Genomic DNA, 57,551 nt, shown 5'->3' on the forward strand with positions numbered 1-57,551 from the left:
ATGATAAAGCAAAAGAGAAAGTTAAAAAACCGGTATCTAACCTAAATGTGAAAAATTACACTTTGGAAGAGTTGCTTCACCTGCTCCTAAGTGATAACAATCTCTTTTATACGCTTGATAATGATATTTTAAAAGTTTCATATCTAAAAACCAAATCATACTATATAGACTATGTAAGTTTTACAACCAGAAAAAGTTCAACAAATAAAGTGATAAAAACAGGAAGCGGTAACAGTGACAGTGGAAGCGATTCTACTACTATGGACTTCACTTCGGAGTTTAAATTTTGGAGTAAGATACAAAATGAGATAAATTCGATACTAAACAGACAAAGCGAACAGGGTGAAACCCCTATGCCCGCCCTTGTCAATCAAGATGCCGGTATCATAACGGTAACCGGAACTCCAAAAGAGTTGAATGCGGTGGAAAAATATCTAAAGATCATAAGTCAAAGAATGCACAAACAAATCCTCATAGAAGCAAAGATCATAGAAGTACAGTTCAACAAAAACAGAACTACCGGCATAGACTGGAGCCAGTTTCAGCTTGGACTAAACGGAAGCTCTGATGCTCAAAGATCAAGAGTAAACGGGCTTTTGACCAATACTTTAAAAAAGCCCAATTATCTTGTAGGTTACAACTTTACCATGACCGGGCTTTTGAACTTTTTAAAAACCCAGGGGGATGTCAAGATAGTATCAAATCCAAAGATAATGACTCTAAATAACCAGCCCGCCGTCATCAATGTAGGAACTGAGATAAACTACAGATACGACAGCGGAAGCACTACTACCACTTCAAGCGGAGGAACGACTACCACACCAAACTATGAGACCGATTCCACTTTTGTCGGAGTGACTTTGGATATAACACCGCAAGTAACAAAAAACGGTTATATAATCCTCAAGATAAATCCTGTAGTAAGCGATATAGCCGATAGACATGTGGATGCAAACGGAGTTCCGTTTTTGGCACCTGATATAAAGATAAAACAGCTTTCATCTTTGGTAATGGTAAAAGACAATGCAAAGATACTTATAGGCGGACTTATCAGTAAAAAAGACGGAGTAACCGATACCAGTGTACCGCTACTCTCAAGCATCCCCATCATAGGAAATGCATTTAAAAGCAGTGCGAAGAATATACAAGAGAGTGAACTTATCATAGTCATCGTTCCCCATATCATAAACAACAGCATAACCCCCACCATCAAAAAATATGAACAAGATAAAAGATTTAAAGACGAGTTGAAGTAGATGCGGGATTTTGACGGTGCAAAGAAACTCTTTAGAGATATCATTGATACAAAACAGTACTTTGACAGCGTTAGTGCCGAAGTTGGTAAAAACAAGATACTTGAAGCCATAAAAGAGAAAAATGCTCCTTTGATATTTGTCATAGCGGACCCTGGAGAAGGTAAAAGCTACATACTAAGACTTACAAACGAACAGTTAAAAGATAAACATTTGACTATCTTCATAGATCACCCTTTTTTTGATAAAAGGGATCTTTTGAAGATGCTCTATGAGGCAAAAGAAAAGTTTTTTGATCCTTCTGTCAACTTCAACACCCTAAAAGAGGAGATAGTAAAAGAGTACAAAGATACCAATCACACTATATTTTTGGATGAAGCACAGCTTTTAAATGATGAGCAGTTTGAGCTTATAAGGATACTAAGTGATACCAAAGTATTTCAATTTGTACTTTCCATGCACAAAGAGGAGGGTTCTGCTATACTTCAAAAAAAACATTTCAAATCAAGGACGAAAGTCATAGTTTATCTTCAATCCCTAAGAGTTGATGAGATAAAAAGATACATAGACAGTACTTTGCTTTTAAACGGTTACGGTGATATATCGCAAATGTTTAAAAATGCTCATGTAAAACTGATAGCAAAGCACACCAAAGGGAATTTTAGAATGATAAAGAAGTATCTTTATACACTTTTTGGGCTGCTTTCATACGCTAAAAAAACAGGTATCGTAAAACATCAAAAGATCAACAACTGCCTTCTTAACATGAGTGCTTTGGATATAGGATTGGTAGATGACAAATAGCAGATTTGAAGAGTTGGAAAGAAGATGTAAAAAGATAAAAGATAAAAAGATTATAAAATTTATCATATTTACTCTTTTTTTGGCTTTGTTGGTCGCAGTGTCATATTGGGCTGTAGTAAAATATCCAAAACTTGACAATACGGTAAAAACAAAAAATACGACACCGGTTAAAAAAGTTATATCAAAAACCGAAAAATCAACTTCCAAACCGACTTTAAAACTCGAACCTGTTATCAAGATACCAAAGGTGACAACAAAACCACATATACAAAAAAAGAAAGAAACCGTACAAAAAAAAGAGAAACAAAAAGCTCAAAATCTTCCTAAAAAGCCAAAAACCACAGTTAAAAAAGAGGTCATAAAACCTATTTTAAAGATTGTCACGCAAAATGCCGACAAAGAAACCGTGCTTTTGAAAAATTACAGTATCAACAAAGACTTTTCTTCCGCTTTGAAGCTTGCGAAGTATTATTTTAAGCAAAAAGATTATAAAAAAGCACTTTACTGGGCTAAAAATGCCAATAAACTTGACTCGACAAAAGATGACTCGTGGATAGTATACGCCAAGTCCAAATACGCACTGGGAAAAGAAGAGGATGCCATAGAGTCACTCAAAACTTTTTTAAGTATCTTTTACTCAAAAAGAGCAACCGAGCTTTTAAACAGATATGAAAAAGGACAAAAGTAATATGAGGTTTTTTTTACCGCTCTTTTTACTCTCTTTTTTGTTTGGCGGAAATTTTGACGAAAGAGAAATGCTTCGACTTTATAAACAGGCGGATTATAAAAAAGTGTGCAGATACGCAAAACCGTTTTTGAATAAAATGGACAACTCTTTTTTGTCCTTGGTCGGTGATGCCTGTGCGAAAGAGGATGATATAAATATACTTGGCATTATAGTGGCAAAACTAAACAAAACGAAAAGTGACAGGGCAAATGCATCATACTTCGCTACTTTGATTTTACAAAAAAAGCTTATATACCAGTTTATGAATGACGGTCTTGATCTCTCGGGACTGGTTTTGCCAAAAACTACGCATATCCTATCTAAAGTATTTGAAAAGCTGGCACAAAAAAAGTATGAAGTGATTGAAGATAAAAATAAAAAACTTCGTATAAATGATGGAAAATATATGTATATAGTGTGGTTATCGCATGATAAACCCTCGAAAGTATATATCGGGGAGTATAAAAACGGGCTCTTTTTGAAAAAGCACTGGTATAGATAAGGGGTGAGATTATGTTACAAAAAAAGATAAGACTGGGTGATCTTCTGATAGAAAAAAGATATATAACTAAAGAGGATCTTCAAAGAGCATTGCAGTTACAAAAAGAGGAGAATTACAGATACAAGCTTGGAGAAATCTTTGTAAATGAGGGATTTATGAGCGAAAAAGAGTTGGCGGGACTTTTGGCTGATCAGCTAAAGATAGGGATGGTTGATCTCTATGCCGAGGATGTTGACTTCGAGCTTTTGTCAAAATACCCCCTAAACCTTTTAAAAACTCACAACGTCATACCTTTTAAAGAGGATGAACATGAGATATATATAGCAGTAGCCGATCCGCTTGATTATGATGCTATAGAACATATAGAAAGAGTAAACCCCACCAAACCGGTAAAAGTCTATATAGCTTTAAAACAGGAGATAAATCATATCCTTGACAGGCTTGAACTGATTGCCACTACCAAATCGCTCATAAGCAGCGTAAAAAAAGATATAACAAGCGGAACCTATAGGGCCGATAACGAGCAAAGCTCCATTATGAAACTTATAGAAGTTATCATAAAAAATGCTATCATAAAAAATGCAAGTGATATACATATAGAACCAAGTGCAAAAGATGTGATAGTAAGAAGCAGGGTTGACGGAATTTTGAGAGAGAGTTTTGTTTTTGATCTTGATATTTACAATGCACTCTCTTCAAGGATAAAAATACTTGGAAACCTCGATATAAGTGAAAAAAGAAAATCCCAAGACGGAAGATTTTCACTAAGTATTGACGGAAGAACTTATGACTTCAGGCTTTCGACCGCCCCGGTGATGTTTGGTGAATCTTTGGTCATGAGGATACTAGATCAGCAAAAGATACTTTTAAAGATAGATGAACTTGGACTTGAAGGGAAAAATCTCGGACTTTTTGAAGATCTCTTAAAAACCCCTTATGGAATTATATTTGTCACAGGACCTACAGGAAGTGGTAAAACGACAACTTTATATGCCGCATTGAACGAGATAAAAAGTATAGAAAATAAAATGATAACCATAGAAGATCCTATAGAGTATCAACTCCCTTTAGCCCAGCAGATACAGATAAACGAAAAAATCGACTATGGATTTGCCGATGCATTGCGCTCAATTTTAAGACAGGATCCAGATATCATCATGGTGGGTGAAGTAAGAGATGAGGAGACGCTAAACATAGCTGTTCAGGCATCTTTGACAGGACACCTGGTTTTTACCACCCTTCATACAAATGATGCTCCAAGTGCAATAACCAGAATGGTGCAGATGAACCTGGAGCCTTATCTGATATCAGACTCACTTGTCGGTGTCGTAGCTCAAAGACTTGTAAGAAAGATTTGCCCTTACTGCAAAAAAGAGTACAAACCTACTAAAAATATCCTTCAAAAGATAGAAAAGTATCTTCCGGAAAATTACAAGTTTTATATCGGAGAAGGGTGTGAGCAGTGCTCTTTTACAGGCTATAAGGGAAGAACCATGATAAATGAGATACTTAGGATAAATGAAACCATATCTCATATGATATCTATCGGTATGAACAAGTATGAAATCGCAAAAAATGCTGAAGAAGGCGGAACATACAGCCCTATGATAGTTGATGGGATACAAAAAGCCGTAAAAGGTGTCACTACTGTCGATGAAGTTCTTAGAGTCACAAGGTGGTAAAGGTTTGAGCTGTGGCATACTTTAAAGTCAAATACCTAAGAAACTCCGAAGAAGAAGAGTTTATAACCGAAGCAAATGCAAAGATAGAGGCTATAAAAGATTTTAAAGACAATCCTAAAGGTATATTTTTAAGCATAGAAGAAGTTGATGAGCCGTTTGACATAAAGATAAAAAGATTAAAAGAGTTTTTAAAAGAGAGATTTTTCAAAAAAAAGATACCCAGTCTTTCATATATAGCGACTCTAAGGCAAATGGCTGTGATGTTAGATGCCGGAATCCCCATAAATACAACATTGAAAACCGTTATAAAAACATGTGACGATAAAAGAGTCAAAGAGATATTTCAAGAGCTTTACAGGGATATCGAATCAGGTGCGAATTTGTCTGATTCGCTGAAAAGATATGAGGAAGAAGTCGGAAAACTATCTATCGTTATGGTAGAACTTGGTGAAAAGATAGGTTTGCTATCAGAATCCATAAATAAACTGGCTGACTTTTTGCAGGAGATCCATGACAACAGGGTCAAATTGAAAAAAGCCACTAGATATCCTCTCTTGGTAATAGTTGCCATGATGATCTCATTTAGCCTTGTTATTATTCTAGTCATTCCCCAATTTATGGATATATTCAGTGAATTTCAAGCCCAGCTTCCTTTTCCCACAAGGCTTCTTATATGGATAGAAGAGGCTATAAAAAACTATGCTTTATATATACTATCGGGAGCAGCTATCATCTTTTTTGTACTCAACAAAGTTTACAAGAAAAATGACAATTTTCACAGATTTGTAGATAAAATAATGCTAAAAGTCTATATAGTAGGAAGCGTTATATATCTTTCCATGGTTGGAAGATTTGTTTATATATTTGACAGGCTCATATCTTCGGGACTTCCTATCATAGAAGCTTTGAAAACCGCTATAAGTGTCGTCGATAACAAGTATTTGAAAGAGAGATTGGAGATCATATCCCAAAGTATCGAAGAGGGAAATTCTTTGACAAACGGCTTTAGGGAAACCGGTCAGTTCGAGGGGTTGGTCACTCAAATGATAGAAGCTGGAGAAACAAGCGGTTCACTCGGTAAAATGCTCGATAAAGTTTCGATATATTACAAAAACAAGTTTCAAAATCTTGTAGATAATGTCTCCACTATGATAGAACCCATACTTATAGCAGGTATCGCCGGATTTGTTTTGCTTTTGGGCCTTGGTATATTTTTACCTATGTGGTCACTTGCCGGAGCGGTTGGAGGCTGATATGGTTGATATGCAAACAGGTACGATCATAGTGGTCGTTTTTAGTACCATAGTCTTAGGCATAGGGCTTTGGATCATCCATAAGATAACAAATATATGATTTTTTAATTGCAGGTTATAGAGATATTGCTGTAATTTGTCGGCGTGGTGCCATTGACATCTATAAGCATTAGATCTCCAGAATGCAGTACTTTGCCGGAGTAATTTTCTTTGCAGGTTTTGTTTGGATTGATATAAGAAGCATACAACCAGTAGTCGTTTTTATCAGGACGTCCCTGTATATCACTGTTTTTTGCGTTTTTATCATACTTGACACCGTTTTTTGCATTTGAGGCGGGACCGGTAAAGATGGAAAAAGTAAAGTCGGTTGTATTGTTTTCATATACTTTTTGAAATTTATCACCGTTTGTGTTGGACTTCAAAAGAGCGCCGAAAGTTTGAGAATTTGCCGATAAATCAGTAGGGTATCCAACGGAATTTAGAGGATGGATGCTACTATTTTGGTTATTTCCCCAGGTAAAATCACCTTCGTTGATACTCCATTCTCCGTGAGCTCCGTCAAGTGCGGTACTGACCGCCGACATAGTAGCTACCTCGGCGGTTTTTTTGGCATTGTCCTTCACTCCCATGAACTTAGGGATAGCAACACTGGCAAGTATACCTATGATAACAATGACAAAGATAAGCTCTATCATTGTAAAGGCTTTTCTTTGCATTGTTAAAAATTATAATCCGTTAGTATAAAAGTGATACTCATGGGTAGGATTGTTCGAAGCACCAGTGTAGTAAACATTTGCTTTGTTGACCTGTGCAGTACCATTTACATCTATGAGTTCAATCGTTCCAGCTTCCACAACTGTTGGATTGATATCTGGATCATGTGAATTTGTAATATTTAAATCAACCGGTGAAGGGTTGAAGATCCAAAAGTCATTTTTGTCAGGTTTTCCAGGTATATCTTCTCCTGGATGATCAGTAGGGTATTTAACACCACTTTGAGGATTGCTTGCTTTGCCTGTAATGATGACGGGATTGAAATATAATCCATCTTGATAACTGAATGCTCCGTTGGAATTGAGTAGAGTAAATCCTTGGATTTTTAGGCTCTTTACTTTTTTGGCTACTTTGCCAAGTACACTTTGAGCATCATTTGCTTTTTTGAAAAGACTTCCTCTGTGTGTTATGTTCGCAGTTGAGTCATTCATATCTGAATCAGCTAAATTGTACCAATTGACTTTAGTATCGCCATAATCGTCATATCTTCCTTCCTGCTCGGCAACAACGGCAGATGCAAGTCCATCCATTGCTGAAACTTCACTGTTTACCTTTGCTCTATCTTTAACACCATTAAATTTCGGTAGTGCAGTTGCCGCCAATATGCCTATGATAACTATGACAAATATAAGCTCTATCATAGTAAAACCGTTTCTTTTCATAACTTCTCCCTTTGAGTTGGTTAAATTTTATGTATTATACTTCTATATCGGTAAAAATATCATAAAATTAACTATTAGTTTTTATAACATATGGATTATTTATCATTAAAATTGTATTATTTTCACTCAATATTACAAAAAGGTGTTTTTAATGAATGAACTTGTTTCTATGTCGATAAATCTACATATCTTTTTTGTCTTTTTAGCTCTTTTGTTTGCACTTATAAACCTTTTTGTGGTAAAAAGTTGCAGTGAGTATGTAGCTATGACCAAAAAATATGAACTTTTTTCTCCTCTTTACTATCTAAGTCTCAGTGTTGTTATATTTACCGGCTCGGTTGTAGTCGCCGTTTTTAAATTTGACATAAACCATGCCGTTTATCTGATGATACTGACCTCTGTCATCATCATAGCAGGAGCATTTAAAAACCACAGGCTTTTCAAACTGACAAGAGTAAGGGATGAAGAATCCCAAATTGTCTTTAGAAAGTTCGCCGTTAAAAAATACATAGTAGATATAGTACTTATCATCATAACTATAGCTTTGGCATTTGTAATAGACTTGTTGTGATATGATTATGCACCATTAACTTATCACATTTTTTCATAATCAAGGCAACACTTTGCAGGAATAGCCGTAGCTATTTCAAGAAGTGTTAACGAAGAGTATGGACAAATGTGTTAAGCCCGAAGGGTAGCCTTTAAAGAGGCAATCTTGCACAAAACTTTTTATCAACATAGCTTTGGGCTATGCCTCAAAAAAGGTTTTGCACAATCTCACCTCTTTAAAGACTATTAATGATGTATAATTATATCGCAACAAGTCTACTTGCTTGATTTTAAAAGTTTATTTTGATATAATTTCATTTCCCCTCCCCTATATAGCAGCAGGCTTCTTTTTTTGGGAGTCTGTTGCGTTTTTAAACCTTACGGGTTAAACTCGCGGGATTAGGAAAATATCAAATTTTATAAGGAATTAGAAATGAAAAAGGGTATCCATCCTGAATATGTTGAGTGTAGTGTTACTTGTGCCTGCGGCAATCACTTTACAACTATGTCAAACAAACCGGAACTTAGAATCGATATATGCAATGTTTGCCATCCGTTCTTTACCGGTAGCGAAAAGATCGTAGATGCAACAGGTAGAGTTGAGAAATTTAAGAAAAAATACAATTTAAAATAAGATTTAAAATTAAGAGGCCTTGTCTTGGTCTCTTAACCTCATGTTATACTTCATCCCAACACCCATAGGAAACATACAGGATATTTCTCTAAGAGCCGTAGAGCTGCTTAAAAATGCCGATATAGTTTTTTGTGAAGATACAAGAGTTACAAAAAAGCTGCTGATGTTACTTGGTGAAAAGTTTGGGTTTGAGCATCATATCCAAAGATTTTACTCTTTGCATTCACACAATGAAGAGAGCGTGATAAAAAATATCGAGCCCGAGATATTTAAAAAGAGTGTGCTCTATCTTAGTGATGCGGGAATGCCATGCATCAGTGACCCGGGAGTGAAGTTGATACAATATGCCCAGAAAAACGATATAGAGTATGAAGTACTGCCCGGAGCCAATGCCGCGGTTACGGCATATGCTTCTAGCGGTTTTATCGAAAAAGAGTTTTTCTTTTTTGGATTTTTACCACATAAATCAAACGAAAGAAAAGCCATACTTCAAAATATACTAAATAGCGGTTACAATACCATTTTATATGAAGCACCTCACAGGATAAAAAAGCTAATCAACGATATAAATGAGATAGATAGCGATAGAGAATTATTCGTTCAAAAAGAGATATCTAAACTTCATCAAAAGTGGTTCAAAGATAGTGCAAAAAATTTGACGAAGCTTTTTGAAAGTGAAAATTTAAAAGGTGAATGGGTTGTTATCATAAAAGGGATAAAACTACAAACTTCCATTATAACAAAAGATGATATACTAACTCTTCAAATCCCTAAAAAACAAAAAGCTAAACTTTTAAGTAAAATAACAGGGGAGAGTGTAAAAGAGATATATGAAAGAATGGTGAATGGGTAGATGGGTGGATGAGTGAATGAGTGAAATACCCATATACCCATACTCCCATCTGCTCATCCTCCCATCCTCTCATTTTCACCATTAAAGCACTTTTTCAATAACTTTTTGATAAAATCATTAGATGATAGTATACGGTAAGCAGATATCTTTATACATTTTGGATAATTTTCCTGAAATGATCGAAACAATTTATCTACAAAAAGAGATAGATAAAAAACTTTTTTACAGATTTTCCAATCTTGGTAAAAAGATAGTAAAAATTGACCCCAAAAAAGCTCAGGCCATGGCAAGAGGCGGTAATCATCAGGGGTTTTTGCTTGAGATCGGAGATATTGAATTTGCCGATTTTAAAGATATAAAAGACCAAAGTGATTTTTTGCTGGTTTTGCACAATATAACCGATGTCGGCAACATAGGTGCCATAGTAAGATCCGCTTATGCTTTTGGAGTGGATGCGATTATCATTACCGCTCAAAAAAACTTTTCTTTGGAGCCGGTCATAAGAAGTAGTAGCGGTGCGATGCTTGACATGCCTATGGTTTTGTATGCGAATGTTTTGGATCTTGTAAATGAACTTAAAACAAGCGGATATAAAACTTACGGAGCCGGTTTTGGAGGCAAAGATATAAGAAGTGTGGAATTTCTTGATAAAAAAGCCGTTTTTTTAGGAAACGAGGGAGAAGGAATACCACAAAAAGTTTTATCAAAACTTGATGAAAAGATAACGATCGATATGGTTAGAGACTTTAACTCTTTAAATGTTAGTGCTGCAGCAGCCATCATATGTGACAGGATTGCCAATGGACAGTGTTGAATTTTTTAAAAATGTTGACTTGGAAGAAGTTTCGAAAAAGACTCTTATATCCAAAAAAGATTTGAACTATATCAAAAACGAAGAGTTCGATAAACTGAGTAAGACCAAAGGACTAGGATTTATAAAGATCATCGAAAGAGAATACAAAGTTGATTTGAGTGATATAAAAGATAAATTTATAGAGTATTTGAAAGAGCACGGTAAAGATAAGACAAAAGAGTTCTTTGTGCCTCCTCCAAAGCAGCCTGTGAAACTGTTTTCAAAATTTGTAGCGGTTATCCTACTTCTCTTGATAGCCATAGGGATCATATATATCATATATCTCAATATAGGCTACCGGTCATCTTCAAATGAGGCAAATATAGAAAAGAACCAAATCGTAAAAGAAGCTAAGTATTTATCCGGTATAGATGTCAATGAAAGCAATATCACACAAGAGGATTATTTTCCTGCTAAGAAAGAGCAAGAGAGCAATGCCTCAGACACCATGCCATCAAGTAGTGAAACAAATAGTGCAGAGGGTTTGACAAAAGAGGCAAATGTAACTTCAACAGATACAAATATCACCAAGAATGAGCCTCTTAAAAACGAGAGCACTAACAATGAACAAGCAGTTACCAAGCCAGATAAAGCAAAAGAGCAAAACCAAACCAAAAATGATAATAATACAACTATCCAAAGCTATACTTTTACGATAGTTCCAAAGGCCAGGATATGGGTTGGCGTGGTCGATCTTGATAACTTCAAGAAAAAATCATACCTAAAAGATACAAATATAACGATAAAAAAAAGTCACAATTTCATAGTTGCGACCGGTCATGGAGAGTTTAAAGCATTTTTCAAAGATAAAGTTTTGGAATTCAATACAAAAAACCCTATAAGATTTCTTGTAAAAGACGGCAATCTTTCTCAAATCGACAGAAAAGAGTTTATAAAACTGAACAGAGGTAAGTATTGGTAAGGATCGTTATATCTTTTTTTCTTTTTACTTGCATACTCTTTGGCGATATGATCGATGACAAGATAAAAAGTTTTATAGGGGAAAAAGAGTATCTCGGTAGCCAAAAGATCATAAGCATTCTTTTAGGTGATAAGAAACAGTACTATTTGGGTGATAAAAAAGTTGATGTCGTAAAACTTTTAAAAGTTTTGAAAAAAAACGGTTTTATGAGGCTTGACTTGAAAAGTGTAAACAGTGTGAGTATCACTTTTACGACAAAAGGCAATCCGCTGCTTTTTTTAAAAATCCTAAATACCACGCTGAACTCTATGGGTTTCAACTTTTATATCACAAAAAAAGCGCTTAAAAACAGTGACGGTTTTTCGTGGACCATACAGATGAACAGCGAATATCTTGTCGACCCCGTAGTGCTTTCAAACGAATTGAAAAAATATGGATGCTCTATAGTCGATATAGTGAAAAAAAGCAAAACCAACTGGAGTTACTTTATATCTTCTTCCAATGCGAAGCTTTTATCCAAAGAAGTAAACTCTATGGTAAGTTACAGGCTTAAAAAACCTATAAAAAGATACTGGCTTACTCTTTTGGATATGCCAAAAACCATCAATATCAAAAGTTATCCGTTAAACAGATGGCATCCGTATATCGCTTTTTTTGACAGTAACCTCGATATACTTTCTGTTTACTCAAGTGATGAGGTCGCTAAAAATTTGGAGCTTGATATACCTGAAGATTCCAAGTATATCATGATAGATGACAAATATACCATAAGCAATATCCGTTCAGGACTTAAGATATATACTAAAGGGCATCTCTAAAAACCCTATATTGGTGCATAGGGTTTTTAGAGATGCCCTAAATAAGGATATAAAATGTTTCAAGAGATTCAATTTAATGCTATAAACAGACTACCAAATTATGTGTTTGCCGAGATAAATGAGATAAAGATGAAGGCAAGAAGAGCGGGAGAGGATATCATAGACTTTTCCATGGGCAATCCAGACGGCCCGACCCCTCCTCATATAGTGGAAAAATTAGTTGAAGCGGCACAAAAACCAAAAAACTACGGATACTCAGTAAGTAAAGGTATCTATAAACTAAGACTTGCCATAACCGACTGGTATGAAAGAAAGTACGGCGTCATACTTGACCCCGAAAAAGAGGCAGTTGCTACAATGGGTAGCAAAGAGGGATATGTCCACCTTGTTCAAGCTATCACAAACCCGGGAGACGTTGCCATAGTTCCGGAGCCTGCTTATCCCATACATACTCATGCTTTTATCATAGCGGGTGGGAATGTGGTAAAGATGCCCTTTTTCTACAATGAAAAATATGAACTTGATTATGACAAATTTTTTGAAAGTCTTAAAAATTCCATCGAAGAGTCTATGCCAAAACCAAAGTTTTTGGTAGTAAATTTTCCTCACAATCCTACCACTGTAACCGTTAAGAAAGATTTTTACGAAAGATTGGTGGAACTTGCCAAAAAAGAGAGATTTTACATACTTAGTGATATAGCTTATGCGGATTTGACATTTGATGGTTATAAAACACCTTCCATCTTTGAAGTTGAGGGTGCAAAAGATGTGGCGGTTGAGAGTTTTACACTCAGCAAAAGTTATAATATGGCAGGATGGAGAGTAGGTTTTGTAGTGGGTAATCCAAAACTCATAGGTGCTCTTCAAAAGATAAAAAGCTGGTTTGATTATGGTATGTTCACTCCCATACAAGTTGCAGCTACCGTGGCACTAAACGGTCCTCAAGACTGTGTAAAAGAGATAATTCAAATCTATAAAGGAAGAAGAGATGTACTTTTACAAAGTTTTGAAAATGCGGGGTGGAAGATAGAAAAACCAAGTGCAACCATGTTCGTTTGGGCTAGAATCCCTGAAAAATTAAGACATTTGGGAAGTATGGAGTTTTCAAAACAGCTTTTACAAGAAGCCAAAGTAGCCGTAAGCCCGGGTATCGGTTTTGGAGAGCACGGGGATGAGTATGTGCGAATCGCGCTTATAGAAAATCACAACCGTATAAGGCAGGCCGCAAGAAATATCAAACAATATTTAAGAAACAAAGAGGGTAAAAAGTAATGTTGAAAGTAGGCATAGTAGGGCTTGGTACTGTTGGAAGCAGTGTAGTGAAGATTTTACAGGAAAATGCGGATATTATAAGTGCTAGAGCCGGCGTTAAGATAGTACCGGCTATCGGCGTAGCAAGAAATCTTGAAAAACATCGGGATTTGGATATCGTTTTAAGTGACGATGTGGATGATATACTTGAAGATGATAGTATAGATATGGTAGTGGAGCTCATAGGCGGGGTTGAAAAGGCTTATGAGATAGTAAAAAAAGCTCTTTCAAAAGGAAAGTCGGTAGTAACTGCAAACAAAGCGCTTCTTGCATATCACAGGTATGAACTTCAAGAGTTGGCAAACGGTAAAGGTTTTGGTTTTGAAGCGAGTGTGGCTGGAGGGATTCCCATCATAAAAGCCTTAAGGGAAGGGCTTAGTGCGAACAGAATACTATCCATCAAAGGCATACTAAACGGAACTTGTAACTATATGCTTACTAAAATGATAGAAGAGGGTGTGAGTTTCGATGAAGTTTTAAAAGAGGCTCAGGAACTTGGATATGCCGAAGCCGATCCTACTTTTGACATAGGAGGGTTCGATGCAAGCCACAAGCTTTTGATACTTGCATCCATAGCTTACGGGATCGATGCCAAGCCTGAGGATATACTCATAGAAGGCATAGAAGGTATAACAAAAGAGGATATCTTTTTTGCAAAAGAGTTTGACTACAACATCAAGCTTTTAGCCATCGCCAAAAAATCCAAAGGAAAAGTAGAACTTAGAGTTCACCCCGCACTTATAAAAAAAGAGCAAATGATAGCAAAAGTGGATGGTGTTATGAATGGCATTAGTGTGGTTGGTGATTTTGTGGGAGAAACACTCTACTATGGAGCCGGTGCGGGTGGAGATGCTACTGCTAGTGCGGTAGTAAGTGATATCATATCTATCGCTCGTGGGGATGCTTCACCTATGCTTGGATTTAAAAAGCTCATCAGCTTTGATGACTTGGTTTTGGTTGACAGGGATGACATAGAGAGTGAATATTATGTTCGAATGAGCGTGATAGATGAAGTAGGGGTTTTAAGTCATATCTCTTCAGCTTTTGCAAACCATAGTATATCCATAGACAGTTTTTTACAAAAATCATCTAAAAATAGGGATAGAACCACACTTCTTTTTTCAACACACAAATGTCAAGAAGCAAAGATAAAAGAGGCTTTAAAAGAGATAGAAACACTTGACTTTGTAAAAGAAAGACCCGCAATGATCAGGATAGAAGATTGAGCACAAAAGAGGTAGATTCTGTTTGTACCTACTGTGGGGTAGGGTGTGAGATAACAGGAGTCATAAAAGATAATCAAATCCAAAAGATATATGCCAAAAAAGAGTCTTTGGTAAGCAGGGGGAAACTCTGCATCAAGGGTAAAACGGGATGGGATTTTGTTCACTCTAAGAAGAGACTTCCAAAAGTAAAGATAAGAAAAAGATTTATCTATAAAAATGAACTTTACTTTCCCAAGGAGATAAAAGAGGCTCTAAAAAATCCTATAAAAGAAGATGATGAGTTCATATATCCTACTTTAGAATTGGCTTACAAGATAACAGCATGGAAGCTCGGGCGTATCAGGGATATGCATGGAAGCGATGCCGTAGCAGGTATCGGAGGAGCAAGAAGCAGTTGTGAGAGTGGCTATCTTTTTCAAAAATTTATAAGAGAAGTAATGCTTAGTCCCCATATAGATAACTGTGCCAGGGTTTGTCATGCACCCAGTCTTAAGGGGATGAGAAAAGTTATAGGTGAAGGAGCTGCGACCAATCCGTTCGATGATATAGAAGAAGCCGATTTTATCATGATATTTGGCTCAAATACCACAGAAGCCCACCCCATAGCAGCTACAAGAGTGACAAATGCTCTAAAAAACGGTAAAAAAGTAGCAGTTTTCGATGTAAGAGAAACTCATATAAGTGCAAGTGCAACCTATGATGTCACTATCCCTTTTGAGAGTAATCTTATGGTTTTAAATATGCTAAGTTATGTCATACTCAAAGAGGGGCTTGAAGACAAGGAATTTATCCAAAAAAGAGTAAGTGGGTTTGAAGAGTATAAAAAGTCCATTCTAAATGATGCTTATGCAAATCCTGACTTTTTTTTAAATATCAAAGGGTATGAGCATTTAAGTGAAACTATAAAAAAAGTTGCAAGAGAGTATGCCAAAAACAGATCCGTTATAATGTGGGGTCTTGGCATCACTGAACATATAGACGGCTCTTATGCAGTTGAAGCATTGTGTAACCTTGCAGTAATTACCGGTAATATAGCGGCAAAAGGAGTCGGGCTTATGCCTTTAAGAGGACAGAACAATGTCCAGGGAGTTTGCGATATGGGGTGCTTACCATACTTTTTACCTGATTATAAGACCCCTGATAGAGAAGGCAAAAAGACCCCCGATCTCATAGATGAGATGATAAGCGGGGGGATAAAAGCACTACTAAATATGGGAGAAGATATAGCTCACATACATGCCAATCAAAACAAGATAAAAGATGCTCTTTCAAAGCTTGATCTAATTATAGTGATGGAGCTTTTTGATGTTGAAATCACCAAATATGCTGATATCATCTACGGTGTAAAAAGTGCTTATGAAAAAGAGGGAGTTTATATAAATGCCGAGAGAAGACTTCATCTTTCATCCGCTTTGGTTGAGAATGATTTGCCTGATGACTGGGAAGTGTTAAGAGGTATTGCAAAAGAGTTTGGTGAAGATTTTGGTTATCACAATGCAAATGAGATATGGGATGAAGTTAGAAGTGTAGCAAAAGAGAGATTTAATGGAGCAAGTTATGAAAAACTCAAAAAGAAAAAGCTTGAAGGTTTGCAGTGGCCGGTAAGTAAAAATGATACTCCAAGGCTTCATCTCGATGGATTTAGAATGGATGATAAAAAAGCACATTTGAGCTACAGGCGCTATTTTCTTAGAGGAATGGTTGAAGAGTTGTACAGGAAAAAATCAAGCGGGTTTTATCTAACCACGGGAAGAGTCATAGCCCACTACAATAATGCAGCACAAACTCTAAAATCCCCTACACTTTTAAAAAGACACAGTGAAGATGTACTTCATGTCAGTATAGAAGATGAAAAGTACTTCAAAGATGCCAAAAAAGTGGTATTGTCATCAAAATACGGTCAAAGTACACCTTTGAAAGTTAAAATAACCAAAAAATTAAAAAGAGGAACTCTCTTTTGCTCATTTCATCATGCCAAAAGCCATATAAATTATCTTTTTGGAGATGAGAGTGATGAACTGACAAAAACAGCAAGGTTCAAATCGGTTAAAGTGGATGTTGAGCGGGTATATGGGTGAATGGGCAGATGAGTGATGGGTGAATGAGTAGGGAAGTTGGGAATATTGCTGAAGATAGGGCGGCAAGATATCTTCAAGATTTGGGATATGAGATAATTGATAGGAATTTTTACTCAAGATTTGGTGAGATTGATATCATCGCTAAAAAGGATAAAATTTTACATTTTGTCGAAGTAAAATATGGCAAAAATTTTGACCCTATATATGCCATAACCCCAAAAAAATTGGATAAAATGATAAAAACCATAAATTACTATATACTGAAAAATAAATTGAATCTATCTTTTAGTGTCGATGCTGTTATCATACAAGGAAAAGAGATAGAATTTTTGGAAAATATCACTCTTTTTTAGAGTATTTGTAGATAAAAGAAAAAACCTCCGCAACCGCTTGATAGAGATTTGGAGGGATTTCTTTGTTCAACTCTATCTTGCTTAGCATTTCAACTAGGTCTTTATCCTCTTTTATGGGTATATCATTTTCATTTGCCAATTTTATGATCTTCTTTGCTGTCTCTCCTTTTCCTTTCGCGGCAACCGTAGGTGCCTTTTGCTTTTTTATGTTATACTTTAAAGCGACAGCCTTTTTTAGTTTCTTCATGTTTTTATATCCACGCCCATTTGGGTTTTGTCCATCTCTTGTGTATCATATCCTTTTTTGGATAAATTTGAAAAGAAGATATTTGTTTCATAGCCCAAATCTTTTAGTTCGTTTTCAAGTTCAACCCCATGTTTTTTCAGCTTTTTTTTAAGAGCATCATCTATTATATCCATTTTTAATGAGAGTTTATCTTTGTGAAAAAGCATGAGTATATCGACTTTGCCGTAGTGTTCTAAAACAAGTTCAATCTTGCAGTTAAATGCCTCTTTTTCTTGTAGTTTTGCCATAGAGAGTGTACCATCTTTTAACTCATCCCACGAAAAGGGGATATATGATAAAAAAGTCTGGGATATATAGGCATTTGTTTGAACGGCATGTATCTGGGTTAGTGTTTTATCGACGGTTGATTGCAGGGATTGGTTGTTTTTCAGGGTATCGCTGTTTTTTATCTTTAAAAGTATGGCTTTTATATCTTCATTTTTCAACTTATCAGGTAAATTACCGCCTTGAGAGAGGTCATGAAGTTTTGATTCTAAAAATACACCGCTGTTTTTTATATTTTGCTTCAAATCGATATGCTTTATATCTTTTATAAAGTGTTCCAATCCTTTTTTTAGCGGTAGGATTTTTTCATCGTTTGGAAGCATTTTTGATATTTCATTTATATTTTTTGTGATATTGCCTATGTTCTTTATCATTGTTTTTTTGTTTAAAAGTTTTATACTGCCGGCTTTGTGGCTTAGGAGTGTCTCTTTTATGATAGTATCGAAGTGCTTTATCTCTTTTGGTATTTCGTTTTTTATACCAAGCAGGGAAGATATAGTATCGATATTTTTTTGCAGTAAAGCCATATCTTTTTTAGGGAGTTCGTTTGAAAGCATATCTTTTATGTCAAATAATTTTTGTGTCAACTCTTTAAAGAGTGGCTTTAATGTTTCAGTATCACTTTCTTTGGAAACAGCTTTTGAAAAATCATTTAAACTTTTTATGAGATTTTTTAGCTTCGGAGTGTTTTCATGCTTTTTTGCCAAAAGATGCAAACTTTCCTTTACATCATTTGTCATCTCGAGTATCATTTTGGAAGTCATTATATTTTTTAATCGGATTTGTATCTTTTTGATGAGGGATTTCATCTCTTTTGTGGTTTTTTCTTCTTGCGGTAGTGACTTTAAGAGATCATCCAGCAGCATATCCAGTTTTGATATGTTTGCAAATGTCGGCTTTAGATGGATTAGTTGAGTGGTTATATCTTTAGGGAGTGCTTTGTTTTTAGGTAAACTTTCTATGAGGGATTTTAAATCATCCAACTCTTTTGATATATCTTTTAAGAGTTTATTTGCCATCTTCCCTGAAGCCTGTTTCTTCTGAAGCAGGTTTTTTATATCATTTTTTAAAAAAGCGGAAAGTTCAAGAGCCATGTTATATCTCTCTTATCAACTCTTTTAATTTTTCCAGTGTATTTATCTCATCTATTGTGTAAGTGTTGGTACGATAAGTGATGATATCATGTCTTTTAAATATATCCAAAAGAGTACCGTTTATATCAAGCTCTTTTTTTGAAATGATGATAAAATCATCACCTTTTACCCTGAAGACTTTCGAAGTTTTAGAATTTTCTTGGAGTGCTTTGGAGATTTCTATGAGGAGTTCATCTCCTTTTTCCCAAGAGTGGTTTTTGTTGAAATTTGTAAAGTTATTGATGGCAAATGTGTATATATAATCAAAGTTGTATATATCCTCAATGATATATAAATGCTTAAGATAATCTACATTGTAGCATTCTGTCAAGTGATCTTTGAAAAAATATGCAAATCTAGCATCTAAAAGCGGATCTTTTGGAGTTTGCTCAAAAACAGCACTATCTTTGATATCTATATCTTTTAAAGCTTTTAGAGTATGATCCACCAGATTTTTGTCAAACCAGATACCGCTTAGCGATTCTATCTCTTTAAGAGCATCGGATTTGTTTTTTGCAGGCTTGTATATCCTGTTTGTCGTCATGGCATCAAATGTATCGGCTATGGAGAGTATTTGGGATAAAAGAGGTATCTTTTCTTTTTTCAATCCAAAAGGATAACCACTTCCGTCATATCTCTCATGATGGTACAAAATGATTTCAGATACATCTTTTAGGAATGTCATTTTCGAGAGGATTTCATACCCTTTTTTAGGATGCATCTTTATGATATCATATTCGAAGCCGTTTAGTTTTCCAGGCTTCAAAAGGATACTATCAGGTGTTTCGATCTTGCCTATATCGTGCAGTTCACCTGCTTTTTGAAGATCTTCTATATCTTTATCGGATAATCCCATCTGTTTTGCTATAAGAGTAGCATATTCGCTGACTCTGCTGTTGTGACCGGCGGTATAAGGGTCTCTTGCTTCTATAGCTTTATTGAGTGCAAATACCATCTCTTTATAGTTTTTTATCCTGTCGGTAAGAAACTGAAGATTTGTCTCTTTTAAATATTCCACTTTCAAACAAAGCGAAACATCTCCTGCCAACTCTTCTATAAGGCTTATCTCTTTTTTTCTAAAGCCGTATTTTTTAGTAGTGTGAACCATTATAATACCATAGGGTTCTTTTTTATCTTCGCATTTTATAGGAGTGGCAAGGATATAAGTCAAGTTTTTAGTATCCATGCGATCTTTAAAAAAGCAGTCTTTTTCTGAAAATTTAGCTACTGTTGTCATATCATTTTTGAGTGTTTCGATGATATGGTTTGCTTTGGGGCTTTTCATATCAAGCGATATCTTATTTTGCGAAAACTTTTTGGAATGGGAAACTATATCCAACTTATCTTTTTTTGCTATAGCTATGCAGGCCATTTCATACAGATTCTCTTCAGTGATCTTTTCACATACTTTGCCAAGCTTATCTTCTATGTCGGTACCTTCTAGTAGAACCTGATTGACATTTTTTACAGTATTGATGATCTTGTTTAAATATAACTCTTTTTGGTATTTTTCCTCTATGACGGATGTAGCTTTTTTGACCATGTTGTGCAGGATCAGATTGATAAACAAAAGTAGCAGAATCAAACCCGCAAGAGTCAAAAGAGCTATAAGCGTGTATTTCAAATATCTGTTTTTTTGGACTTTTATATCCAGGTACCTGTGCAAAAGCTTATAATACTTCGAATCCACATCTATCTTGTAATTTTTCAAAGCATTATCTGTCATATTTTTTAACTCTTTATCATTTTTGTTGAAAGCGAAGGTTACAGGTATTTCATCTATGAAGATATCTGTTTTTTTAATATCAGGAAATTTTTGCAGATAATTTAAAAATATGACACTGTTTGCAACTATGGCATTGAGTTTTTTTTGATGAAGTTCATTAAAAAGTTTTTTATAACTGTCATAGTAAAAGATAGAAGCGTTTATTTTGAAATTTTTTATATTTTCCATAAATATATCCGCATGAATATCGCCTTTTAAAAGTCCGATCTTCTTATCGTTCAAATCAGTCCAAAAATTTATCTTTTCTTTTTTACCGGTATATATGGTGCCGTAATTTGTAAGTATGGTCTCACTGGAAAAAAGATACTCTTTTTCTCTTGATTTCGTTTTTGCTATAGGAGAAAGTATATCGATAGTTCCGCTTGAGAGCATTTGCAGGCACTGTTTCCATTGGCATTTTTTATAAACGATATGAAGGTCGTTGTTATCAGCTATGATATTTAAAATATTTGGAAACAGTCCGTCGGCATAACCCTTTTTATCCATGTATGAAAGAGGAGGGTTTTCGTAAAGTCCTGCATATACGGTTTTTTTTGCATAGAGGTATTGGTTAGAAAAAATGAAAAAAAAGAGCAGAAAAAAGACCCCTCCGTTTATAGTCTTTTTCATGATGATTCCTATTTTTACATATGATTTATACTAAGTTGCTAAGCAAAGTTAAACCAGATACTATAACATTATATAATCAACAGTATTAAATAAACATTAAATAATTTCAGCAATGTTTTATCTATAACTCTTTATGTGATATATTATTGCAAAAGCATAATTGCCTTTTAAAGAAAAGATAGTATAATATCACTTCAAAGTGTATGAACACTTAAAATTTTAAGGAGATTATAATGGGAAAATATTTGGAACTTAACGCATCTAATTTTAACGATACTATAAAAGAGGGTGTAGCGTTGGTTGATTTTTGGGCACCTTGGTGCGGACCTTGTAGAATGATAGCTCCGGTTATCGAAGAGTTGGCAAACGATTATGAGGGAAAAGCTAAAGTCTGCAAAGTCAATACCGACGAAGAGCAAGATATAGCTATACAGTACGGTATCAGAAGTATACCTACTATTTTATTTTTCAAAGACGGTCATTTGGCTGACCAGATGGTAGGAGCTGCAGGCAAGCAGGTAATCGCTGAAAAGTTGGACGCCCTTTTAGCATAATGGGCTTTAAAAAAGGGAGAAAGATTTTCTCCCTTAACTATCTCTTTGCATCGTTTTTCGGTGCATTGATGATAGCAAGTGCGTATGCGTACTTTAACTATAAATTTGCGGAGTTTAAATTTATCGATTTTGACAAATGGATTTTTTATGAAAAAAAAGATATATTTAAACCTACCCAAGAAAATTATGTAGTCATCATATTTAGTTCCCACAAAGATAATCCCGATAAAATTATAAAAAAAATAAAAAATAAAGCAAAGATTTTAGCCATAGATATTTACCAAAAAAGATTTAAAAACAGTAAAAATGTGATATATTTGACAAGTGGTATCAATACACTTATCGCTTTTATACAAAGATTTAATATATACACCATACCATCAGCCTTTTTTATAAAAAAGGTTAAAAATAACAAATACAAACAAAACAGCATGGTTGAAGCTGTTAACTAAAAAGGATATAAAATGTTGGATTTAGCGATCATAGGCGGAGGTCCTGCAGGACTTACAGCCGGTCTTTATGCCACAAGAGGCGGATTGGAAAATGTAGTAATGTATGAAAAAGGCTTACCCGGAGGTCAAATCACCCAAAGCAGTGAGATAGAAAATTATCCCGGGATTTCTGAAGTGGTTACAGGTATGGAGCTTATGGAGAGTTGGCCCAAGCAGTGTATGAGATTTGGCTTGAAGCATGAGATGAAAGAGGTGACAAGAGTTTCACTAAATGATGATAAAACTTTCAAAGTCTATATCGCAGGTGGCGAAGAAGTAGATGCCAAAAGTGTTATAGTCTGCACCGGAAGTACTCCAAGAAGAGCAGGTTTTGAAGGTGAGGATGAATTTTTTGGCAAAGGCGTGAGTACTTGCGCGACATGTGACGGATTTTTTTACAAAGGCAGGGAAGTGGCAGTTCTTGGCGGTGGAGATACCGCTTTGGAAGAGGCTTTGTATCTATCCAAGATTTGCTCGAAAGTTTATCTGATACACAGACGTGATGCCTTTAGAGCCAGTCCCGCAACAGTAAAAAGAGTAAAAGAGAGTGACAACATAGAGTTGGTTTTAAATTCCGGGATTAAAAAAGTATATGGAAACGCTATGGGCGTAGAGGGAGTTTTGACAGTTGACAAAGAAGGGAATGAAAGAGACTTGAAAGTTCCCGGGATTTTTGTATTTGTCGGTATGAATGTCAACAACTCCGTACTTAAACAAAGTGACGGAAGTTATCTTTGTGATGTAAACGAATATGGTGAAGTGATAGTAGATCTTAGGATGAAAACATCGACTCCGGGTCTTTTTGCGGCAGGAGATATCAGGATAGAAGCTCCAAAACAAGTAGTTTGTGCTGCCGGAGACGGAGCTACGGCCGCACTAAGTGCCATACCTTATGTAGATGCTTTAGGAGAATAAATTGATAAAAGTAGGAATTCACGGATCAACCGGAAGGGTTGGAAGACTCTTGATAGAAAATTTGAAAAATGATGATAAAGTGGAGATATCTGTTTTACATGCCATTGAAGAGTTCAGTTTTGAAGTACCTAAAGGTGTACTTATAACAAATGATACAAAAACTCTTCTTGAAAACTCAGATGTCGTTATAGACTTTACACTTCCAGTTGGCACACAGTCACTTTTGGAGTGTGCTATAAATGAAGTGCCAAAACCGCTAGTCATAGGTACTACAGGACTTAACCCACATCAACACAATCTTATAAAAGAGCTTAGTAAAATAGCACCCGTTCTTTACTCTACCAACATGTCTTTGGGAGTAGCGGTACTTAACAAGCTTGCTTATCTGGCTTCTGAAGCTCTTAGTGATTTTGATATCGAGATAGTTGAAATGCATCACAGATATAAAAAAGATGCACCAAGTGGTACGGCTTTGACTTTGGGTGAAAGTGTAGCAAGTGCCAGAGGTTTGATACTTGATGAAGTGAGAGTAAGCGGTAGAAACGGCAACATAGGTGAAAGAAGCAAGGATGAGATAGCTATCATGGCTTTAAGAGGCGGTGATATAGTGGGTCGTCATACAGTAGGGTTCTACAACGATGGTGAATTTATAAAGTTGAACCACACCGCAACAAGCAGAGATACATTTGCCAAAGGCGCTATAAGGGCTGCAAAATGGATAGTGGGTAAAGAGCCAAGGCTTTATAGTATAAATGATTGTTTAGGACTGTAAAATGTGTGCGGTAGTAGGAGTATATGGTGATGAAAATGCTTCCAAGATAGCTTACTATGCACTTTTTGCCATGCAACACCGTGGACAGGAAGCTACGGGTATAAGTGCAAGTGACGGGAAACGCATAAAAACCATAAAAAGCAGAGGTTTGGTTACCGAAGTATTTGACAATGATTCACTAGATATACTAAAAGGTGATATGGCTATAGGTCACAACAGATACTCCACTGCCGGTCACGACTCCATACTGGATGCTCAGCCTATATTTGCGAGATACTCTTTGGGTGAAATTTCCATAGTGCACAATGGTAACTTGACCAATAAAAAAGAGGTAAGAGACGAACTTATAAAAGAGGGTGCTATATTTGCAACCTCCATGGATACTGAAAATGTCGTTCATCTCATAGCAAGAAGCCAGGAAAAGCATTTAAAAGACAGGATCATTGAAGCTCTTGAAAAAGTCAAAGGAGCTTACTGCTTGATCATACAAAGCAGGACCAAAATGTTCGTTATAAGAGATAGGTACGGAGTAAGACCTTTGTCTCTTGGCAGGCTTGAAAGCGGAGGTTATATCGTAGCTAGTGAAACATGTGCTTTCGATCTTGTGAAGGCTAAGTTCATAAGGGATATAAGACCGGGAGAAATGCTTATATTTGACAAAGAGTTGCCTGAAGAGATGAAATCCGTTCAACTGTATGAGAGTGATTACAGACCGTGTGCTTTCGAGTATATATACTTTGCAAGACCTGACAGTGTCATAGACGGCAAAAGTGTTTACAAAGTAAGAGGAAGGATCGGCTGGGCTTTGGCAAATGAAGCAAAACATATAGAAGCCGATATGGTTGTTCCTGTTCCTGACAGTGGAGTAGCTGCGGCTTTAGGGTATTCTAAAAAGAGTGGAATTCCTTTTGAATTGGCAATTGTAAGAAACCACTATGTGGGAAGGACTTTCATAGAGCCGACTCAGGAGCTAAGGGATATGAAAGTAAAACTTAAGCTCTCTCCCATAAAAGAGAAGATAAACGGTAAAAGAGTCATAGTTTTGGATGATTCACTTGTCAGAGGAACAACATCAAAGCAAATTGTTAAAATGCTTAGAGAATCAGGAGCCAAAGAGGTTCATATGATGATAGCGGCTCCCGAGATAAAATACCCTTGCAGATACGGTATAGATACCCCAAGTTTTGATGAGCTGATGAGTGCAAATAAATCCAAAGAAGAGATAAGAGACTATATGGGGGCGGACAGCTTGACATTTTTAAGTATAGAAGCCTTGAAAGAAGCCATAGGATATGACAGAAACTACTCGCTAGTCAGCTTTGACGGAAATTATTTTATTACTTGACATATTCAATGATTTGATGTATCATTTTGTATAAACAACAAAACAGGAGATAGCATGATTGCTGTTACAAAAAAATGGGGAAACTCTTTGGCGATTAGAATCCCTAAAGATATAGCAAAGACATTGGATATTTCAGATAATTGTGAAATGGAGATGGAAATCAAAGGTAAAGTTTTGACTATCAAACCTAAAAAGAAACTTTCGTTAAAAGATTTAATATCTAAAATAAATAGTGAAAATATCCATAAAGAGATAGATAGCGGCACAAGTGTAGGCTATGAGGAGTGGTAGATATATCCCAGATAAAGGTGACATCGTTTGGTTAGATTTCAATCCTCAAACAGGAAGAGAACAAAGAGGAAAAAGGCCCGCGATAGTTATCTCTCCCAAGTTGTATAATGAAAAAACTTCTTTATGTATATGTTTCCCAATAACTTCAAAGATAAAAAATTATCCATTTGAAGTAAAGCTTGATAAAAAACTACCTATAAAGGGCGTCATACTATCTGATCAGATAAAAAGTTTGGATTTTGCAAAAAGAGAAATATCTTTCATGTGTAAAGCAACTGACAACATGATAAAAGAGATACAAGAGAAAATTTTTCTTTTATTGTCGTAGATATTTAGTGACAGTATAGCTTATATCTTATATCCGCTTTTTGGAAGTAAGGCGGATAAGGCATGGTAGCACTGAAGTTTTTGATTTCGCCCGGTTTTAAATTTTTTGCTATGGTAAAATCTTTTATGATGGTCGATGGTCTTTCGTTTTTACTTGAAAAGAGTGAACTTAACCCGGATCTTGGAGCATAGAAGGTTTTGCCGGATAAATTGTTGACATTGAGTGCATTGTTCACTATCTTTACTTCGAGTTTACAGTGTCCGATTTTAAATCTGCCTACATTTTGTACCTGTCCGAAGAACATGATCGTTTCATTTAAAAGTACTCTTTTGTGAGTGATATTTACAAGTTTACCTTTTTTTGTATATTTATCAAGTACAAACATTGAAAAAAGTGCAAGCATACTTGTAACCAAAAATGATGAGAATACCATAGACCAGAATATTTTAGGATTTGTCTCCTTTTTGGAAACTATGACAAGCAAGATAAAAAGCAGTAAAAAGACACAAAGTGTTATCCAATGCAAAATAGTAAAATATGTCATTTTTATCCTTTAATAGCAATCCATCTTGGCAGTAAGCTCATCATCTTTTGTATATATCGTATTATCTAGTATCTTTTTTAGTTCCTCCGAGCTGTTTTTTGGTATATGGTCATATATGTATATCGACTTTACCGCCAATGGCTTTAATCCGTATATCAGTTTTTTGATCTTTGAAGGACTTTTTTTGATAATATTCAACTGTATGTAACATACGTTAAAGTCGATTTTAGAAAGATTTTTTATATTCGCTTTTATCAAAAGAGAATTGGAAAAGTGCAAAGGCTTGGTTTCTTTGATAGCCAATTCGCTTTTTCTTAGAGTTTTATTTAAAAAAGTATAAACTTCATAAAATCCAACCGGCGGTATCATCAAAGTAAAAATGATAAGTATAAAACCTAAAAGAGGTTTTTTGAAAAGAAGTATCAAAGAGAGGATAAAAAAAAGCAGAAAAACCGCACCAACTACTCCAAGTCCTATATAGTCTTGCAAACTTAGATGATGAAGATACAGTTTGATAAATTCCAAAATTTTGCCTATGTTTTTCTGCTCTTTTTCTCTTCTATGCCGCTTATGTCAAATCTTTTTTTCAATTCGTTTTTTATCCTATCTGGATCAATGTTTTTGTAAGCCAATGCTACAAGGGTATGATAAGTAAGATCCGCCGCTTCATATATGATCTCTTCAGGATTTTCATCTTTTACGGCAAAGCAAAATTCGCCTGCTTCTTCAACCACTTTTTTAAGGATTGTGTTTTCACCTTTTTTATAAAGTGAAGCAGTATAGGAAGTTTTAGGATCAGCCGTTTTTCTCTCTTGCAAGGTATGATAGAGTTTATCCACTACACTGTAGTTGGTCGTAGCATCCTCTTTTATATCAGATACAACTTCAGCGGTATCGAGTTTGGTAAAAAAGCAGCTCTCTCTCCCTGTGTGACAAGCTGCACCTCCGACTTGCTCTACTGTCAAAAGTATCGTATCGTTATCACAATCTATAAAGATATCTTCCACTTTTTGGATATTGCCGCTTGTTTCACCTTTTTTCCATATGCGTTGTTTGCTTCTGCTAAAGTAGTGGGCAATTTTGGAAGAAAGTGTAAGTTTTAGCGCTACTTTATCCATGTATGCAAGCATCAAGACTTTTTTGGTTTTTACATCCTGGGCGATAGCAGGGATGAGAGGGGACTTCTCCCAATCAACCCTGTTTGCGATTTCTTCTATCTCATTTATTTCCAACTGAAGAACTCCTCTGTTTGTTCTTGCTGTCTAACCATATATTTGGTACCACTCCTCCAGGAGTCAAGAATATCTTGGCATCTTTATTGGATTTTAGAGCCTCGTTGAATTTACCCTGAACATCGAGCTGGCGAAGTTTCAAGAGATTTGGCGTGACACTTTTGCCTAGTCTTTCATTGGCATATGACTGGGCATCTGCTTCTATCTTGACAGCATCCGCCTGACCTTGGGCTCGAATCTTTCTGGCATTTGCATCACCCTGAGCCAAAGCGGCATTTTTTTGAGCAGTTTGTTTTGCTTTTTCCACTTCATATCTGGCTTGCTGGGCTTGTTGTTTGGCTATCTGGACTCTTAGGATTTGATCTTTTATCTTTTGGGGAAGAACTATCTTTCTAAGTTGAACTGCCAAAAGCTCGACTGGTTGACCCGGCTGTGCATCGATCCTGTCTTTTATACTGCTTGTTATCTGGGCTGCTATCTCATTTCTTTTTACAGGCAGTTCTTCGGCGGTATATTTTCCTACTATGTTTCTTGTTACATCCCTGACGACCGGATTTACTATCTTGTCTTCCCAGGAAAGTCCCCAGGTTGCGATAGTTTGAGGAGCACTTGCGGCTTTTAGCTTGTATTGAACCGTCAACTCTATAGATACGGGTAGTCCCCTTGCATCAAGCACTGAGATGGCACTTTTATATTTTATGCCCGAATTTGGAGCTTTTATGGATAAGTCCTCATTATTGGTATAGTTTATGATCCTTACTCTCGTATCGACTACAAAGATATCCTGGATAAAAGGGATGAAAAAGTGAAGACCGGGGTTCAATGCTTTTGGATCGTACTTTCCGGCCGTCGCTTTTATACCCACTTCTCCTGAGTTTATCACAACAAACGGTTTTGCTATGATAAGAAGTCCTATAACTATAATAAGAAGATATAGCAACCCGGCTTTTTTGCCTAAGTCTTTAAAAAACTGCGGTGGTTCAAAATTGTTCCCTGATTGGTTATCATCATCTCTTTTTTTGCTATTTTTATTGAAATAGTCATTTAAATCTGCTGGCATTATTTTCCTTTATATGTATGTCAGTAATTGTTTATACTTCTTGTTTCTTCCATAAACTACATCAAAGTATGCATCTTGTAGTTTTTTTGTTATTTCCCCTCTTTTTCCGTCCCCTATGACTCTGGCATCCACTTCTCTAACAGGAGTGAGCTCTGCTGCAGTTCCGGTAAAAAATGCTTCATCAGCTATAAATATCTCATCTCTTGTGATTCTTCTTCTTTCAACCTTTAAATCAAAATCACGAGCTAACATCAAAACAGTATCTTGAGTGATGGATTCAAGTGAATTGTCATTTGGTGGAGTTATAAGCACACCATCCCTTACTATGAAAAAACACTCCCCACTGCCTTCTGCTACAAATCCTTCATCATCAAGCAGTAATGCTTCTTCATATCCGCAGTCGATAGCTTCAAATTTTGCCATTTGTGAGTTTAGATAGTTTGCAGCCGCTTTTGCTTTTCCCATGGTGGATTTGACCGAATTTCTGGCAAATGAGCTTATCTTTACTCTAATACCCTTTTCCAAACCTTCATCTCCAAGGTAACTTCCCCACTCCCAAGCCGCAATAGCGACTTTTACCGGAGCATTGATATGGTACAGTCCCATTACCCCGTACCCCAGGTATATCAAAGGCCTCAAGTAAACATTTTGTTTGAAATCATTTGCTTTTAAAAGTTCGACCTGGGCATCTTCAAGCTCTTTTTGTGAGTATGGAGACTTTATCATAGTGATCTTTGCGGAATTTAAAAGTCTTTTTGTGTGGTCTTGAAGTCTAAATATAGCAAGTCCGTCTTCTGTCTGGTATGCTCTTGTTCCTTCAAATACCCCGTTTCCGTAGTGCAGAGTATGAGTCAGTATATGTACATTGGCTTCATCCCACGGAGTGAGTTTACCATCCATCCATATATATTTTGCTTTTTCCATGAAAAATTCCTTAAGCTATTTTTAAAAGTAATATATTATCCAATATAACATTAAAACCTCATTACGGTATAGTTTATAAATCTTTTTTAAATATATTTTTGTATAATAAACACTTCTAATATTATAATACAAAGTCATTAAAACATGAAAATTGACAAAGCAAACAATAAAAAACTTATCAAATGGATATATTTTGCTCCATTACTTACTATCATCATAATCGTCACATCCATAGCGACTCTTTTTATATACAAAGAGAAGAAGGTGTATAAAAACGATATAGATGCATACAAGATCAAACTGCTAAAACTAAAAAAACTTGAAGTGGAAGACAGGATAGTGAAATTATCCCAGCAGATAGAATTCAACGAAAAAATACTTCTTGAACAATCAAAAGAAAATGTTAAAAATATGGTTGATTTTGCATATAAAATCATCCAAAAAACATACAAAGAAAATAAAATCTTCGGTAAAGCATATGCTATAGGTATCATAAGAGACAGACTGAGAAATATGCGTTTTTTCGATAACTTAAGCGGATATTTTTATATGTACAAGATGGATGGAACTTGTTTACTTTTGCCTACCAACCCCGAATATGAAGGAAAAAATCTTATCAACGTAAAAGATGCCGCCGGTACAAAGATCATCAAAAAAGCCATAAGGATACTTAAACAAAAAGGTAAAGCATTCGATAGTTGGTATTGGTATAAGCCAGGCGAAAAAGTCATGAAAAAAAAGATAGGGTATTTTAGATGGTTCAAGCCGCTTGATATATATATCGGCAGTGCTTTTTATGAAGAAGACATCATAAAAAAAGCCAAAAAAATAGCATTGAAAATCATAAGAAATTACAGATACGGTGAGAAAGGGTATGTCTTTGCATATGATTTTAAGGGCAATACGCTTAGTCATATTAAAAAAAATCTGATAGGAAAAAACAGGATAAATCTTTTTATTGACAACAGACATATTCTCAAAGAAATGATAAGAGGAGCCAAACTCAATAAAGATGGGTTTTTTATGAGTTATATGGCTTCTTATGATCCAATTACCCATAAGCCTTCAAGAAAGATTTCTTATATAAAAAGTATGCCGGAATTTGACTGGATCATAGGTGCAGGTTTTTATGTAAACGATATAAGAAAAGCGGCTTTAAGCCAATATGAAGTTTTACAAAAAGAGTTAGACAGGATCATTCAAGCCATCATAGCCATATCCATGATCATGATCATAGTTTTAGGTGCGGTTATGATGATGATTTCAAACAAGATCAAGCGCATTATAGACAGTTATGAAAATGACTTGTTAAATCAGTACAATGAAATTATCAATCAAAAAAGGGTTTTTCAACTTCTTTTTGAAAAATCGAAAGACGGAATATTTCTTGATAGTAAAGAGAAGTTTTTAGACTGCAATGAAGCTTCGGTTAAAATGTTCGGCGCAAAGAGCAAAGAGGAGCTTTTAAAACAAAATGCTTTGAGTCTTTCTCCAAAATTTCAGCCTGATGGAAGTTCATCCAAAGAGAAGATCGTTTTTGTTTTTAACGAGGCAAAGAAAAACGGAGTTTACAGAGGCGAATGGCTTGCCAAAAAGCTTGATGGTACTACCTTTTGGATAGATATGGTAGTAACCGCTATCAGCTTGGATAACAATTTGGATAACAATATAGTTTTTTACAGCGTTTTTAGAGATATCACCCAAAGAAAAAAGATCGAAAGAGAGTTGAGAGAAAATGAGGCAAAACTTGTCTACAGAGCAAGACACGATGCTTTGACAAATTTGCCTAACAGGTTCATGTTTAATGAAGTTATAACTCATGAGATTTTAAGAGCGAAAAGAGAAGATAATAAAGTAGCTGTTTTATTTATGGATTTTGACGGATTTAAAAACATAAATGATTTTTACGGACATGATATAGGTGATGAACTTTTGATACAGGCGACTAAAAGATTGAGAGAAGAGATAAGGCAAAGCGACTATCTTTTCAGATTTGGCGGAGATGAGTTTGTATTTTTGTTCAGTGATTTTAGAAGCGAGAATGATATAATCAAAATCGCAGAAAAACTTATCAATACATTTTCACTTCCATTTTCCGTAAGAGGACATTTTGTAAAGATAGGCATAAGCATAGGCATATCCGTTTTTCCTGATGACGGTATAACCAGCGAGGAGCTTTTGAGAAATGCAGATATTGCTATGTACAAGGCAAAAGAGAGAGGAAAGAACAGGTATGTATTTTATGAAGAGAAAATGTATAAAAAGATCATACAAAAACATATCATCGAAGAAGATTTGAAAAAAGCTATAGAAAATGATGAATTTGTAGTTTACTATCAGCCTCAAGTCGATATAAAAGCCAAGAAAGTCATAGGTCTTGAAGCATTGGTCAGGTGGAAAAAAGACGGCAGGATCGTAAGCCCCGGAGAATTTATAGATATAGCTTCTAGTTGTAATCTCATGGATGATATAGGAAGCATAGTTATGGGTAAAGCCATTAAGTTTGCTGCAACTTTGTCCAAAATATACCCTGATGTGGAAAAAATCTCTATAAATTTAGACGACAAACAACTTAAAAACAGTAATATTTTAAATACCATAAAAAATTATTTAAAAATTTATAACTGTGATGCTAAAATGATAGAATTTGAGATAACCGAAGGTTTTGTTATGAATGATGTAGAGAGTTCATTTTTGTTGCTTAAAAATATAAGAGATATAGGATGCTCCGTATCCATAGATGATTTTGGAACGGGATATTCCTCTTTGGCATATATAAAAAGACTTCCTTTGGATGTTATCAAGATAGATCAGTCATTTGTCAGAGACATACCGGGTTTTATAGAAGATGAAGCGGTCATAGGAACCATTATAGAGCTTGGCAAAGGACTGGGTCTTAAGATAATAGCCGAAGGAGTGGAAACACCAGAGCAGGAAAAATTCCTATATGAAAAAGGGTGCTATATCATACAGGGGTATTATTACTCCAAACCGTTATCTCAAAAAGATATAGTTGCATTTTTAAAAAATTTCACCAAACAAAAGGAGAGAAGATGATAGAAGTAGGAAAACCGGCAAAGGATTTTTGTTTGCCAAGCCAGGATGAGGTGGATATCTGTCTTAGGGATTTAAAAGGGAAATGGGTAGTTTTATACTTTTATCCAAAAGACAATACTTCGGGATGTACAACCGAGGCTTGTGACTTTACGGAAAATTTACCTGCTTTTGAAAGTATGGATGCCGTTGTTTTAGGTGTCAGTCCGGACAGCCCAAAAAAACACAGAAATTTCATAGAGAAGAAAAACCTCAAAATCACGCTTTTAAGTGATGAAGAAAAGAAAGTTTTAGAGGAATATGGAGTATGGCAGTTAAAAAAGATGTATGGAAGAGAGTATATGGGAGTTGTTAGAACAACATATTTGATCGACCCTGAAGGAAAAGTAGCCTACAGATGGGACAAAGTAAAAGTAAAAGGCCATGTAGAAGCTGTAAAAGCCAAACTCGAAGAGCTTAAATCGTGAGTCGTGAATGGTTAATGATGAATTTTGTCAAAACATCGTTTCACGATTTGTGACTTGAAAAATTAAAAAAATGATTTTTAAAATTTAATATTTATGGAAAGTTTAGATTTATTTTGATATTATATCATATACATGGTGTATTAAAAAGGATTGATTATAAAAGTTTTTAGATGGAGCGAAGATAAAAATAAACTTTTAAAAAAAGAAAGAGATGTATGTTTTGAAGATGTGATATTGAGTTTGGAAAGTGGGATGTTGTTAGATGTTGTACCACATTTTAATATTGACAAATATCCCAATCAAAAAATATTTATCATGCTGATACAAGATTATACATATTATGTTCCATTTGTAGAGGATGATAAAGAGATATTTTTAAAAAATATTATCCCAAGTAGAAAATATCATAAATTGTATAAGGAGAAAAGAGATGGCATTGACTAAAGAAGAAAATGAGATAATTGAATATATAGAAAACGGTGATGCTAAAAGTGTTCCCAATGTAGAAGATGAGATATCAAGATATACCAAGATAGCTAAAGATTGCACAAAAAAGAAAAAAGCTATCAGTTTAAGATTATTGGAGAGTGATTTGTATCTTTTAAAACAAAAAGCTCTCAATAAAGGGATAAATTATCAAAATCTTATCCAATCATTAATACATCAATATCTTCATGATAATATAAAAGTATCATTATAAATCGTGAGTCTTGAGTCGTGAAAAAGAGTAAAAAAATAGATAAAAAAAGAGTTTCATTGCTTGATTTGAAAGGTAAAATATCTTTTGATAAATATTATGATTATAAAAAAATGAGAAAAAATCGCAAATAAAAGGAAAAATTTACTTTGCTTGTTCACATCTGCTGTTCGGTTGACAGTCACTTTTTTTTGCAAAAGTTAAGAGAGGTTTATCCTGAAGAAAACTTGATAGGTTTTTTTTATGATCCAAATATCCATCCCTACAGTGAGTACCGACTAAGACTTCTTGATGTGCAAAGAAGTTGTGATATGCTTGGAATCGAGCTTTTAGAAGGGGAGTATGACTTTGAGGGTTGGCTTGATGCCGTAAGGGGGTATGAAAATGAACCTGAAAAGGGTAAAAGATGTACTCTTTGCTTTGATAAAAGAGTAGAAGAGAGTATAAAAAAAGCTAAGGAATTAGGTGAAAAAAAAGTTACGACCACACTTTTGACAAGTCCCAAAAAATCTATCGAACAGTTAAGCGAAGTCGGAAATGCTCTTGCAAACAAGTATGGAGTGGAATTTGTTAGTGTTGATTTTAGAAAAGATGGTGGAACACAAGAGCAGTTTGCTTTGGCAAAAAAAGATAAACTTTACCATCAGGATTATTGCGGGTGTATGTATGCGCTAAATATCCAAAGAGATGCACAAAAAAAACTTCCCGATGAACTTTTTGTAAATATTGCAGGGCAAATCCAGCCTGAATCGATAGAAGAGAGGATTGAGCTGTATCAAAAAAGAATCGACTTGGAAAAAGAGGGCAAAGAGTATGACATCATCAAAAACAGTTTTGTAAATTACAGGCTTTTAATGTCTTACCTTATGGCAGATAAAAAAATCATACCATCATACCCTGTTTTTTACTCATATATGAAAAGAAAAAAAGCAAAATTGAAGATAAAAACAAAGATAAATGAAGTTTATGTATCCAATAGAGAAAATGTAAATATCATTGAACTTTCATATTTCAATAAGCTTCTAAAAACCGATTATAAGAGTATAAAAGAAGTGATGTACGCTCCTCCGACGGTAAAAGATGAGATAACTTTAAGAAATTTGCTTATAGATACTTTTTACTCTCTTTCTCCCATCATTGTAGTCGATAGAGTTGATTTTGAATCTTTTGAGATTTATCTTGATGCTATCTACTATCAGGATGTAATAGAAAATTTAGTAATTTTTTGATAAAATAGTTGAATTTTATTTAAGGACAAGATTACTATGTTAGATGTTGTAGATATTCAAAAGATTCTTCCCCATAGATTTCCGTTTTTACTTGTTGATAGAGTAGTTCAGATAAAGAGTGGAGAATATATCGAAGCTTATAAAAATGTAACCATAGGAGAGCAGATATTTCAAGGGCATTTTCCAGATCATCCGATATATCCGGGAGTTATGATCATAGAAGGCATGGCGCAAGCCGGTGGAGTATTGGCATTTGAAAGCATGAGTGAAGATGAGCAGGGAGATACGCAGGATAAAGTAGTATATTTTATGAGTATTGATAAAGCAAAGTTTAGAAGTCCGGTAAAACCCGGAGACAGACTGACATACAAATTGAGTGTCATAAAACATAGAGGCTCTATCTGGATACTTGACGGCAAAGCTTATGTCGATGATAAATTGGCTTGTGAAGCCGAGCTTAAAGCCATGATAGTGGATAAGTAAAATGTCAAATATCAGCAATTTAGCTATCATAGAAGATGGAGCTATAATAGGAGAAAATGTTGAGGTAAAAGCTTTTGCTGTTATCGGAAGTGAAGTGGAACTCCAAGACGGAGTTAAAGTGTACGAAGGAGCACAGGTAAAAGGCAAGACCACAGTAGGTAAAAATACCCAAATCCACCCTTATGCGGTTGTAGGTAATATCCCTCAGGATGTTTCATACAAAGGCGAAACCGGAGAGCTTCTCATAGGAGAGAACAACATCATAAGAGAGTTTGCCACTATAAATCTTCCGACACTTAAACAGGATAAAAAAACCGTGATAGGTGACAATAACTATATCATGGCATATTGTCATATAGCTCATGATTGTATCCTTGGAAACAATATCATTCTGGCCAACAATGCCACTTTGGCAGGTCATGTGGAGATAGGGGACTATACCGTCGTAGGAGGCTTGACTCCTATTCACCAATTTGTAAAAATTGGAGAGAGTGTAATGCTTGGCGGAGCAAGTGCTGTCAGTCAGGATATCCCTCCATACTGTTTGGCAGAGGGAAACAGAGCAAAGATAAAAGGACTCAATCTTGTGGGTCTTAGAAGAAGATTTGAAAGAAGCGACGTAGATGCGTTGAGAAAAGCTTATGCGAAACTGTTTAGATCAAAGGAAGCTCTGAAAGATGCCGCCAATGATTTGCTTAAGAACAGTGATAATGATAAAGTCAAAAATTTATGTAACTTTATAATAAATACAAAAAGAGGGATACCGTTTGAAAGAGTTTAAAGATATGAAAAAGCAGGTACAAAAATGAAAAAATGTAGTTTTTGTAATTCAAAAGAGAGTACTGACAACAGACTTATAGAAGGAAACGGAGTTTGCATCTGTGAGCACTGTGTGGTTTCGGCATACAAGATACTTTTTGGAGATGATGAACTTTTAGAAGGTGGAAATGAAGATGAAAAAAGGATTTTCACTCCTAAAGAGTTAAAAAAAGTCTTAGATGAGTATGTAGTAGGTCAGCACAATGCAAAGAAGATATTTGCCGTAGGTGTTTACAACCATTACAAAAGGATATTTAAAAGTGCATCTTTTAAAGATGACGATACCGAGATCCAAAAATCAAATATCTTATTCATAGGACCGACAGGAAGCGGAAAAACCTTGATGGCGCAAACTATGGCAAAGTTTTTGGATGTACCTATAGCCATAGCGGATGCTACTAGTTTGACTGAAGCCGGATATGTAGGAGAGGATGTCGAAAATATCCTGACCAAACTTTTACAAGAAGCTGACGGTGATATCAAAAAAGCTGAAAAAGGCATAGTTTTTGTTGATGAGATAGATAAAATAGCCAGAATGAGTGAAAATAGATCCATTACAAGAGATGTATCCGGCGAAGGAGTTCAACAGGCACTTTTGAAGATCATCGAAGGAAGTCTTGTAAACATTCCGCCAAAAGGCGGAAGAAAACATCCAAACCAGGAATTTACCCAAATTGATACTTCCAATATACTTTTCGTTTGTGGTGGCGCATTTGACGGTTTGAACGATATCATCAAAAGAAGGATAGGTAACAATGTCTTGGGCTTCAATCAGGTAAAAAGAAAAAAGAGTGAAGAGGATAACCTCATAGATTTAGTCGAACCGGATGATTTAGTAAATTACGGTTTGATACCTGAACTCATAGGAAGACTGCATTCTATAGCGACTCTAAACCAGATAACCGAAGATGATATGGTAAAAATATTGACTGAGCCTAAGAATGCCATACTAAAGCAGTATCAAAAGCTCTTTGCGATAGACGGAGTGACATTGAGCTTCGAAGATGATGCTTTGAAAGAAGTGGCAAAAATGGCGATCAACAGGAAAACAGGAGCCAGGGGGCTAAGATCTATCATGGAAGAGATAATGGTCGATATAATGTTCGAACTTCCGGAGCTTGAAGGATATGAAGTGTTGATAACAAAAGATGTGGTGGCAAACAAGGCAAAACCTCTATATATAAAAAATTCTAAAAAAATAGCATAAAGGCATATACAATGATATTAGACAAAATCATAGGATTATTTTCAAACGACATGAGTATTGACTTGGGTACGGCCAATACATTGATACTTTTAAGAGGTAAAGGGATCATCATAAACGAACCCTCAGTCGTAGCCATACAAAGTGACAAATACGGAAGAAGCAATATACTCGCAGTTGGTAATGAAGCAAAAGATATGATAGGTAAAACCCCGGGCAATATCCAGGCTATCAGACCCATGAAAGACGGAGTCATAGCTGACTTTGACATGACTGAAAAGATGATAAGATATTTTATAGAAAAAGCTCATAGAAGAAAAAGCTTTATAAGACCAAGGATTGTTATATGTGTTCCTTACGGTTTAACTCAAGTCGAGAGAAAAGCCGTCAGAGAGTCTGCCATGAGTGCGGGGGCAAGAGAAGTCTATCTTATAGAAGAGCCTATGGCAGCGGCAATTGGAGCAGATCTTGATATCAAAAAGCCTCATGGACACTTGATAGTTGATATAGGTGGCGGAACGACAGAGATAGGCGTTATTTCACTCGGTGGTCTTGTGATATGTAAATCCATAAGAGTTGCCGGAGATAAGATAGATCAAGCTATAGTTGATTTTGTAAAGAAAAAATACAATCTTCTCATAGGTGACAGAACAGGTGAAATGATAAAGATCGAAGTAGGAAGTGCGGTCAAACTTGATGAAGAGTTGACCATAAGCGTAAAAGGAAGAGATCAGATAAGCGGCCTTTTGGTAGGTATCGATCTAAGCAGTGAAGATATAAGAGAAGCTATGAGAGAGCCTTTAAAAGAGATAAGCGATGCCTTAAAAGATATACTTGAAGCTACTCCTCCTGATTTGGCAGGAGATATAGTGGAAAACGGTATAGTACTTACCGGCGGTGGAGCTTTGATACGAGGGATCGATAAGTACTTAAGTGAAATCGTAAGACTTCCTGTGTATGTTGCCGAAGAGCCGCTTTTGGCCGTAGCAAAAGGTACCGGAAGAGTTTTAGAGGAGATAAACCTGCTAAAACAGATCATAAATGATTAGAAACAGATATTTTTTTTTAATTTTAATAATCGTACTTTTGCTGGTCAAGTACAATTATAATGACTATTTGAAAAAGCCGGTTTTGGATGTTACATACGGGATAAAGACAGAGTATATAAACTTTGTGGAGAGTATCCAAAACTTTGTGCAAAAACATATAGACCAGGAAGAAAATATACAAAAGCTTCAAAAAGAGGTGGCAAAACTTAAAAAAGCAGCCGTTTTGTCTTCTGCTTTTGCAAGCAAATTAAGAAGTCTTTTGCAAGACAAGAGTCCTATGTACAATCCCGAGCTAAATGTAACAAGAGCGGTTTCATATGTGGACTTGGCGGATTACAACAGGGTTTGGCTGGATTTTAAAAATTTAAAGAAAAAAAAGATATATGGTCTTATTTATCAAGGTTATACCGCAGGTATAGTTACGGATAAAAATAAAAGAGCCCTGGGCTTGTTGCAGGGTGATGAAAAATGTATATTTTCAGTTTATCTTGGTAAAGAAAAAGTACCGGGAGTGATCTTTGGAAACAAAGACAATATGATAGTTAGATACATACCTGCATGGATGAAAGTCAAAAAAGATGATGAAGTCTATACCAGTGGTTTGGATGGGATATTTTTCGAGGGTGTGAAAGTAGGGAAAGTAACTAAAGTCATCAAAGAAGAGTCATACACAAGTGCAGTGGTCAAGCCCTATGCCAAAGTAATGGTACCGGGCTATTTTCATATAATAACACAGCCATAATACAAGGATAAAAATGCCAAAAAGAGAAGATATAAAAACTATACTTTTGATAGGATCGGGACCCATAGTCATAGGACAATCATGTGAGTTTGACTACAGCGGTACCCAGGCTACCAAGACATTGAAGGAGTTGGGATATAGAGTGATACTTATCAATTCAAACCCAGCTACCATCATGACCGATCCGGAATTTGCCGACAGGACTTATATAGAGCCTATCAATGAAAAAGTCATAAAAAATATCATAGAGATTGAAAAAGTAGATGCTATACTTCCTACTATGGGTGGACAGACAGCTTTAAACGTGGCTATGAGCATGTATGAAAAAGGAATGCTTGAAAATGTTGAATTTCTCGGAGCGAACCCGGAAGCCATAAGAAAAGGTGAAGATAGACAAGCCTTCAAAGAGGCTATGCTCAAAATCGGTATGGATTTGCCAAAAAGTATGTATGCATACAATATGGATGAAGCCTTGAAGGCTGCTGAGGAGATAGGTTTTCCTCTTATCATAAGAGCTTCTTACACATTAGCAGGTGGAGGAAGTGGTGTAGCATACAATATAGATGAATTTAGAGCTTTGGCAAAAAACGGTCTTGAAGAAAGCCCTATAAGTGAAATTCTCATAGAAGAGTCACTTTTGGGCTGGAAAGAGTATGAGATGGAAGTCATAAGAGATAGAAATGATAACTGTATCATTGTATGCTCTATCGAAAACTTCGATCCTATGGGTGTACATACAGGTGATAGCATAACCGTAGCTCCGGCTCTGACATTGACCGATAAAGAGTATCAAGTGATGAGAGATGCTTCTTTTGCCATTTTAAGAGAGATAGGAGTCGATACCGGCGGTAGCAATGTGCAGTTTGCATTAAATCCAAAAAACGGCAGGATGACGGTCATAGAGATGAATCCAAGAGTGAGCAGAAGTTCCGCACTTGCCAGTAAGGCTACAGGCTATCCTATAGCAAAGGTTGCAACTTATCTCGCGGTCGGCTATACACTTGATGAGATAAAAAATGATATTATCGGAACGACAGCCAGTTTTGAGCCTACCATTGACTATATAGTTACCAAAATGCCAAGATTTACTTTCGAAAAATTCCCACTAGCTGACTCTACACTTGGAACTTCCATGAAAAGTGTGGGCGAAGCTATGGCTATAGGAGTTACCTTTAAAGAGTCCATCCAAAAAGCTTTATGTTCTTTAGAGACAGGACTTGATGGCTTTGAAGAGATCGCAAAAGGTGACAATGAGAAGATTACAAAAGAGCTTAGAAGAGCAAATGAGGATAGGATACTGTACCTTGCACAAGCTTTTAGAGAGGGTATGAGTATAGATGAAGTTTACAACCTCACAAAGATAGACAGATGGTTTTTATATCAAATCGAAGAAATAGTTCTGAGTGAAAAAAAGATAGATATAGATATTTTAAAAAATGAAGAATTACTTAGAAAGATAAAATGTGACGGTTTTTCCGATGCTATGATAGCAAAGCTCATCAATGAGAAAGACGGTATGAACCTAAGTGTAAATGACATAAGAAATGCAAGAGAAAAACTTGGTATAAAATTATCATACAATGAAGTAGATACCTGTGCGGCGGAATTTAAAGCCCTAACCCCATATCTTTACTCAACTACAAATATCTCTCCTGCCGCCCAATCAGAGATTGGTGGCAGACAAGCCCACCACTCACCCAAAAAGGTTTTGATCCTTGGTGGCGGACCAAACAGGATAGGTCAAGGCATAGAGTTTGATTACTGTTGTGTGCATGCGGCTTTTGCTTTGAAAGATATGGGAGTTACCACTATCATGTACAATTGCAATCCCGAAACCGTTTCTACCGATTATGATACCAGTGATATACTATATTTTGAACCGATCGATTTTGAAAGAGTTAGAGCCGTTATCGAAGAGGAAGAGCCAGACGGTATCATAGTTCATTTCGGGGGACAGACACCTTTAAAACTTGCAAAAAAATTAACCGCGATCGGAGCAAATATCATAGGAACCAGCGCAAAAGTGATAGATATGGCTGAAGATAGGGAAAAATTCTCCAAATTTGCCAGAGATCATCATTTGAAACAGCCTAAAAACGATACCGCAACGACAAAAGAAGAAGCTTTGAACAAGGCAAAAGAGATAGGATATCCGGTACTTGTAAGACCAAGCTATGTTCTTGGCGGAAGAGCGATGAGGATAGTTTATAGTGAAGATGAATTAAAAGCATATATGAATGAAGCCGTAAGTGTGAGCAATGATTCTCCTGTGCTTCTTGATAAGTTTTTAGATAGGGCTATAGAGATAGATGTAGATGCGATAAGTGATAAAGAAAATGTCTATATAGGTGCGATAATGCAACATATCGAAGAAGCGGGAGTCCACAGTGGTGACAGTTCCTGCTCTTTGCCTGCTATTAGTTTGAGTGAGAAAATCCTTCTTGAAGTTGAAAAACAGACAAAAGATATAGCTTTGGGACTTGGTGTCATAGGACTCTTAAATATCCAGTTCGCAGTTTACAAGGATGAAGTCTATATCATAGAAGTCAATCCAAGAGCAAGCAGGACAGTACCGTTTGTCAGTAAAGCTACCGGAATTCCTTTGGCAAAAGTCGCTACAAAAGTGATGTTTGAAGGAAATCTGCTTGAAGCTTTGAAATATTATGATAAAAACGGTATCGTTTACAAAGAGCACGGTATCTACAAACCTCACGTAAAAAACCATATAAGTGTAAAAGAAGCGGTCTTTCCTTTTAACAAACTAACCGGAGCGGATTTGATACTTGGGCCTGAGATGAAATCTACCGGTGAAGTTATGGGTATAAGTGAAAACTTTGCCAAATCTTTTGCAAAAGGGCAATTCAGCAGTGGCAATATACTTCCTGTAAAGGGTGTGGTATTTATATCTTTAAGTGATATAGATAAAGAGTTCGCCGGAGAATTAGGCAATGGTTTTAAAAAGCTTGGTTTTGAGATCATAGCAACCGGAGGAACTCATAAAGCATTGCAAAATGCAGGAGTGGAAGCTGAGTTTGTTTATAAGATAAGTGAAGGAAGACCAAATATCCAAGATAAGATGAAAAATGGTGAGATAGCTCTCATGGTGAATACAAGTGACAACAAAGCAAGCAAAAGTGATGCGAAAGATATAAGAAGAGAAGTTATAAAACTAAATATTCCGTATTTTACTACCATTGCGGCCGCAAAAGTAGCTATTGGAGCCATCAAAGAGCTTCAAGATAGTGATATATTTTATCCGAAGTCTTTGCAGGAATACTTGGGCAATTAAAAATGAAAAATGAAAAATGAAAAATTTTGGATAGATAGTACTGTTTTTTTGGTTCAGACTGATACTACCGTTGGAGTATTGTCTAAAAGTGATAAGAAGTTAGCGAAAGTTAAAAATAGAGATGAAAAACAACCTTTTTTAATGAGCGTGGCTTCTTTTAAAGAGTTAAAGGATGAGGTTAGAGTTCCTTGTAAATTTAAAAAGAATATAAGAAGAGTAAAAAGAAAAACTTTTATCTATCCAAATAGAAAGGCTTTTAGAGTTGTTAAAGATAACCCTCATCACCGATTTTTAAAAAGATTTGGGTGGATGTATTCAACTTCGGCAAATCAAACAGGGTGTGAGTTTGACTTTAGTTGGATTAAAGATAGAGTAGATATAATTGTTTACGATGCAAAAGGGTTCAGTCAAAAAAGTCCGTCTCCACTTTATCGGCTAAGCCGTAAAAAAATGAGGAGGTTAAGATGAGATTAGTCGGATCGTTTTTTTTAGGTCTTGTTTTTGTTCTTCTTCTTGATTTCCTTATTTTTATAGGCATAAAGATTAATTACATAGATCTTTATCATATAAAAGTCTATTTTAATGTTCTATTTGTGGATAATCAGTCATATATCTTGCTTATCGTTTTATCGGCAGTTTTTGGTTATCTTATATCAAATAAAAAAACTTTTAAAATATTTGCATTTATCTATATAATTTTCATACTCGTTTCACTTCTATCCTTTTATAGACCTTTTGGGGAAAAGCTTGGTAAAATGATATTTGAAAAGGATAACCTCTCCTTTAGAGTGGGAGATATAACCTTTCAAGGAAATCTACTCTACAAGGGAAGAAAAACAACATATATCTACAGAAATGATATAAACAAAGTTATAAGATTAAAAAACAGTGATCTTTTGCAGAGCAAGTGAAGAAAGAGCTAACCCCATAGAGCCTGTAACACCTACAAAACTTCCTAGCCCCTCGCATTTTTTAGGCAGTTCTTTTGAAAAAACAACTTGAAAATCCTCTTTAAAACCCACTTTTTTTAATTCATATCTGAATTTTTTTGCAAAAGGATCATTTGTAGTTTTCCAAATCGAAGAAATCTCTATAAGAGTAGGATCCACTCTTTTAGCACCTCCGCATGAAGATATGAGTTTTTTATGAGTTTTTTTAGCAAGAGCTACTTTTGCGGGTATATCATCTACAGCATCTATAACAAGGTCAAACCCATCAAAATCAAAATCCTCTGTCCACTCTTTTGTAACTTTTGTGGTGATATGCTTTATGCCGGGATAGAGTTTAGCTAAAACTTCCGTTTTTATCTCGCCTAAATGTTGTGATCCGATTTGTCTGTTTTGATTGCTCGGCTCAAATCTATCGAAATCAACTATGGTGATATCTTTAACCCCGCTTCTATAAAGAGAGTCAAGGCAGAAGCTTCCTACTCCTCCGACACCAAAAAGTATGATCTTCGCTTTGGATATTTTGTTGAAATCTTCTCCAAAAAGGAGTTTGCATCTTTGATATCTCATTTTTCAAGATTCTTTAAATTTTCTATATCTTCATATGAAGTTAAATTTAGCTGAATCGGTGTAATGGATACGAAATCTTGCTCTACAGCATCCAAATCGCACATGATATCGTTGCTTCTACTCTCCCACTGAAGAGGATGTATGCCTATCCAGTAGTACTCTTCACCTCTTGGATTTCTGTGAAGATGTGCATCGTTTCCATAAAGCCTGTAGCCGGCTTCAGTGATTTTATATCCTTTTAAGTCTTCTTTTTTGATGGGAGGAATGTTGATATTCAAAAACTTTCTTTTATCCAGTTTTATATCATTTTGCAATATTTTTTTTGCCATATCTTTTGCAACTTCCATAGCCAAATCATACCCGTGGATTTGTAAACTTTTGTAGTGGTCTTTACATACCTGTGATATGGAAAAAGCCGGAATACCCTGCAAAACGGCCTCCATAGCGGCACTTGCCGTTCCGCTGTATGTGATGTCTTCTCCCATGTTCGAGCCTTTGTTGATACCACTTATGACAAGATCGGGTTTATTTTTATAGAGTGCATGGGTTGCAAGATAAACGCAATCACTTGGAGTGCCGTCATCAAGCTTGAAAAAATTATCTTCTATCTCTACAAATCTAAGAGGTTTTGTCAATGTCAAGGAGTGTCCACAGGCTGATTTTTCAGTAGTCGGGGCAACTACCGTGACGATAACGTCATCTAAGGATTTTATAGCCTTGACAAGTTGCAACAACCCTTCACTTCCAAATCCGTCATCGTTGGTTATAAGTATATTTTTTTTCAACATCAATCTCCGATATTTTATAGCAATTATAGCAAAAAACCGATAATATACAGTGTAATTTTACAGTAATAAAAATGAAAAGGGCAGACAGTGAGTAAAATCTTAGTTTCATCTTTGGAGCCTTCAGCCAATTTACATCTTGAGCCGATTTTGGATAAATTGGATAATAATACATTAAAAGGTATCTTTGATCCAAAATTCGGTAATCCTCTTTATCCATCATCCGATTTTTCCATCATGGGATTTGTGGATGCTTTGTCTAAGATAAAATTGGCAAAAAAAGCTATAAAAGAGATGGTGAAGCTTAGTTTTGAAAGTGATAAGGTTTTGCTTATAGATTCTCCTGCTTTTAATCTTCCTTTGGCAAAAGCCATAAAAGAAAAAAATCCTTCTGTTGAGATCATATATTATATACTGCCTCAGGTATGGGCATGGAAGGCAAAAAGAGTAAAAAAGATAGAGAGATACTGTGATGTTTTGTGCTCGATTTTACCTTTTGAAGAGAAGTTTTATAACAAATCGATCTATGTAGGGCATCCTCTGCTAGATGAAATTAAAGAGTTTAAAAGTCAAGTAACATCAAACGGAATTGTCGCATTTTTGCCGGGCAGTCGAAAAAGTGAGATAAAATCGTTGATGAAAATATACAAAGAAGTTGCAAAAGATGTAAAAGAGAAAAAGTTGCTTGTCGTGCCAAAACACTTTACACAAAAAGATATAGATGAGATATATGGAGATATTGACGGATTTGAAGTGGTTAATGATGCAAAAAAAGCTCTTTTTCAAAGTGATTTTGCTTTTGTATGCTCCGGTACGGCTACACTTGAAGCTTCGCTTATGGGTGTACCTTTCGTGCTTTCATACAAAGCCAAGAAAATCGACTATCTTATAGCCAAAAGATTTGTAAAGTTAAAACATATAGGGTTAGCAAACATCATATTGGATTTTTCTGGATTCAAGTCTCTTCATAAAGAGTTCATTCAAGATGAAGTAACACCTAAAAATCTTTTAAGCGAGTACCATAATCTTGATAGAGAAAGCTTTTTTGATCATTCTATAAAATTAAGAGAGTTACTAAACCACGGCAGCTCTGAAAATGTTGCAAAATTTTTGATATAATAATAGACTAATAAATATAGGGCATCTCCAAAAACCCTATACATTGCCAAGTATCTGTTTAAAAAAAGGAGTATAATCTAAATGCAAAAAGAACCCATTACCAAAGAGGGATATGATAAACTTATAGCTGAAGTACAGGATTTACAAAAAGTACAAAGACCGCAGACCGTTATAGAGATAGATATTGCAAGAAGTCATGGGGATTTGAAAGAAAATGCCGAGTACCATGCGGCCAAAGAGAGACTTGCTTTCATAGAAGCAAGGATTCACGAGCTTAGCACTTACCTGGCAAAAACCCAGGTTGTAGATCCGACACAGTATGATCATGATAAAGTTAGATTTGGATCGACCGTAACTTTGGAAGATTTGGACAGTGGTGAAGAAGTAACATACAAGATAGTCGGAAGTTATGAAAGTTCGCCTGAAAATGGACTCATCTCATACAATTCTCCTCTTACCAAACAGCTTCTTGGAAAAGAAGAGGGCGATGAAGTGGTTATGCAGCTACCATCGGGTAAAAAAGAGTATGAAATCATAGAGATAAACTAAAAATGAAAAATTTTGGTTTTGGTATCATTATAAAGGGTATACGAGAATGAAAAAGATAAATGTCGCTGTTATAGGTGCTAGTGGTTTTACCGGACTTGAGCTTATAAAGATACTTATAAATCATCCTGGATTTGAGCTTTCTTATGTGGCAAACAGCGAGGGTGGTATGAGCTTGGATGAACTTCATCCCGCCTTGAAAGGTATTTTCGATATAGGGATAAAAAAAGCCGATGCAAAAGAAGTTGCAAAATCAGCAGAACTTGCATTTTTGGCTCTTCCTCATAAAACCGCGATGGGATTTACCAAAGAGTTACTTAAGCTTGGTGTAAAAGTAGTGGATCTTTCAGCTGATTACAGGCTTGAACTGGATACTTATGAAAAGTATTACTGTGAACATATAGACAAAGAGCATTTGAAAGAAGCCGTCTACGGTCTTCCGGAATTTTTCAGGGATAAGATAAAAGAAGCAAGGCTTGTAGCAAACCCCGGATGCTATCCTACCGCATCACTGCTTGGCATACTTCCTTTTTGCAAGTTCATAGATGATAAAACCCCTGTTTTTATAGATGCAAAAAGCGGAGTCAGCGGAGCGGGAAAAAAATGTACAGACAAAACACATTTTGTCTCGATAGATGAAAATGTCTTTGCATACAATCCTTTGACACACAGGCATGAACCCGAAATAAAAGAGAAAATGAAAATCATATCGGATGGCATCAACTTCGATGTCAATTTCGTCCCCCATCTTTTACCTTTGATAAGAGGTGAAATGTGCGATATTTATACTGTTTTAAAAGAAGATATAGAGCCTGTATCTTATCTAAAAGAGTTTTACAAAGATGAAAAATTCATCCGTATTTTTGATGAACCTGTTCAAATGAAGTCTGCCGCAGGTACGAATTTTTGTGATATATTTGTCAAAAAATCAGGCCGCAAACTCTATATCTGTTCGGCAATAGACAATATACTAAAAGGCTCATCCTCCGGTGCCGTTGTCAATGCCAATATAATGAGCGGTTTTGAAGAAGATATGGGAATACCCACTATAGCTTATGTTCCCTAACAAGATAAAAGAGGGCGCTGTTTTTGTAGCAGATGCACATATCAATGAAGAAAGAGAGGATTTTTTTAATTTTTTAAGAAGTATTGAAAAAGAGGATATAAAAACTCCTCAACTTTTTTTGATGGGTGATATATTTGACCTTTTGGTCGGAAATGTAAAATATACTTATAAAATCAATCAAAAATATATCGACTTGATAAATGAAATTTCAAAAAAGATAGAAGTTTTTTACTTTGAAGGAAATCATGACTTCAACTTAAAAAAAGTATTTCCCAATGCCAAAGTTTTCTCTTTCAGTGAACAACCGGTTCTTTTTAAAATGGGAGATAGTGATATATTACTTTTACATGGAGACAAAGCAACTCCTTTTGCTTATATTCTTTATACAACTATAATCCGCTCAAAAACTACCTTATCTGTCATTTCGACCATAGACAATTTATCAAATGGGTTCATATCCAAAAAAATTATAAATTCTCAATACAAAAAAAATATATGCAAAAAAATAAAAAATTTCAAAGAAATAATTACTCAAAGAGTGAGCAAATTCTCCGTTCTCCGTTCTCCGTTCTCCATTATCATCGAGGGTCACTTCCATCAGGATGTAACATTTGATTTAAAAGAAGATATAAAATATATAAATATCCCTTCTTTTGCGTGCAATAAAAGTTTTATTATTGTACAATCACATTTAGAGTTTAAAAAAACAGAGTTCAAATAGATTTGTCCTTAAAAAGGAGATATTAAGTGAAAAAACAAGATGTATTGCAGGTAGGTTCCAATGAGATGGAACTTGTTGACTTTCGTATATTTAAAAAAGACGGTGATAAAGTATATGAAGGTATATACGGAGTAAATGTCGTTAAGGTCCGAGAAATCATAAAAATACCAAATATTACTGAAATTCCCAATGTCCCTGAATTTGTCGAGGGAATTTTTGATCTTAGGGGTGTTGTGATACCGGTTATAAATCTGGCAAAATGGATGGGCATAGAAGTACCGGAAGATTTGGATATAAAGCCAAGGGTTTTGATAGCCGAATTCAACGGGATGCTTATAGGCTTTATAGTGCATGAAGCAAAAAGAATCAGAAGAATAAGCTGGGAGGATATAGAATCAGCCAGTTTTTCAATGGGTAACGGAGTTTTGGACAAAGCTCAGATAACAGGGGTTACCAGGATAGAAAATGATGAAGTTCTTTTGATACTCGACCTTGAAACGATAATGGAGGAACTTGGTATCTACCAACCCAATATCGACCTAGAGGACGGTCTTATAGATCAGTTGGGCGGTTTGGCGCTGATAGTCGATGATAGCAGTACCGCTAGAAAACTTATGAAAGATGCTTTAATTAAAATGGGTATGAAGCCCATCGAAGCCAAAGATGGTGTTAATGCTCTTGAAAAACTTGAAGAGTTGTACAATGTATATGGAGATAGTATAACAAATGAGTTGAAGATCATCATAAGTGATGTCGAAATGCCACAGATGGACGGTTTCCACTTTGCGGCAAAATTGAAAGATGATGATAGATTTAAAGATATACCTCTTATATTCAACTCCTCTATAAGTGATCACTTTAGCGAGATTAGAGGAAAAGAGGCCGGTGGAGAGGCGTATCTTACGAAGTTTGACGCACCTGAATTTTACAGTGAAATCTCAAGAGTCGTCAAATCTCATATCAATGGTAAAAGGGAAGCGTAATGGATGATATGCAAGAAATATTGGAAGATTTTTTAATAGAAGCATTCGAGCTTATAGAACAGCTTGACCAGGACTTGGTAGAACTTGAAAACAATCCGGAGGATTTGGAGCTTTTAAACTCGATTTTTAGAGTAGCACACACTATTAAAGGATCGAGCTCTTTTCTCAATCTTGATACTTTAACCGAACTGACTCATCATATGGAGGATGTTTTAAACAAAGCTAGAAAAGGTGAGCTTAGCATCACGCCTGTTGTCATGGATACAGTTTTGGAATCCATCGATATGATGAAAGCACTGCTTTACAGTGTAAGAGATACGGGAAGTGATCAAAATGATGATATAGTTATAGGTCCGGTTTGTGCCAAGCTTGATGCTATATCAAAAGGTCAAGAGATAGAAGAAGTTCAAGAAGAGAGCGAAGATAAAAGCGAAGAAGAGCAAGCCACTGGGGAAGAGCAAAAAGAGGAAGAGAGCGAGGAAGAGCCGGATTATTCCGATATGAGCGATGAAGAGGTTGAAGCTGAGATAGAAAGGCTTTTGCAAGAAAAAAGAGAAGAAAAAAAGAAAAAGAAAAAAGAAAAAAAATCTGAGCCAAAAGAGGAGAAGAAAGAGGAATCTCCAAAAAAAGAAACACCTAAAAAAGAGCCTCAAAAACCAAAAAAAGCCGCATCGGCACCGGTTAAAAAGAGCAGCGGAAGCACACTGGAGCAAACCATAAGAGTCGAAGTAAAAAGACTCGATCATCTTATGAATCTTATCGGCGAGCTTGTTCTTGGAAAAAACAGACTTTTAAAAATCTATGATGATGTCGAAGAGAGGTATGAAGGAGAAAAGTTTCTTGAAGAGTTAAACCAGGTTGTCTCTTCGGTTTCTATCGTTACAACTGATCTGCAGATAGCTGTTATGAAGACGAGAATGTTGCCAATCGCTAAAGTATTTAACAAGTTCCCAAGAATGGTAAGAGACTTGTCCCGTGAACTTGGAAAAAACATAGAACTGAAGATTTCAGGCGAAGAGACAGAACTTGACAAGTCGATCATAGAAGAGATAGGAGATCCTTTAGTTCACATCATTAGAAATTCATGTGATCATGGTATAGAAGATGCTGAGACTAGACTGGCCATGGGCAAACCTGAACACGGAACCATAGAGTTAAAAGCTTACAATGAAGGAAACTCCATAGTTATAGAAGTTGTTGATGACGGAAGAGGGCTAGATCCTGACATGCTTATCCAAAAGTCTTTGGAAAAAGGTATCATAACCGAAAGAGAAGCGGACAATCTCACTGACAAAGAAGCTTTTGCCCTCATATTTAAACCGGGATTTTCTACTGCGGCATCAGTCACAAACGTATCCGGCCGAGGGGTTGGGATGGATGTTGTAAAGACTAACATAGAAAAATTAAACGGTATCATCGATATAGACAGTGAAAAAGGCAAAGGTACTATCATAAAACTGAAAATTCCTTTGACATTGGCTATCATCCAGGCACTTTTGGTAGGTGCACAGGAAGAGTATTTTGCCATACCGTTATCTTCCGTTCTTGAAACGGTAAGAGTACCGGCAGAAGAGATATACTCCATAGAAGGTAAAGATGTACTAAGACTAAGAGAAGAAATACTTCCTCTTGTCAGACTCTCTGATGTATTTGGTATAGAAGAAGTATTTGACAGTGGAGAAAATCTTTACATAGTGGTCATAGCTTTGGCAGAGTCAAAATTAGGCGTTATAGTTGATACTCTTGTTGGACAAGAAGAGATAGTTATCAAGTCTCTTGGAGATTATCTACAAGGTATAAAAGGCATAGCGGGTGCGACTATAAGAGGAGATGGAAGAGTTACATTAATTGTGGATGTCGGAGCTTTGATGGAGCTTGCCAAAGAGACTAGCAGCAGTATAAAAAAGATAAGTGAAGCTCAGGAAAGTTCTGCCAAGAAAGAGCCGGGAGATTATAATGTGCTTATAGTCGATGACAGTAAAACCGATAGAACTATCATGCAAAAAGCATTGGAGCCTCTGGGAGTGAGTACGACTGAAGCGACAAACGGTGTAGAAGCACTTCAGCTTTTGAAATCCGGTGAGAAAAATTTTGATATAGTTTTGATCGATATCGAGATGCCAAGAATGGATGGTTACACACTAGCAGGAGAGATAAGGAAGTATTCAAGATACAAGTATCTTCCTTTGGTAGCGGTTACTTCAAGAACTTCAAAATCTGATAGGATGAGAGGCGTAGAGGTAGGCATGACAGAGTATATAACCAAACCTTACTCTTTGGAGTATTTGGCAAATGTCGTCAAGAAAAATTTAAAACTTCCTATGGAGTAAAAAATGAGTGAAAAGTTAAAATCTATACTGCAAAAACAGCAGGAACAGCAAAATAGCGATGAAAACAAAGAGAGTGAAAATATCATTCAACTAGTGGGTTTTATAGTTGGAAATGAAGAGTTGGCGGTTCCGATACTAAATATTCAGGAAATTATCAAACCCATAGAGTGCACTAAAGTACCTAGTGTACCTGATTATGTTCTTGGGGTATTTAACCTAAGAGGCAGCATCTTGCCTCTAATTGATCTTAGAAGAAAATTTGGCCTTCCGCCCATCCCTCAAAATGAAGACACAAGATATATAGTTATAAAAACTGAGAACAATGAAGCGGGTTTTGTCATAGACAGATTGACAAAAGCCATCAGAATAGAGCAGTCAAATATAGAAACTCCGCCTGAAACTTTTCATAAAGAAGAAGGAAGCAACAATATGATCTTTGGAATCGGAAAGATGGAGGATAGTATAGTTACCATTTTAAATGTCAATGCTCTTTTAAAGAGAGACTTCTAAAATATTTGCAATCAATTCAAAGTGGTTCGCCGACATCAGGTGAACCCTTTTTCCTGCTTTATAAATATCCTCAAAAGCTCTTTTGCTAAGTTCAAGTCCTACTTTAAACTCTTCTTCAGGTGATTTTTCTTTTGCAATTAAAAGTTTTTCCATCCAAGAAAGCGGGACATAGATACCAGGAACATGCGAATTTAAAAACTGGGCAGTTCTTAGTCTTGTTATAGGGAAAAATCCTAGCACCATAACAGGATCGTTTTCTAAAAATTCAGTATCTTTTTTAGCTTCGTTAAAAGTATCCAAAAGCATTTTTGCATTTTCTTTGTCATATACAGGCTGAGTTATGATGGCACTTGCTCCGTGAGAGAGCTTTAGTCTTAAATTTTTATATATTGTTTTATTGCTTTTTGCATATGCATTTGTAACCGAGAAAGGGAATATTTTTTTAGGAGCTATCTTGAAAGGTTTTCCGGAGTAATCAATACCGGAATTGAAACACTTGATCATATCCAAAAGAAGCGTACTTCTTCCCTCGTTTACTGCCTTTGCATTTGGCTGGTCACTTGATCTGGCCGGATCACCGGTAAGTGCTAAAACAACTCTAAGATCAAAGTCGTTCATCCCCAAAAGATCTGACTGGAGTGCTATCTTGTTTCTGTCTCTCATGCTCATAGTGGTAATGCAGGTTTTTTTAAAAGTCTGTTGGATCTTGAGTGCGGAGAACATGGAGTCATACTTCAATCTTGCAAGAGGGTTATCAGTAGTGCTAAAGCCATCCACAACGCTATCTAAATTAAATTTTTTTATGTTTTTTATGATGCTGTCAAGATTTGGAGCATGAGGAGGAGTTACTTCCAAACTTAAAAAATTACCGCTATGTAGTTTATTTATAAAACTCTCTGTCATATTTAACCCATTTCTTACATATTTTTTTGTATTATATCGTAGATTTAACGATAATATTCTTAAGGTACAAAATGAAACTGTGTGTATTTGATTTTGATTCTACTTTGATGGATGGAGAAACTATCGATTTTTTAGCCGATGAATTGGGGCTTAAAGAGAAAGTTTCCACCATTACCGCAAGAGCCATGGCCGGTGAACTTGACTTTTTTGAAAGCCTTGTTGAGAGAGTAGGACTCTTAAAAGGACTTAAAGCATCGAAAGTCGATGAGATATGTCACTCACTTCCCTTTATGAAAGGAGCGAAAGAGATCATACAAGAATTGAAAAAAAGAGGTTATATAGTCGTGGTATTTAGCGGTGGATTTAGAAATGCGACTGATTATGCCAAAGATATTTTGGGTTTTGATACTTCTTTTGCCAACATACTTCACAGTAAAGACGGCGTTTTAAGTGGTCAGGTGGGGGGAGATATGATGTTTGGTTTTAGCAAAGGTGATATGTTAAAAAGACTTCAGCTTATCATGCAGATAAAAAAAGAGGATACCATGGTAGTCGGAGATGGCGCAAATGATCTGTCTATGTTCAAATATGCAAAAACAAAGATAGCTTTTTGTGCAAATGATATACTTAAAAAAGAGGCGAATTGTCTGATAGAAAAAAAAGATTTAAGAGAAATATTGGGAGTAATATAATGTTTAATGAAAAGATAAAATTTTCTTTATGGTGTGATTTTATAGAAAGAAGTTTTTTAGAGAATGATTTTCAAAAAATCATTGAAAATGGTGTCGTAAACGGTGCGACCAGTAATCCTGCCATATTTAAACAGGCAATTTTAAAGTCAAAAGTTTATAAAGATGAGATTAGAAAACTTTCATCATTATCTCCAAAAGAGATATATGAGGAGATTGCATGTGAAGATATAAGAAAAGCTGCGGATATACTTGATCCGCTGTATCAAAAAGGTGATGACGGTTTTATAAGTATCGAGATCGATCCTAGACTTTGTGATGATGCCAAAGGAAGTATAGAAGAGGGAAAGCGTCTTTATAAAAAAATCGGCAAAAAAAATGTCATGATCAAAGTCCCTGCAACTCAAGCCGGATATGAGATAGTAGAAGAGTTGATAGCTGAGGGTATCAATGTAAACATCACTCTTATATTTTCTCCCAATCAGACAAAATCATCCCTGCAGGCCATTAGAAAAGCTCATCAAAGGCTTAAAAAGGGTATTGAATTCCCGCAAATCGTTTTAAGTGTTTTTGTAAGCAGATTCGATAGAAAATTAGATGGCATATTGTCGGGAAAAAATATAAAAACTTCCCTAACCGGTATCTATAATGCTTCGAAGATATACAATATGATCGAAAGCCAAAATATCATAAACACAAGGACTCTTTTTGCAAGTACGGGGGTAAAAGGCGAGGGGTTGGAGTCGGATTATTACATCAAAGAGTTACTCTATCCAAATGCCATCAATACAGCTCCTCTAAAAACCATAGAAGCATTTTTGAATGCAGATGGAGTTGTACCTAAAGCTACAGTGTCAAACGCCCTCATAGACGAATACTTCAAAGTACTTAAAAATCAGGGAATCGATATGGAAAAAGTTTATGATGAGTTGATGAGTGAAGGGATTGAAGCGTTCAAGATCGCTTTTAATGAAATACTTGAGGGTATAGAGAGACAAAAGATATAAAGGATTTTGCATGAATAGCAGCAATGTTGAGGTAGATGTAAAAAGTTTGACATTTGAAATGACCAAAAGACTCAAAGTCTATCTGGCTAAACTGGTTGAAAAAAGAGGAAGTGACCTTCATATCAAATCAAATGCTCCGGTAAGAGGAAGAGTGATGGGAGATATAGTAGTGATTTCGCCTGATATATTGCTCAAAGAAGACACTCTTATGCTTGCCAAAGAACTGCTTAGAAGCAGATTTAAAGAGCTAGTTGAGAAAAAAAGTGTGGACTTTACCTTTAAGCTAAATGAGTACTATAACTTCAGGGCAAATATATTTTTTCAAATGGATGGAATATCTTGTGTGTTCAGGACTATCCCTACTAGGATACCTACTATAAAATCTCTAAGACTTCCAAAGGTCGTGTATGATTTTTGTTCATTGAACAGAGGTCTGGTTTTGGTTACAGGACCTACCGGAAGTGGTAAAACGACAACACTTGCTTCGATTATCAATGAGATAAACCAAAAAAGAAATAAACACATCATTACGATCGAGGATCCTATCGAGTTTGTTTTTAAAGATAATAAATGTATAGTCAACCAAAGAGCCATAGGTCAAGATGCTTTATCTTTTTCAGATGCCTTGAGAGCTGCACTTAGGGAAGATCCAGATATCATACTTGTCGGAGAGCTTAGAGATATGGAAACGATAGAGACTGCCATTCATGCGGCTGAAACCGGCCATCTTGTTCTTTCCACCCTTCATACCATAGATGCAAAGGAGACCATAGGAAGGCTTATCAATATGTTCCCGGGAAATGAACAAAACAGAGTGAAACTCTCTTTAGCATCCGTTTTGCAAGGAGTACTTTCTCAACGACTTATAAAAAGAGTTGATGGTGGAAGGGTCGCGGCAGTTGAAATCATGGTGAAAAATGCCAGAATAGAGTCACTTATACTTGAAGACAGGGAAAATGAAATACCTGATGCCATAAGAGATGGAAAAGGGACTTATAAAACCCAGACTTTTGATCAAGCTTTACTCGATCTATACAAAGCTGGAATCATCACTAAAAAAGAAGCTTTCTTGAACGCAACCAACAGAAATGACTTGAAGCTTCAAATGGATATGTTTGAAGATGAAAAATTAGGTGAAGATGGATTTAAGATAGGGATTAAGAAGTAGGTAAGGTGATTTTAGATAAAATCACACCCTAAAATTTTAAAAAGGAAAGAGATGTTAGAAGGTATAATTAGAGATAGTATCGGTAAAAAGGCTACAAAAGCCCTAAGACGAGATGGTTATCTAATTGCTAATATATATGGCAAAGGGATAGAAAATATAAACGCTGCTTTTAAAAAGAATGAGTTTATAAAAGCGGTAAGAAACAAAACTCATCTGCTGCTTGATATAAAAGTAGGAGATAAAGAGTTAAAAGTAGCAATACAAGAGTATCAAAAAGACCCTGTTACAAACGACCTTTTACATGTTGATTTGAAAGTTGCAACTCCAGGAGTCGTATCTAAGTTTATGATACCGGTAAAGACTACCGGCCTTGCAAAAGGTATTAAGGATAGGGGCGTATTGATGGTTTCTAAAAAGAGGCTGAAAGTAAAATGTACTCCTGAAAATATTCCAGATAGTTTTACACTGGATGTAACAAATCTTGGTGTCGGGGATTCTATATTGGTTAGAGATATGCAAATTCCTGAAAATGTAGAAATGATGGAAGCTGACAGAATCGCAGTAGTCGGAGTTATAAAAGCTAAATAATGACTTTAGTCGTCGGTTTGGGAAACCCCGAACCTGCCTATAAAAACAATAGACACAATATTGGATTTATGGTTATAGATAGTTTTATCTCTAACCTAAATCCAACCAAGATCAACAAAAGCTCTTTTGGCGCCGAGCTATATAAAACTTCAAAAACCCTCTTTTTAAAACCTCTTACCTATATGAACAATTCAGGACTGAGTGTAGTTACCGTAATGAAATACTTCGATGTAAAAAAAGTAATTGTTATACATGATGACCTCGAGATACCTTTTGGGACTCTGCGCATAAAACATGGTGGAGGCAATGGAGGGCACAACGGACTAAAATCCATAGATGCACATATTTCAAATGATTATGATAGAATTAGAATCGGGATTTCAAAACCCAAAAACAAAGAAGATATAGTGCATTACGTGCTTAGTGATTTTTCTAAAAAAGAAAAAGAGTGTCTTTCTGTAGTCATATCATATGCCAAAGAGGCATTGGAGTACCTTTTGGACCACAGTGCATATGAAGCCGCAAGCAGGTACAATATCAAAAAAAGTTTATGTGAGAATTAAATGATAAGTTTGAAGATTTACCAAAAGTATATATCGCTTATTTATATCAAAAACTTTTTTGTAATATTTTTCGCTCTACAGTTTTTTTATCTGGGTATTGATTTGATGCAACACTTTAAAAATCTTCCAAATTCCGCAAATATGCAGATACTTTATGCGTGGTATACTTTTTTGAATGCGATAAACTTCACTCTCCCGCTCTCCTTGGTATTTG

The 57,551-nt window shown here is 35.8% G+C and carries 61 protein-coding genes and 2 pseudogenes (2 of these 63 running past the window's edge); 50 read left to right on the forward strand and 13 right to left on the reverse strand.

What is annotated here, in order from left to right:
* The 6 genes in view from mshL to ACZ47B_RS10000 are tightly spaced (at most 11 nt apart) and all read left to right on the forward strand, a layout consistent with a single transcriptional unit that may run on beyond the window.
* Positions 1-1,256 carry the 3' portion of a pilus (MSHA type) biogenesis protein MshL gene (gene mshL, locus ACZ47B_RS09975; protein ID WP_464894381.1) on the forward strand. 178 nt of this gene lie to the left of the window's left edge, so 1,256 of the gene's 1,434 nt are visible here — the last part of the coding sequence; the start codon falls outside the window, past its left edge; its stop codon occupies positions 1,254-1,256.
* Entirely contained in the window at positions 1,257-2,057 is an 801-nt protein-coding gene (locus ACZ47B_RS09980; protein WP_464894382.1) for an AAA family ATPase, read from the forward strand.
* The gene (locus ACZ47B_RS09985) at positions 2,047-2,745 is read left to right on the forward strand and encodes a CDC27 family protein (protein WP_464894383.1); all 699 of its coding nucleotides are present in this window, start codon (positions 2,047-2,049) and stop codon (positions 2,743-2,745) included. The genes ACZ47B_RS09980 and ACZ47B_RS09985 overlap by 11 nt, the downstream gene beginning before the upstream one ends.
* A gap of 1 nt (position 2,746) precedes the next feature.
* On the forward strand, positions 2,747-3,286 hold the full coding sequence (locus tag ACZ47B_RS09990; protein WP_464894384.1) for a hypothetical protein: 540 nt from the start codon (positions 2,747-2,749) through the stop codon (positions 3,284-3,286).
* Positions 3,287-3,297: 11 nt separating this feature from the next.
* Positions 3,298-4,968, forward strand: coding sequence for a GspE/PulE family protein (locus ACZ47B_RS09995; RefSeq protein WP_464894385.1), 1,671 nt, complete (start codon positions 3,298-3,300; stop codon positions 4,966-4,968).
* Positions 4,969-4,979: 11 nt separating this feature from the next.
* Positions 4,980-6,221 (forward strand): type II secretion system F family protein, encoded by a 1,242-nt coding sequence (locus tag ACZ47B_RS10000; RefSeq protein ID WP_464894386.1) that lies wholly within the window; start codon positions 4,980-4,982, stop codon positions 6,219-6,221.
* A gap of 104 nt (positions 6,222-6,325) precedes the next feature.
* On the opposite strand, the gene ACZ47B_RS10005 is transcribed toward ACZ47B_RS10000, so the two are convergent.
* Entirely contained in the window at positions 6,326-6,937 is a 612-nt protein-coding gene (locus ACZ47B_RS10005) for a type II secretion system protein (RefSeq protein WP_464894387.1), read from the reverse strand.
* 9 nt (positions 6,938-6,946) lie between these two features.
* Positions 6,947-7,657: a type II secretion system protein gene (locus tag ACZ47B_RS10010; protein WP_464894388.1), complete on the reverse strand. Its 711-nt coding sequence runs from the start codon at positions 7,655-7,657 to the stop codon at positions 6,947-6,949.
* A 151-nt stretch (positions 7,658-7,808) separates the two neighbouring features.
* Here ACZ47B_RS10010 and ACZ47B_RS10015 point away from each other — a divergent pair, with 151 nt between their 5' ends.
* From ACZ47B_RS10015 to ACZ47B_RS10060, 10 genes are all read left to right on the forward strand, one after another.
* On the forward strand, positions 7,809-8,228 hold the full coding sequence (locus tag ACZ47B_RS10015; protein ID WP_464894389.1) for a hypothetical protein: 420 nt from the start codon (positions 7,809-7,811) through the stop codon (positions 8,226-8,228).
* A 411-nt stretch (positions 8,229-8,639) separates the two neighbouring features.
* On the forward strand, positions 8,640-8,840 hold the full coding sequence (rpmE, locus tag ACZ47B_RS10020) for a 50S ribosomal protein L31 (protein ID WP_464894390.1): 201 nt from the start codon (positions 8,640-8,642) through the stop codon (positions 8,838-8,840).
* A 40-nt stretch (positions 8,841-8,880) separates the two neighbouring features.
* Positions 8,881-9,693, forward strand: a complete 813-nt coding sequence (gene rsmI / locus ACZ47B_RS10025) for a 16S rRNA (cytidine(1402)-2'-O)-methyltransferase (protein WP_464894391.1) — start codon at positions 8,881-8,883, stop codon at positions 9,691-9,693.
* A 121-nt stretch (positions 9,694-9,814) separates the two neighbouring features.
* Complete coding sequence (rlmB, locus tag ACZ47B_RS10030) at positions 9,815-10,507, forward strand: 23S rRNA (guanosine(2251)-2'-O)-methyltransferase RlmB (protein ID WP_464894392.1); 693 nt, start codon at positions 9,815-9,817, stop codon at positions 10,505-10,507.
* Positions 10,494-11,468 carry a hypothetical protein gene (locus tag ACZ47B_RS10035; protein ID WP_464894393.1) on the forward strand — a complete coding sequence of 325 codons (975 nt, stop codon included), beginning with the start codon at positions 10,494-10,496 and terminating at the stop codon, positions 11,466-11,468. Before rlmB ends, ACZ47B_RS10035 begins: the two co-directional genes overlap by 14 nt.
* Complete coding sequence (locus tag ACZ47B_RS10040; protein WP_464894394.1) at positions 11,462-12,286, forward strand: hypothetical protein; 825 nt, start codon at positions 11,462-11,464, stop codon at positions 12,284-12,286. The genes ACZ47B_RS10035 and ACZ47B_RS10040 overlap by 7 nt, the downstream gene beginning before the upstream one ends.
* A 54-nt stretch (positions 12,287-12,340) precedes the next feature.
* Positions 12,341-13,558, forward strand: a complete 1,218-nt coding sequence (locus ACZ47B_RS10045) for an LL-diaminopimelate aminotransferase (protein ID WP_464894395.1) — start codon at positions 12,341-12,343, stop codon at positions 13,556-13,558.
* Entirely contained in the window at positions 13,558-14,823 is a 1,266-nt protein-coding gene (locus ACZ47B_RS10050; protein WP_464894396.1) for a homoserine dehydrogenase, read from the forward strand. The genes ACZ47B_RS10045 and ACZ47B_RS10050 overlap by 1 nt, the downstream gene beginning before the upstream one ends.
* The gene (locus ACZ47B_RS10055) at positions 14,820-16,901 is read left to right on the forward strand and encodes a molybdopterin oxidoreductase family protein (protein WP_464894397.1); all 2,082 of its coding nucleotides are present in this window, start codon (positions 14,820-14,822) and stop codon (positions 16,899-16,901) included. The genes ACZ47B_RS10050 and ACZ47B_RS10055 overlap by 4 nt, the downstream gene beginning before the upstream one ends.
* Before the next feature lie 23 nt (positions 16,902-16,924).
* Complete coding sequence (locus ACZ47B_RS10060; protein ID WP_464894398.1) at positions 16,925-17,254, forward strand: YraN family protein; 330 nt, start codon at positions 16,925-16,927, stop codon at positions 17,252-17,254.
* Here the strand turns inward: ACZ47B_RS10060 and ACZ47B_RS10065 are convergent.
* Genes ACZ47B_RS10065 through ACZ47B_RS10075 form a run of 3 tightly spaced genes read right to left on the reverse strand, consistent with a single transcriptional unit; the run spans position 17,241 to position 21,353 of the window.
* Positions 17,241-17,501 (reverse strand): EscU/YscU/HrcU family type III secretion system export apparatus switch protein, encoded by a 261-nt coding sequence (locus ACZ47B_RS10065; protein WP_464894399.1) that lies wholly within the window; start codon positions 17,499-17,501, stop codon positions 17,241-17,243. The genes ACZ47B_RS10060 and ACZ47B_RS10065 overlap by 14 nt on opposite strands.
* Complete coding sequence (locus ACZ47B_RS10070; RefSeq protein WP_464894400.1) at positions 17,498-18,919, reverse strand: hypothetical protein; 1,422 nt, start codon at positions 18,917-18,919, stop codon at positions 17,498-17,500. Before ACZ47B_RS10070 ends, ACZ47B_RS10065 begins: the two co-directional genes overlap by 4 nt.
* 1 nt (position 18,920) lies before the next feature.
* On the reverse strand, positions 18,921-21,353 hold the full coding sequence (locus ACZ47B_RS10075) for an HD domain-containing phosphohydrolase (protein WP_464894401.1): 2,433 nt from the start codon (positions 21,351-21,353) through the stop codon (positions 18,921-18,923).
* A gap of 233 nt (positions 21,354-21,586) precedes the next feature.
* Here ACZ47B_RS10075 and trxA point away from each other — a divergent pair, with 233 nt between their 5' ends.
* From trxA to mazF, 7 genes are all read left to right on the forward strand, one after another.
* Positions 21,587-21,907 carry a thioredoxin gene (trxA, locus tag ACZ47B_RS10080; protein WP_464894402.1) on the forward strand — a complete coding sequence of 107 codons (321 nt, stop codon included), beginning with the start codon at positions 21,587-21,589 and terminating at the stop codon, positions 21,905-21,907.
* A gap of 68 nt (positions 21,908-21,975) precedes the next feature.
* Positions 21,976-22,359 (forward strand): hypothetical protein, encoded by a 384-nt coding sequence (locus ACZ47B_RS10085; RefSeq protein WP_464894403.1) that lies wholly within the window; start codon positions 21,976-21,978, stop codon positions 22,357-22,359.
* Positions 22,360-22,371: 12 nt separating this feature from the next.
* Positions 22,372-23,313: a thioredoxin-disulfide reductase gene (trxB, locus tag ACZ47B_RS10090; protein ID WP_464894404.1), complete on the forward strand. Its 942-nt coding sequence runs from the start codon at positions 22,372-22,374 to the stop codon at positions 23,311-23,313.
* Between the two features lies 1 nt (position 23,314).
* Entirely contained in the window at positions 23,315-24,085 is a 771-nt protein-coding gene (gene dapB / locus ACZ47B_RS10095; RefSeq protein WP_464894405.1) for a 4-hydroxy-tetrahydrodipicolinate reductase, read from the forward strand.
* A 1-nt stretch (position 24,086) separates the two neighbouring features.
* Positions 24,087-25,430, forward strand: coding sequence for an amidophosphoribosyltransferase (gene purF / locus ACZ47B_RS10100; RefSeq protein ID WP_464894406.1), 1,344 nt, complete (start codon positions 24,087-24,089; stop codon positions 25,428-25,430).
* 54 nt (positions 25,431-25,484) lie between these two features.
* The gene (locus tag ACZ47B_RS10105; RefSeq protein ID WP_464894407.1) at positions 25,485-25,721 is read left to right on the forward strand and encodes an AbrB/MazE/SpoVT family DNA-binding domain-containing protein; all 237 of its coding nucleotides are present in this window, start codon (positions 25,485-25,487) and stop codon (positions 25,719-25,721) included.
* The gene (gene mazF, locus ACZ47B_RS10110) at positions 25,708-26,049 is read left to right on the forward strand and encodes an endoribonuclease MazF (RefSeq protein ID WP_464894408.1); all 342 of its coding nucleotides are present in this window, start codon (positions 25,708-25,710) and stop codon (positions 26,047-26,049) included. The genes ACZ47B_RS10105 and mazF overlap by 14 nt, the downstream gene beginning before the upstream one ends.
* Before the next feature lie 4 nt (positions 26,050-26,053).
* Here the strand turns inward: mazF and ACZ47B_RS10115 are convergent, their stop codons facing one another.
* From ACZ47B_RS10115 to ACZ47B_RS10135, 5 genes are read right to left on the reverse strand one after another with little or no spacing between them, the layout of a single operon-like run.
* A complete protein-coding gene (locus ACZ47B_RS10115) occupies positions 26,054-26,593 on the reverse strand; it encodes a DUF2393 family protein (RefSeq protein ID WP_464894409.1) in 540 nt (179 codons plus the stop codon).
* 9 nt (positions 26,594-26,602) lie between these two features.
* Complete coding sequence (locus tag ACZ47B_RS10120) at positions 26,603-27,118, reverse strand: DUF2393 family protein (protein ID WP_464894410.1); 516 nt, start codon at positions 27,116-27,118, stop codon at positions 26,603-26,605.
* Between the two features lie 8 nt (positions 27,119-27,126).
* Entirely contained in the window at positions 27,127-27,819 is a 693-nt protein-coding gene (gene hisIE, locus ACZ47B_RS10125; protein ID WP_464895729.1) for a bifunctional phosphoribosyl-AMP cyclohydrolase/phosphoribosyl-ATP diphosphatase HisIE, read from the reverse strand.
* Complete coding sequence (locus ACZ47B_RS10130) at positions 27,812-28,885, reverse strand: prohibitin family protein (RefSeq protein ID WP_464894411.1); 1,074 nt, start codon at positions 28,883-28,885, stop codon at positions 27,812-27,814. The genes hisIE and ACZ47B_RS10130 overlap by 8 nt, the downstream gene beginning before the upstream one ends.
* A 9-nt stretch (positions 28,886-28,894) precedes the next feature.
* Complete coding sequence (locus ACZ47B_RS10135; protein ID WP_464894412.1) at positions 28,895-29,809, reverse strand: branched-chain amino acid transaminase; 915 nt, start codon at positions 29,807-29,809, stop codon at positions 28,895-28,897.
* 144 nt (positions 29,810-29,953) lie between these two features.
* On the opposite strand from ACZ47B_RS10135, the gene ACZ47B_RS10140 reads away from it, so the two are divergent.
* From ACZ47B_RS10140 to ACZ47B_RS10200, 13 genes are all read left to right on the forward strand, one after another.
* Entirely contained in the window at positions 29,954-32,866 is a 2,913-nt protein-coding gene (locus tag ACZ47B_RS10140) for a cache domain-containing protein (RefSeq protein WP_464894413.1), read from the forward strand.
* Complete coding sequence (bcp, locus tag ACZ47B_RS10145) at positions 32,863-33,330, forward strand: thioredoxin-dependent thiol peroxidase (RefSeq protein WP_464894414.1); 468 nt, start codon at positions 32,863-32,865, stop codon at positions 33,328-33,330. Before ACZ47B_RS10140 ends, bcp begins: the two co-directional genes overlap by 4 nt.
* 150 nt (positions 33,331-33,480) lie before the next feature.
* On the forward strand, positions 33,481-33,774 hold the full coding sequence (locus ACZ47B_RS10150) for a toxin (RefSeq protein ID WP_464894415.1): 294 nt from the start codon (positions 33,481-33,483) through the stop codon (positions 33,772-33,774).
* Entirely contained in the window at positions 33,761-34,030 is a 270-nt protein-coding gene (locus ACZ47B_RS10155) for a CopG family antitoxin (protein WP_464894416.1), read from the forward strand. Before ACZ47B_RS10150 ends, ACZ47B_RS10155 begins: the two co-directional genes overlap by 14 nt.
* A 146-nt stretch (positions 34,031-34,176) precedes the next feature.
* Complete coding sequence (locus ACZ47B_RS10160) at positions 34,177-35,256, forward strand: epoxyqueuosine reductase QueH (protein ID WP_464894417.1); 1,080 nt, start codon at positions 34,177-34,179, stop codon at positions 35,254-35,256.
* Positions 35,257-35,292: 36 nt separating this feature from the next.
* On the forward strand, positions 35,293-35,739 hold the full coding sequence (fabZ, locus tag ACZ47B_RS10165) for a 3-hydroxyacyl-ACP dehydratase FabZ (protein WP_464894418.1): 447 nt from the start codon (positions 35,293-35,295) through the stop codon (positions 35,737-35,739).
* Position 35,740: 1 nt separating this feature from the next.
* On the forward strand, positions 35,741-36,520 hold the full coding sequence (gene lpxA, locus ACZ47B_RS10170) for an acyl-ACP--UDP-N-acetylglucosamine O-acyltransferase (protein WP_464894419.1): 780 nt from the start codon (positions 35,741-35,743) through the stop codon (positions 36,518-36,520).
* Positions 36,521-36,544: 24 nt separating this feature from the next.
* The gene (gene clpX, locus ACZ47B_RS10175) at positions 36,545-37,765 is read left to right on the forward strand and encodes an ATP-dependent Clp protease ATP-binding subunit ClpX (protein ID WP_464894420.1); all 1,221 of its coding nucleotides are present in this window, start codon (positions 36,545-36,547) and stop codon (positions 37,763-37,765) included.
* Between the two features lie 11 nt (positions 37,766-37,776).
* Positions 37,777-38,811: a rod shape-determining protein gene (locus tag ACZ47B_RS10180; RefSeq protein ID WP_464894421.1), complete on the forward strand. Its 1,035-nt coding sequence runs from the start codon at positions 37,777-37,779 to the stop codon at positions 38,809-38,811.
* A complete protein-coding gene (gene mreC / locus ACZ47B_RS10185) occupies positions 38,804-39,553 on the forward strand; it encodes a rod shape-determining protein MreC (RefSeq protein ID WP_464894422.1) in 750 nt (249 codons plus the stop codon). Before ACZ47B_RS10180 ends, mreC begins: the two co-directional genes overlap by 8 nt.
* Positions 39,554-39,566: 13 nt before the next feature.
* Positions 39,567-42,842 carry a carbamoyl-phosphate synthase large subunit gene (gene carB / locus ACZ47B_RS10190; RefSeq protein ID WP_464894423.1) on the forward strand — a complete coding sequence of 1,092 codons (3,276 nt, stop codon included), beginning with the start codon at positions 39,567-39,569 and terminating at the stop codon, positions 42,840-42,842.
* Positions 42,843-42,851: 9 nt separating this feature from the next.
* On the forward strand, positions 42,852-43,310 hold the full coding sequence (locus tag ACZ47B_RS10195; RefSeq protein WP_464894424.1) for a Sua5/YciO/YrdC/YwlC family protein: 459 nt from the start codon (positions 42,852-42,854) through the stop codon (positions 43,308-43,310).
* Positions 43,307-43,753, forward strand: a complete 447-nt coding sequence (locus ACZ47B_RS10200; RefSeq protein WP_464894425.1) for a hypothetical protein — start codon at positions 43,307-43,309, stop codon at positions 43,751-43,753. The genes ACZ47B_RS10195 and ACZ47B_RS10200 overlap by 4 nt, the downstream gene beginning before the upstream one ends.
* Here ACZ47B_RS10200 and ACZ47B_RS10205 read toward each other — a convergent pair.
* Both ACZ47B_RS10205 and surE read right to left on the reverse strand, forming a co-directional pair.
* Entirely contained in the window at positions 43,721-44,359 is a 639-nt protein-coding gene (locus tag ACZ47B_RS10205) for a tRNA threonylcarbamoyladenosine dehydratase (RefSeq protein ID WP_464894426.1), read from the reverse strand. The genes ACZ47B_RS10200 and ACZ47B_RS10205 overlap by 33 nt on opposite strands.
* Positions 44,356-45,147, reverse strand: a complete 792-nt coding sequence (surE, locus tag ACZ47B_RS10210) for a 5'/3'-nucleotidase SurE (protein WP_464894427.1) — start codon at positions 45,145-45,147, stop codon at positions 44,356-44,358. Before surE ends, ACZ47B_RS10205 begins: the two co-directional genes overlap by 4 nt.
* 87 nt (positions 45,148-45,234) lie before the next feature.
* Here surE and lpxB point away from each other — a divergent pair, with 87 nt between their 5' ends.
* From lpxB to ACZ47B_RS10250, 8 genes and pseudogenes are all read left to right on the forward strand, one after another.
* Positions 45,235-46,263, forward strand: coding sequence for a lipid-A-disaccharide synthase (gene lpxB / locus ACZ47B_RS10215; RefSeq protein WP_464894428.1), 1,029 nt, complete (start codon positions 45,235-45,237; stop codon positions 46,261-46,263).
* An 81-nt stretch (positions 46,264-46,344) separates the two neighbouring features.
* Entirely contained in the window at positions 46,345-46,812 is a 468-nt protein-coding gene (gene greA / locus ACZ47B_RS10220) for a transcription elongation factor GreA (protein WP_464894429.1), read from the forward strand.
* 46 nt (positions 46,813-46,858) lie between these two features.
* Positions 46,859-47,875 (forward strand): N-acetyl-gamma-glutamyl-phosphate reductase, encoded by a 1,017-nt coding sequence (gene argC, locus ACZ47B_RS10225; protein ID WP_464894430.1) that lies wholly within the window; start codon positions 46,859-46,861, stop codon positions 47,873-47,875.
* Positions 47,865-48,596: a UDP-2,3-diacylglucosamine diphosphatase gene (locus ACZ47B_RS10230; RefSeq protein ID WP_464894431.1), complete on the forward strand. Its 732-nt coding sequence runs from the start codon at positions 47,865-47,867 to the stop codon at positions 48,594-48,596. The genes argC and ACZ47B_RS10230 overlap by 11 nt, the downstream gene beginning before the upstream one ends.
* 65 nt (positions 48,597-48,661) lie before the next feature.
* Entirely contained in the window at positions 48,662-49,579 is a 918-nt protein-coding gene (locus ACZ47B_RS10235) for a chemotaxis protein CheW (RefSeq protein WP_464895730.1), read from the forward strand.
* A pseudogene (locus tag ACZ47B_RS10240) lies at positions 49,579-49,969 on the forward strand (Hpt domain-containing protein); the annotation flags it as partial. The gene ACZ47B_RS10235 and the pseudogene ACZ47B_RS10240, both read left to right, overlap by 1 nt.
* A 314-nt stretch (positions 49,970-50,283) precedes the next feature.
* Positions 50,284-51,909, forward strand: a pseudogene (locus tag ACZ47B_RS10245) (hybrid sensor histidine kinase/response regulator); the annotation flags it as partial.
* A gap of 3 nt (positions 51,910-51,912) precedes the next feature.
* Entirely contained in the window at positions 51,913-52,419 is a 507-nt protein-coding gene (locus ACZ47B_RS10250; RefSeq protein ID WP_464894432.1) for a chemotaxis protein CheW, read from the forward strand.
* On the opposite strand, the gene ACZ47B_RS10255 is transcribed toward ACZ47B_RS10250, so the two are convergent.
* A complete protein-coding gene (locus ACZ47B_RS10255) occupies positions 52,402-53,322 on the reverse strand; it encodes a methylenetetrahydrofolate reductase (protein ID WP_464894433.1) in 921 nt (306 codons plus the stop codon). The two genes, ACZ47B_RS10250 and ACZ47B_RS10255, sit on opposite strands and share 18 nt — an antisense overlap.
* Before the next feature lie 71 nt (positions 53,323-53,393).
* On the opposite strand from ACZ47B_RS10255, the gene serB reads away from it, so the two are divergent.
* The 6 genes in view from serB to ACZ47B_RS10285 are tightly spaced (at most 51 nt apart) and all read left to right on the forward strand, a layout consistent with a single transcriptional unit that may run on beyond the window.
* A complete protein-coding gene (gene serB / locus ACZ47B_RS10260) occupies positions 53,394-54,014 on the forward strand; it encodes a phosphoserine phosphatase SerB (protein WP_464894434.1) in 621 nt (206 codons plus the stop codon).
* Positions 54,014-55,018 (forward strand): transaldolase, encoded by a 1,005-nt coding sequence (locus tag ACZ47B_RS10265; RefSeq protein WP_464894435.1) that lies wholly within the window; start codon positions 54,014-54,016, stop codon positions 55,016-55,018. The genes serB and ACZ47B_RS10265 overlap by 1 nt, the downstream gene beginning before the upstream one ends.
* Positions 55,019-55,028: 10 nt before the next feature.
* On the forward strand, positions 55,029-56,186 hold the full coding sequence (locus ACZ47B_RS10270) for a type IV pilus twitching motility protein PilT (protein WP_464894436.1): 1,158 nt from the start codon (positions 55,029-55,031) through the stop codon (positions 56,184-56,186).
* Positions 56,187-56,237: 51 nt separating this feature from the next.
* Positions 56,238-56,774, forward strand: a complete 537-nt coding sequence (locus ACZ47B_RS10275; RefSeq protein WP_464894437.1) for a 50S ribosomal protein L25/general stress protein Ctc — start codon at positions 56,238-56,240, stop codon at positions 56,772-56,774.
* Positions 56,774-57,337: an aminoacyl-tRNA hydrolase gene (gene pth / locus ACZ47B_RS10280; RefSeq protein WP_464894438.1), complete on the forward strand. Its 564-nt coding sequence runs from the start codon at positions 56,774-56,776 to the stop codon at positions 57,335-57,337. The genes ACZ47B_RS10275 and pth overlap by 1 nt, the downstream gene beginning before the upstream one ends.
* A protein-coding gene (locus tag ACZ47B_RS10285) for an LptF/LptG family permease (protein WP_464894439.1) crosses the window boundary here: on the forward strand, positions 57,338-57,551 show its beginning. The gene runs 854 nt beyond the window's last position; 214 of the gene's 1,068 nt are visible here — the first part of the coding sequence; the start codon lies at positions 57,338-57,340; the stop codon falls past the right edge of the window.

It is taken from the genome of Thiofractor thiocamini, assembly GCF_055384375.1.

Bases quoted from the DNA above. Each gene is read 5' to 3' on its own strand.
- purF (WP_464894406.1), top strand. From the start codon at position 24,087: ATGTGTGCGGTAGTAGGAGTATATGGTGATGAAAATGCTTCCAAGATA.
- ACZ47B_RS10140 (WP_464894413.1), top strand. From the start codon at position 29,954: ATGAAAATTGACAAAGCAAACAATAAAAAACTTATCAAATGGATATAT.
- ACZ47B_RS10075 (WP_464894401.1), bottom strand. From the start codon at position 21,353: ATGAAAAAGACTATAAACGGAGGGGTCTTTTTTCTGCTCTTTTTTTTC.
- surE (WP_464894427.1), bottom strand. From the start codon at position 45,147: ATGTTGAAAAAAAATATACTTATAACCAACGATGACGGATTTGGAAGT.
- rsmI (WP_464894391.1), top strand. From the start codon at position 8,881: ATGTTATACTTCATCCCAACACCCATAGGAAACATACAGGATATTTCT.
- trxA (WP_464894402.1), top strand. From the start codon at position 21,587: ATGGGAAAATATTTGGAACTTAACGCATCTAATTTTAACGATACTATA.
- ACZ47B_RS09985 (WP_464894383.1), top strand. From the start codon at position 2,047: ATGACAAATAGCAGATTTGAAGAGTTGGAAAGAAGATGTAAAAAGATA.
- carB (WP_464894423.1), top strand. From the start codon at position 39,567: ATGCCAAAAAGAGAAGATATAAAAACTATACTTTTGATAGGATCGGGA.
- ACZ47B_RS10005 (WP_464894387.1), bottom strand. From the start codon at position 6,937: ATGCAAAGAAAAGCCTTTACAATGATAGAGCTTATCTTTGTCATTGTT.
- ACZ47B_RS10015 (WP_464894389.1), top strand. From the start codon at position 7,809: ATGAATGAACTTGTTTCTATGTCGATAAATCTACATATCTTTTTTGTC.
- ACZ47B_RS09995 (WP_464894385.1), top strand. From the start codon at position 3,298: ATGTTACAAAAAAAGATAAGACTGGGTGATCTTCTGATAGAAAAAAGA.
- ACZ47B_RS10050 (WP_464894396.1), top strand. From the start codon at position 13,558: ATGTTGAAAGTAGGCATAGTAGGGCTTGGTACTGTTGGAAGCAGTGTA.
- serB (WP_464894434.1), top strand. From the start codon at position 53,394: ATGAAACTGTGTGTATTTGATTTTGATTCTACTTTGATGGATGGAGAA.
- ACZ47B_RS10130 (WP_464894411.1), bottom strand. From the start codon at position 28,885: ATGCCAGCAGATTTAAATGACTATTTCAATAAAAATAGCAAAAAAAGA.
- ACZ47B_RS10180 (WP_464894421.1), top strand. From the start codon at position 37,777: ATGATATTAGACAAAATCATAGGATTATTTTCAAACGACATGAGTATT.
- clpX (WP_464894420.1), top strand. From the start codon at position 36,545: ATGAAAAAATGTAGTTTTTGTAATTCAAAAGAGAGTACTGACAACAGA.
- ACZ47B_RS10195 (WP_464894424.1), top strand. From the start codon at position 42,852: ATGAAAAATGAAAAATTTTGGATAGATAGTACTGTTTTTTTGGTTCAG.
- ACZ47B_RS10085 (WP_464894403.1), top strand. From the start codon at position 21,976: ATGATAGCAAGTGCGTATGCGTACTTTAACTATAAATTTGCGGAGTTT.
- ACZ47B_RS10045 (WP_464894395.1), top strand. From the start codon at position 12,341: ATGTTTCAAGAGATTCAATTTAATGCTATAAACAGACTACCAAATTAT.
- pth (WP_464894438.1), top strand. From the start codon at position 56,774: ATGACTTTAGTCGTCGGTTTGGGAAACCCCGAACCTGCCTATAAAAAC.
- ACZ47B_RS09990 (WP_464894384.1), top strand. From the start codon at position 2,747: ATGAGGTTTTTTTTACCGCTCTTTTTACTCTCTTTTTTGTTTGGCGGA.
- ACZ47B_RS10155 (WP_464894416.1), top strand. From the start codon at position 33,761: ATGGCATTGACTAAAGAAGAAAATGAGATAATTGAATATATAGAAAAC.
- ACZ47B_RS10135 (WP_464894412.1), bottom strand. From the start codon at position 29,809: ATGGAAAAAGCAAAATATATATGGATGGATGGTAAACTCACTCCGTGG.
- ACZ47B_RS10255 (WP_464894433.1), bottom strand. From the start codon at position 53,322: ATGACAGAGAGTTTTATAAATAAACTACATAGCGGTAATTTTTTAAGT.
- ACZ47B_RS10105 (WP_464894407.1), top strand. From the start codon at position 25,485: ATGATTGCTGTTACAAAAAAATGGGGAAACTCTTTGGCGATTAGAATC.
- ACZ47B_RS10250 (WP_464894432.1), top strand. From the start codon at position 51,913: ATGAGTGAAAAGTTAAAATCTATACTGCAAAAACAGCAGGAACAGCAA.
- ACZ47B_RS10115 (WP_464894409.1), bottom strand. From the start codon at position 26,593: ATGACATATTTTACTATTTTGCATTGGATAACACTTTGTGTCTTTTTA.
- ACZ47B_RS10270 (WP_464894436.1), top strand. From the start codon at position 55,029: ATGAATAGCAGCAATGTTGAGGTAGATGTAAAAAGTTTGACATTTGAA.
- ACZ47B_RS10065 (WP_464894399.1), bottom strand. From the start codon at position 17,501: ATGAAGAAACTAAAAAAGGCTGTCGCTTTAAAGTATAACATAAAAAAG.
- ACZ47B_RS10205 (WP_464894426.1), bottom strand. From the start codon at position 44,359: ATGAGATATCAAAGATGCAAACTCCTTTTTGGAGAAGATTTCAACAAA.
- mreC (WP_464894422.1), top strand. From the start codon at position 38,804: ATGATTAGAAACAGATATTTTTTTTTAATTTTAATAATCGTACTTTTG.
- ACZ47B_RS10070 (WP_464894400.1), bottom strand. From the start codon at position 18,919: ATGGCTCTTGAACTTTCCGCTTTTTTAAAAAATGATATAAAAAACCTG.
- argC (WP_464894430.1), top strand. From the start codon at position 46,859: ATGAAAAAGATAAATGTCGCTGTTATAGGTGCTAGTGGTTTTACCGGA.
- bcp (WP_464894414.1), top strand. From the start codon at position 32,863: ATGATAGAAGTAGGAAAACCGGCAAAGGATTTTTGTTTGCCAAGCCAG.
- fabZ (WP_464894418.1), top strand. From the start codon at position 35,293: ATGTTAGATGTTGTAGATATTCAAAAGATTCTTCCCCATAGATTTCCG.
- rpmE (WP_464894390.1), top strand. From the start codon at position 8,640: ATGAAAAAGGGTATCCATCCTGAATATGTTGAGTGTAGTGTTACTTGT.
- trxB (WP_464894404.1), top strand. From the start codon at position 22,372: ATGTTGGATTTAGCGATCATAGGCGGAGGTCCTGCAGGACTTACAGCC.
- ACZ47B_RS10035 (WP_464894393.1), top strand. From the start codon at position 10,494: ATGGACAGTGTTGAATTTTTTAAAAATGTTGACTTGGAAGAAGTTTCG.
- ACZ47B_RS10230 (WP_464894431.1), top strand. From the start codon at position 47,865: ATGTTCCCTAACAAGATAAAAGAGGGCGCTGTTTTTGTAGCAGATGCA.
- rlmB (WP_464894392.1), top strand. From the start codon at position 9,815: ATGATAGTATACGGTAAGCAGATATCTTTATACATTTTGGATAATTTT.
- ACZ47B_RS10265 (WP_464894435.1), top strand. From the start codon at position 54,014: ATGTTTAATGAAAAGATAAAATTTTCTTTATGGTGTGATTTTATAGAA.
- ACZ47B_RS10200 (WP_464894425.1), top strand. From the start codon at position 43,307: ATGAGATTAGTCGGATCGTTTTTTTTAGGTCTTGTTTTTGTTCTTCTT.
- ACZ47B_RS10060 (WP_464894398.1), top strand. From the start codon at position 16,925: ATGAGTAGGGAAGTTGGGAATATTGCTGAAGATAGGGCGGCAAGATAT.
- ACZ47B_RS10235 (WP_464895730.1), top strand. From the start codon at position 48,662: ATGGAACTTGTTGACTTTCGTATATTTAAAAAAGACGGTGATAAAGTA.
- lpxA (WP_464894419.1), top strand. From the start codon at position 35,741: ATGTCAAATATCAGCAATTTAGCTATCATAGAAGATGGAGCTATAATA.
- ACZ47B_RS10010 (WP_464894388.1), bottom strand. From the start codon at position 7,657: ATGAAAAGAAACGGTTTTACTATGATAGAGCTTATATTTGTCATAGTT.
- greA (WP_464894429.1), top strand. From the start codon at position 46,345: ATGCAAAAAGAACCCATTACCAAAGAGGGATATGATAAACTTATAGCT.
- mazF (WP_464894408.1), top strand. From the start codon at position 25,708: ATGAGGAGTGGTAGATATATCCCAGATAAAGGTGACATCGTTTGGTTA.
- ACZ47B_RS09980 (WP_464894382.1), top strand. From the start codon at position 1,257: ATGCGGGATTTTGACGGTGCAAAGAAACTCTTTAGAGATATCATTGAT.
- ACZ47B_RS10275 (WP_464894437.1), top strand. From the start codon at position 56,238: ATGTTAGAAGGTATAATTAGAGATAGTATCGGTAAAAAGGCTACAAAA.